Genomic DNA, 57,671 nt, shown 5'->3' with positions numbered 1-57,671 from the left:
ATTGGAAGTGCAGCCTTGGCTAAAAGCGATCGCCTTTCTGAACAAACCATGCAACTATTTATAGAGGCTTACGGTGCAGAAACTGGCAATCTTGCTCTCAAACTCTTACCCCACGGTGGATTATACATTGCCGGTGGTATCGCCCCCAAAATCCTGCCTTTAATGCAAAATGGTAGTTTTATGTTAAATTTTACCCAAAAAGGGAGAATGCGCTCTATTTTGGAAGAAATCCCCGTACATATAATTCTTAACCAACAAGTAGGATTAATTGGTGCTGCTGTGTGTGCAGCTAGGTTATAAATAGCAGGAACAATCAAATCTGCATCTGCGAATGCTATAAATATGACTATCAAAATTTTACTACCTTTCATTGCTGCCACTTTTGTATACAGTGGTTATGTTTCAGCCCAGACGCGTTCACCCAAACCAGCGGTTTCTCCTAGTAAACCGACTGTTCCTAAAGTAGTGCAGCCAAAATGGAAGGTATTCACTCCCCCAGATAAGAGTTTTCAGGTTTTAATGCCAGGAAGACCGAAAAGGAAAACTCAAGTCCAAAAAACCTACATGGGAGAAATAAAATTAGAAATATTTGCTGCCCAACCACCAGAACAGGAAGTAGCATATTTAGTAACTTACAATGAATTTCCCTATAGCTATGCTCAAATGACTAACCCCCAAAAAATCTTGGATCAAGCCCAGGATAACACCTTAAAAGCGACACAAAGCAATTTAGTTAGTCAACGTAATATTCGTAGTTCCAATGGGCAACCGGGGAAAGAAATTGAGTATGTAGATTCGGCTGGTAAGGTAACTATCAACAGAATGTATGTGGCGGAAGGGCGCTTGTATCAGGTCATAGGTATAGTTTCTAAAAAACAGCGTTCGACTTTAGCTAAAACCATCACGGGGTATTTGAATTCCTTTCAATTGGTTGTGAGAAAGTGAAAATCTGGGGATACATAAGCAAAGCCCGCATAGGCGGGCTAAATGAATTTTTGCTGTTCTTAGGCTCGACTTATAGTCGTATGAAATGAGAGCAAATTGAGCGAAGTTGGATGAAATTTGTGTGTAAGGGCTTTAGCCTTATAATTAGTTAGATTAGCCATAACATTCTCATAATTAAAATTCCGATATGAGCGAAATTAAACCACAATTACCAACTGACACCTGGATAGTAGGAACGTGGGATCAATATATGCAAACCATTGACAATCGTGTTGATGAAAAAGCTAAAACCTACTACCACAATGGACAAATGAGGGTAGAAATGCCATCCGTGGGCAATGACCACGCCAGCGATCATACAATTATTATCTCTGCTATTGGCATTTTTGTGGCTACCAAAGGCATTGATATGAATGGTAAAAATAACTGTACTTATCAAAAATTAGGCTTGGATGCTCAACCTGATGTATCTTACTACATTGGAGAAAATGCCAATATTATTCCCTACGGTACTTCCATCATTAATCTAGATATTTATCCACCGCCAAATTTAGTCATTGAGGTTGCTCATAATTCCCTGGCTGATGATAAGGGTGAAAAACGATTAATATATGAGGACTTAGGTGTAGCTGAATATTGGATAGTTGATGTGCAGAATGTGCAGATAATTGCTTTTGAGATGGAAAATGGCGGCAGTAGAAGAATTACTCAATCTCAAGTTTTATCAGGATTATCCATAACTTTACTCAATAAAGCATTACAACGCACTCGACAGATGAATCATGGTCAAGTTTGTGCTTGGTTATTAACTGAATTTCAGCAATAACTAATTGCAGTGAGTATCTCACCGTTCCCGTCTCCCCATTTTACCTACTTCTTGGTGAATTTTTTTCCTCCGCTACCCTCTGCTTCAATTGCATTTGGGCGAAAGTCTAGATATATTCTAATTTTGAAGAGAGTGTTAATATTACTCAAAACGGTTTAAAAATAAACTTTTTCAAAAATGCTTAATCCTTTGATTCCATAAATAGGGGTTTAGCATTGCGCTTTACCCCTACGACACATTGAGGTTTTTTCGTAATCTTGTAAAAGTTCAAATCTCAGCAGTCTAGAGTATAATTAATTAATTTCAGATTATGGCAGGACATAGTAAATGGGCAAATATTAAGCGTCAGAAGGCTGTAGTAGATGCCAAAAGAGGAAATATCTTCACTCAACTGTCACGGGCGATAATTGTTGCTGCTAGAAATGGTGTACCAGATCCTGCTGGTAATTTTCAACTGCGGACGGCGATTGACAAGGCGAAGGCGGCGGGGATTCCTAATGATAATATTGAAAGAGCGATTGCCTGCGGCACGCGAGGCGCGAACGCTAAAGGTGCAGGTACTCTTGGGGGCGATAACTCCAGTTTAGAAGAAATTCGCTATGAAGGTTATGGCGCTGGTGGTGTAGCAATTTTAATTGAAGCCCTCACAGATAACCGCAATCGTACAGCCGCTGATTTGCGTGTAGCTTTTAGTAAAAATGGTGGAAATTTGGGAGAAACAGGTTGTGTGGGTTGGATGTTTACCCAAAAAGGTGTTTGTGTAGTTAAGGGTGTGGTTGATGAAGAACAGCTTTTAGAAGCTTCTTTAGAAGGTAATGCTGAGTCCTATGAAATGACGGAAGATGAAACCGCTGAAGTATTTACTGAGGTAGCAAATTTAGAAACTCTCAGTCAAACACTCAAAGCAAAAGGCTTTAAAGTGGCAGATGTGGAATTGCGCTGGATTCCTGGTAATCAGGTGGAAGTTACAGATTCTGAACAGGCGCGATCGCTCTTCAAATTGATTGATACCCTAGAAGGATTAGATGATGTACAAAATGTGACAGCCAATTTTGACATGGCGGATAATCTCATGGCTACTATGGTTTAAGAAACTCTTAATGGGAAACATATAAAATCCGGGTTAATTACGAATTACGAATTACGAATTACGAATTATTTTAACTTGCTCTCTGAGGGGAGTTGCGTGAAAATAATAGGTAAAACGCCGTAATCTATCTTAACAATGTCCCTGACTCAGCTTACTCAAACCCTTCCTCCTCCCCACACACCCACACACCAAGGGGAATATGATTATGATTTGGTAATTGTCGGTGGTGGGATTGTTGGCTTAACCCTAGCGGCTGCTTTAAAAGACTCTGGCTTAACTGTGCTACTAATTGAAGCTAAGGTGACATCAGCAGCAGTCGCTAAAGGCCAAGCTTACGCCGTACATATGCTTTCAGCCCGAATTTTCCAAGGAATTGGTATTTGGGATAAAATCTTGCCTAATGTGGCTAAATATAACAAAGTACGGCTATCTGATGCTGACTATGCCGATGTGGTGAAATTCCAAACTTCTGATTTAGGGACTTCAGAATTAGGTTATGTGGCTGAACATTATGCACTGTTACAACCTTTACAGGAATTTGTACAGATTTGCCCGAATGTAACTTATCTCTGTCCAGCCGAAGTGATAAATACGCAAAATGACAAAGATATAGTTACTGTTAATATCAAAGTTGATGGTGAACATCGGACAATCCGCAGTAAATTATTAGTGGCAGCAGATGGTTCAAAGTCGCCGATTCGCCAAGCTGCGGGAATTAAAACTAAAGGCTGGAAATATTGGCAATCATGTATTGTAGCTTTTGTCAAGCCGGAAAAATGCCATAACTATACAGCTTACGAAAAGTTTTGGGCTAGTGGACCATTTGCAATTTTACCCTTACCGGGGAACCGTTGCCGAATTGTGTGGACTGCACCTCATGAAGAAGCCAAGACTTTGTGTGCTTTAAATGATGAAGAATTTTTGGCTGAACTCACCAAACGCTATGGTGATCAGATGGGTAAATTGGAATTATTAGGCGATCGCTTTATTTTTCAGGTACAGTTGATGCAGAGCGATCGCTATGTTCTCCCCCGTCTGGCTTTAGTCGGTGACGCAGCACACAACTGTCATCCTGTCGGTGGACAAGGTTTAAATTTAGGTATTCGTGACGCAGCAGCTTTAGCAGAAGTCATCCAAACAGCGCACCAAGTCGGTGAAGATATTGGTAATATCCAAATTCTCAAAAAATATGAACGCTGGAGAAAAAAAGAAAATCTCGCAATTTTAGGTTTTACCGATTTGTTAGATCGAGTATTTTCTAATAACTTTTTACCAGTGGTAATCATCCGACGTTTGGGTTTATGGTTTATGCAGCGAGTCCCAATGTTAAAAAGATTTGCGCTCAAATTAATGATTGGTTTAAAAGGGAAAACTCCAGAATTAGGGAAACAGTAAATATTGCGAATGCAAGTTTACGAATTACGAATTATTTCAACCCGGTTTTCATATCAATCGGGTTGATTTTCATTATAGTATAGGGATTTAGCAACCTCAGTTGAGTCTAAACCGCAAATAATTTTACCTCCAACCAATTTAGGACTTTCCGGTGGTATTGTTGATGGTTGATTACTTTCACAAACTATACCTATAGTTTTGAGTTCTGCTGTTTTGCTAACAAATACAATTCCTGTATAGCTTTTGAGTCCAGTTATTTTCGGTGTAGCTATTGCTATAGCTTGATTAGCGTCTATTGCTTTCACTGCATAAATATATTGTTCTGGATGTGTGTGTCGGTATTGATCATATTGTGAATTAATTCCCAATTCTGATAGAACTACAGATGAATTAGACTCAAACTTATTGTTTTGCATATAGTAGTATCTTTGGTATCTATTTATAGCATTTACCAAATACTTTGGTTCTATTTTTTCTACTTTCATAATTGAACGCACTAACAATTCTGAACCTAACCATCCGCATCCAAAAATCAAAGTAATCACAATAATGGGGAAAAGATATTTTTTAGAAAGTAATGATTTTTTATCCATAGATTATTAAATAACCTCAATCCATTTTTTTTAAAAAGAATTGATACAATTTATCAAAAATGTAGTTATCAAATATTGGCAAGTTTCGCACTTGATGCCACAATTCAGGTTGTTCTAAATACGGATTCACACCAGGAAGACGAGAAGCACCCAAGACTATTGTTTCTTGTTCCCAAGTAGCAGCAAAGTTGTACATCTTTAACTAGTTAAATTTTGAATCTTTTGAATTGCTATTCCTGCATACAGCAGAATTCAGGAGACGCTTCGCAGACCTATGGCTTACGCCACGCTGCGCTATCGGTTCAGGAGGAGGCAGTACTCGACTAGGGTTTCCAAGGCAGTCCGGTCTTGGTGGTTTCCCCAAAGAGGAACTGCCGTCAACTGCCGTCAACTGCCGTTCAGGAGTAAAACTGGCGAATGTGTATAGGTTTCAATTTTGATTCTGTACCTCATTGATCTGCAATCTGCTGTAACACTCAAATTACGACTATTGAGTCTAAAAATTTTCAATTTCGGACTTAAAAGTGATAACATTTTCTGCCAGTAGTGTTAAAGTTGCAAGAAATTGATCAAAAACTTTCTCCTTGAGACGCTACATCAACAGCGGGTATCCATGCTGAAGAAACTACAAAACAAGCAAATTTATCTGATTGCTGGCGCAGGACTATGTGCCTTTTTAGTCGGGGGTATGGTATCAGCCCCACAAGCTGGAAAAACCCTAAGCAAATGGTTAAACGTAAGTCAGAGTCAGCCTAAGCAATTATCTGAGACTAATAAATCAAAGTCGGTTGTATTTAGTTTAATATCTCAATCTTTACCAGAACGTGCCGCCAAACTAAGTGAAATTGCTCAAGCCAGCAATTCTCCAGATAAAGAAAGAGCTAGTTATATTTTGGCCAGCGATTACATTGAAACCAACCAAGGGGAAAAAGCCCTAACCTTACTACAAGGACTGGAGAAAGATTATCCGGTTTTAGCACCATACATTTTGCTCAAGCAGGCTCAGGCACAGGATATGCTGGGTGAAAAAGGAAAAGCTTCGGATTTGCGGCAAAAAGTGCTAAAAGATTATCCCCAAGAAGCAGCCGCAGTTAAGGCAATATACTTGATTGGGCTACCAAAACTACATGATCAAGCGATCGCACAATTTCCTTCTCATCCCCTCACCTGGGAAATTATCCGCAAACGCTTAAAAGATAATCCCAATCAGCCCAAGTTAAAACTAATCTTAGCCAAATATGCCGCCAATGAACCGGGCATTGTCGGTATATTAGACCAATTGGTAAAACAGCCTCAACTCACACCCGCAGATTGGGAACTAATTGGTTCAGTCTACTGGGACAATAATCAATTTACCAAAGCGGCTAATGCTTATACTAAAGCACCCAAAACAGCCCGCAACCTCTACCGCACCGCTAGAGGGTTACAGTTAAACAAAGAGCGAGATAAAGCAGTTGCTCTTTATAAACAACAGGTACAACAATTTCCCACCGCTGAGGAAACAGGAACAGCCCTGTTGAGATTAGGAGAAATTGCCCCAGGAAAAGCCGCCATACCTTATCTTGACCAAATAATTAATAAGTTTCCTCAACAAGCACCGAAAGCACTCGTACAAAAAGCTAAATTACTGGAAACTCTCAACGACAACCAGTCAGCGAATACAACTTGGAAATTACTGTTAGGTAAGTATAGCAGTTCTAACGAAGCGGCAGAATATCGTTGGAAAATAGCCCTTAATAAAGCCAAAGCCCAAGATTATGTAGGTGCATGGGAATGGGCGCAACCAATCGCTGCGAATAATCCTAACAGCATTTTGGCTCCTAGAGCCGGGTTTTGGGTAGGTAAATGGGCAACAATGCTAGGAAAACAGCAGGAAGCTCGTACTGCTTATGAGTATGTACTTAGCCAATTTCCCCAATCTTATTACGCATGGCGCTCTGCCAGCATTTTGGGGTTAGATGTAGGTAATTTTAATAACCTGCGACTGATGAACCCTGAAGTTGTCCCACATCAGCGTCCTGTGCCAACAGCGGGTTCTGAGACTTTTAAGGAATTATATCTGTTAGGTCAAGATCGTGATGCTTGGTTACAGTGGGAAACAGAATTTCAGAGCAAAGACAAGCCTACTGTAGCCGAAGAATTTACCGAAGGGTTAATGCTATTGGCAAAGGGAGAAAATCTCATCGGTATTGATAAGATTTCTAAGTTGGAAGATCGGGAAACACCAACAGAAAAAGCCGAATATACAGCTTTAAGTCAACAAATCATTTACTGGCAAGCTCGTTATCCTTTTCCCTATCTCCAAGAAATTGAAAAATGGTCAACTACACGTAAACTTAATCCTCTGCTAGTTACAGCCCTGATGCGTCAGGAGTCGCGGTTTCAGCCAAAAATTAAATCTGTAGTCGGTGCAACGGGTTTAATGCAGGTAATGCCCAGTACAGCAGCATGGATAGCCCCGCAAATTAATGTTGATATGAAAACCATTAGTTTGGAAAACCCCAACGATAACATTATGCTGGGGACTTGGTATTTAGATCATACTCATCAGCAATATGGGAATAATTCCATGTTAGCGATCGCTAGTTACAATGCCGGTCCAGGTAACGTTGCTAAATGGTTGCGAACCATACCCAAACAAGATCCAGATGAGTTTGTGGAAGAAATTCCTTTTGACGAAACCAGAAATTACGTAAGGCAAGTCTTTGGTAATTACTGGAATTATCTACGACTTTATAACCCATCAATTTCGGCTGTGGTTGCTAAATACTCAGCCGCACACCCCAAATTACCAACACAGTAAAAAATTACCCTCTCTCCGTCTCCCCCTCTCCGCGTCACCGCGTCATCTTCTCCCATCTCCCCATCTCCCCATCTCCGCGTCCCCGCGTCCTCTTCTCCCCGTCCCCTTCTCAAAGTCGCTCTCACAGATAAAATAGTTAAGGAATGTTGCCTATTAACTAACTCATGACACCTTCACCAGATGTAGATACTATCAATTCTCCTAATATAGATACAGAAGGATACGGAAATTCAGAAGTTAATCCCCAAGATGAGTTACCAGATGATGTGGAAATGTCATTTTTCGACCATCTTGAAGAATTACGGCAGCGGATTTTCTATTCTCTAATTGCTGTAGCTGTGGGTGTTATCGGCTGTTTTATCGTCGTTAAACCTCTTGTACAGCTACTAGAAGTCCCAGCACATGGTATAAAATTTCTGCAACTAGCACCAGGAGAATATTTCTTTGTCTCGATCAAAGTTGCGGGTTACAGTGGCTTAGTGCTTGCTAGTCCCTTTATTCTTTACCAAATTATCCAATTCGTACTTCCCGGACTAACACGTCGAGAACGTCGTTTGTTAGCACCTGTGGTTTTGGGTTCCAGTGTGCTATTTCTCGGCGGTTTAGTATTTGCTTACTTGCTACTTATTCCCGCAGCTTTACAATTTTTTATCAGCTACGGTGCAGATGTTGTCGAACAAATATGGTCAATTGAAAAATATTTTGAATTTGTGCTGTTATTGTTATTCAGCACTGGGTTAGCATTTCAAATTCCCATTATTCAATTGTTGCTAGGTAATTTAGGTATTGTCTCTTCCGAAAAAATGCTGGCTGGTTGGCGTTTTGTAATTATGGGAGCAGTCATTTTGGGTGCTGTACTTACACCTTCTACTGACCCTCTCACCCAAAGTCTTTTAGCAGGGGCGGTTTTAGGACTTTATTTTGGTGGAGTTGGTTTAGTTAAACTAACAGGTAAATAAAAGTCTTTCTGATTTCATGCCACAAAATACAGGAAAGTTGACATCCTGTAATTTTTTTTATAAAACTCAAAACATTCTCTTGTAAAGATTTACATACGGCACTATCAGTAAAAGCTTAAAAAGCCTTGATAGAGATAAAAGTGGAAGATAGTTTATGTTATTGGGGGATAAACAAGAATTAGCTCTAGAGTGCTTGTTAGATCCAAGAGAAAACGAACTACAAGATTACTTATTTGGACATATTGCTCTTTGGGCTGGAGGATATGCGATAGGAGATTTTTCACTAACAGTGATGCTAAATGTGCCTTACAGTTATTTTAAGTCTTCTTTAACAGAATGTGGAAAAAGGCAAGATTCAAATTTGATGAGAATGACTGCCTTAGAAGTTTTTAAATTTCTTGATTCTGCTCTTTACGGTGATAATATTGAATCTCATTGGAGTTCAGAAGAACTGGAGAAAAAATATAGAAAATTTTGTATATGTCCAGGTTTTTCTGAAGCATTTGATGGAGAAATGGCTTTCCTGATTGAAGGAGAAAAAGAAGAAAGATTTATCTGGAAAGATTTTCCATCTCAGTCTATTAAGGAAGTCAGATTGAAACCTAAAACCTACAAGTATCTTATTGAATCTTTCATTGCTTGGTACTTTAATCTCATTCAGGTGGTATAAATCTCTGTTACGAATTACGTTAGCCTATAGCTCCTCTGTTAGCGAAGCTCTCTCAAAGGCAGCAAGAGGCATTACGAATTACGAATTACGAAGATTGTTACAGCAGAATTCAGGAGTCAGGAGTCAGGAGTAAAACTGGCTTGCTGTCTAGGCTTCAATTTTGATTCTGTACCTCATTGATCTGCAATCTGCTATATTTAAATTCATAATATCCATTCAGAAGCGCGATCGCCCAAATCCAGGGGAATACTAACAGCTTTACCCTGTCGGGGACGCTCTTTAGTTTGTGTAATAAAAGTTTGTACTTGAATTGTTCCCCCCAAAGCATGAAGATAATTAGCAATACCGTCCATATGCTCTTGGTACTCAGACTCGCTTAAGGGGAATGAGGCTTGCTCAAGGTATTTCCACATGACTTGTAGAAATATCTTCCCCTGTGTCCGGCGTAACTGGATATCGTATGAGTATCCCCACTTATCAATCAACAGTTGACGTAATTCCTTTCCTGTCATATTAATTAAAAATTTGGGATTTGGGATTTGGGATTTGGGATTTGGGATTTGGAATAATTCTGAGTAAGGCTGTTTGATTCCTGGGAAACATCACAGCCTATTCCCTTATGGGATCAGAGGTTTTCTCAATTAGATTTTACATTTAGTTATGATGTTAAGTTCCGTAACTCCAGTATGATAAGGATATAAAGAAATGTAATGCTAACAGAAAAGATGCTAGACAGGTCTTGCAACAAAGAAGTGTGGCATCCCTGGGGGCGTTAGCATTTCGACTCAGGCAAGAATTGCTTAAGTACTAGCAAGCTTGTCAAAATGTTAAAAAAATTACACAATTGCGCGTAGATTATGGCTCAATTTTCCGAATCAGTGGACGTTCCTGATATAGGTCGTCGTCAATTCATGAACCTGCTCACTTTTGGAACTGTGACAGGAGTGGCTTTGGGAGCATTATATCCCGTGGTCAACTACTTTATTCCCCCTGCTAGTGGTGGTGCTGGTGGTGGTACAACAGCAAAAGATGAACTGGGTAACAGCGTAAAAGTTAGTCAATTTCTTTCTAGCCATAATGTAGGCGATCGCACTCTAGTTCAAGGACTCAAAGGCGACCCCACCTATATTGTCGTTGAAAGCAAAGAAGCGATCGCTGATTATGGTATCAACGCCATCTGCACTCACCTGGGTTGTGTCGTTCCCTGGAACGTAGCTGAGAACAAGTTTAAATGCCCTTGTCATGGTTCCCAGTACGATGCAACTGGTAAAGTTGTTCGGGGGCCTGCACCGAAATCTTTGGCTTTGGCTCACACCACAGTTAATGACGACCAAATCGTTTTGACCCCTTGGACAGAAACTGACTTCCGCACCGGAGAACCCGCTTGGTGGTCTTAAACAGTACCGAGTACTGAGTACCGAGTACCGAGTACTGAGTGTTAAGTTATTAGTCTGAAGTCAACAGTCCAGAATTTTTAATCAACTCTTGACCAATGACCAATGACCAATGACCAATGACCAATGACCAATGACCAATGACCACTGACTAATGACTTTATAGAGATGAGAAACGCCTGTACACCTGCGAGGTTAACTCGCATTGCTAAAGCAATGGTAAACTCATTGCTGATAGCGATCGCTACCCTGACCTTTTTCTTCACCAGCGATTTAGCCCTACCCCAAACCGCTGCTGCTTATCCCTTCTGGGCGCAAGCCGCCTATCCTGAAACCCCTCGCGAACCAACAGGGCGGATTGTTTGCGCTAACTGTCACCTAGCAGCCAAACCCACAGAAGTGGAAGTACCCCAATCGGTATTACCTGACACCGTATTTAAAGCGATTGTCAAAATTCCCTACGACACCAGCGCGCAGCAAGTAGGTGCTGATGGTTCTAAAGTTGGCTTGAATGTCGGTGCTGTATTAATGTTGCCTCAAGGCTTCAAAATTGCACCAGAAGACCGCATTTCTGAAGAACTGAAAGAAGAAGTAGGCGATGTTTACTTCCAACCCTACGGTGAAGAAAAAGACAATATTGTCATCGTTGGACCATTACCCGGCGAACAATATCAAGAAATCGTCTTCCCTGTTCTTTCACCTAACCCCGCAACCGACAAGAGTATCCACTTCGGCAAATATTCCGTTCATGTAGGTGGAAACCGGGGACGTGGACAAGTTTACCCCACAGGTGAAAAGAGCAATAACAACATTTACAACGCTTCTGCTGCTGGCACAATTAGCAAGATTGCCAAAGAAGAAGGTGAAGACGGTAATGTTAAATATGTAGTCAGCATCAAAACTGAAGCTGGTGAAGTTGTTAATGATACAGTTCCCGCAGGACCAGACCTGATTGTTTCGGAAGGACAAACAGTTGCATCTGGTGATGCTCTTACCGTGAATCCTAACGTCGGTGGTTTCGGTCAAAAAGATGCAGAAATCGTCCTCCAAGACAGTTCCAGAGTCTCATGGTTAGTGGCTTTCATCTGTTTGGTGATGTTAGCACAAGTGATGTTGGTACTGAAGAAGAAGCAGGTGGAAAAAGTCCAAGCTGCTGAAATGAATTTCTAAAATTCTCTGCTAAATAATTAATTCTCGGACAGGCATTATACCTGTCTTTTTTTATTTCTGCCTGTAAGGCAATGATATCATGTCCGGTTGTTCGCGTAGCGTCTCGTCAGAGATATACTTATCATTTAGACTGACGCGGAGAGAGGGAGACGCGGGGACGCGGAGATTTTTTTTTGATAAGTGATTAGGCGGACATGATATGATGTGGCAGGTGACAGAGTTGAAAGTCTGTTTGTGTCTAGGTTTTATCATTAGTTCATGTCCTAACCACCTTGGCGGTTGCTATAAATTAAGTATCTCAGCAAAATTAATTATACATTTTGCCAAAAAATAAAAATCGGTGCAACGAATAGACATTAAACCCATCAAAAACCAATCACTTTCCTTTCTTTGAAACTATTCTTAATGCTTCTAATTCTGACTCCTGACTCCTGACTCCTGACTCCTGACTCCTGACTCCTGACTCTAACGAAAAGACTTTTTCCGCAAACCCTACTTAATCAATTATGAATTGTACTTTTTGAGTCAATTTCCCGCCGTCTGGGTACGTCATAGATCATAAAATCATGAGCCATTTCCGTTTTCGGAAAAATAGCACGGGCTTCTCGAAGTAAATCTTTTAACTCAATGTCATTTCCTGGCGCATAGCGAGGACTAAAATGAGTCATAAGTAATCGATTTACCCCAGCTGCATAAGCTGTTTGTGCTGCCATTGTGCTTGTAGAGTGCAATCTTTGAAAAGCCATATCTGCATCCTGATGAGCAAAGGTAGCTTCGTGAATTAACACATCCGCATCTTGTGCTAATTGCACTGCACCATCACAATAAATAGTGTCTGTACAATAGGCCATTTTCCGGCCAATTTCCGTATTTCCACACAATTGGTCGCCATGAATCACTCGTCCATCTGCAAGGGTGACTGTTTCACCGCGCTTGAGTTTCCCGTAAATGGGGCCGGAAGGGATTTGCAATTCTTTAGCCTTTTCGACATCAAAACGTCCTGGTCGATCTTTTTCGGCTACGCGATAACCAAAAGCTGTAATGCGGTGATGCAAAAGACCACAACTAACGATAAACTCATCGTCTTCATAAATTACCCCAGGATGGACTGTATGTACCTTGACTGGGTAAGAAAAGTGGGTGTGGGAGTAACGTAAAGCCGCTTGTAGGTATTCATTTAACCCAGATGGGCCATAGATATCAACTCGTTTTACATTACCAGCTAAACCGCAACTGGCAAGCAGTCCCATCAAGCCAAAGATGTGATCACCGTGCATATGGGTGATAAAAATTCGGGAGAGTTGGCTAATTTTCAGGTCACTTCGCAAAATTTGATGCTGAGTACCTTCACCGCAGTCGAATAACCACAGTTCTGCCCGTTGCGGTAATCTCAGTGCGACACTGGAAACATTACGTGATCTTGTAGGTACTCCGGAACTCGTCCCTAAAAATGTTATCTGCACAGCGTTTTTTAGCCTTTCTCTTGCTCAATATGAGGATTTATCCCCTATAGTGACATGGTTGTTGAGCAAATCTACGTTCACCAATAAGCCACCTGAGAAGGGGCAAAATGCCAAAATATTATAATTTCTCCATGATAACAATACCTTCGCCAAAAAAAAGAGGATGAAGAGAGAGGATGGCAGGGCGATCGCACTTCCCAATCATCAAAAAAACTGAACCGTTTATAGTGTAATGATTTCAGGCTACTTTATCCCAATTTTTCTGAACCAAGATTAAGGCTGAATCACAACTATAGTTGCAAATTATCCTGGCTGAAAACAACGATGATTACAGGTTTGGGGATTTATAATTCAAGTCCCAACCTACTACCGCTTAGTTATGACGAAGCTTAGAATTTTTTTACATTACCTAAAAATTTAAATTTGGCTGAGAAATCTGTAAGAACTTTCTCAGTAAAATATCAGTTTTTTAGATATCAATCCTTATGTATCTATAATCTTAAGATAAATTATTTAAGCAACAATCAGTTTAAAGTTCAAACTAAGAGCTATATTGCTGATTAATGTATTGAGGAATTAAAATTATGAACTTAAGAAATTTATTCATACTGGGCTTGTCTTCTCTTGTTATAGTTGGCTGCGTTCGCGAAGTATCAAATAACCAGACTAATCAAAGTCCTATAGCTGTGAATGCATCTATTCCCGGATCTTCAACTCAGGCTCAACCTATAGCCCAGTCAGCACAATCTCCAGATTCAACTGCTATGAAGTCAGGTACATTTGTTTCTGGAGAACATACAACTCAAGGGAAAGTTCGTATTACTACTAAAAACGGTAAATCATTTCTAGAGCTTGAGAAATCATTTAAAACCTCTGAATCAGGGCCGGATTTGGTAGTAATTTTGCATCGTTCAGGTAACGTAATTAATTCAACTAAGCCACCATCCTATCCCTTAAAAAAAGGAGACTACGTTGTCCTTGCTCCCTTACAAAAATATAGTGGCGCTCAAACATATTCCATTCCTCAAAACATCAAATTAGGAGACTACAAATCTGCTGCTATCTGGTGTCGCAAGTTTAATGCTACTTTTGGCGCTGCTAATTTGAGCAGTTAAAAGTTAATCAAAAACTACAGCAGATTGCAGATCAATGAGATACAGAATTAAAATTGAAACCTAGACACCAAGCCAGTTTTACTCCTGACTCCTGCTGTAACTACAATTCACAAAGAGAAACTTTATGAAATTAAATAGTAAAGTTGCTCTATTTTTTGGCGAAAGTCTTGTGATAACTCACAATATATTCAGAAGCTACCCACTCTGCCTTTAGCAATCTAGAATTCTGAAAAAATTTGTCTCATTCCAAGAGAGTTCACAAAGAGTTCCCTGAGGAGAAAGGGGAACCCGTCGAAATTTACCTTTAATTTGTCGTGCTAAATGTTTAAACTGTTGCGTTCCCCGACCTTCCCTGGAAGAGTTAACTCCCAAACCATCATCTATAATCCTTAATGTATAGCAGCCGGCAGATGAAGAGGAAGCGACTTGGAGACAGGTGACTCCTATAGCGTGTTTGCCCACATTACACAAAGCTTCTTCCAGAAATCGGCAGAGTCCTCGCTTGTTTTCAAGGGTCAAATTTCTTTCATCTATAGGTTCAAAGGTGCGGATTTTCAGCTTGAGAGTTTTAAAGCAAGGAAAATCTCTCTCCAAGGTATAGCTATAAACTTGATAGAGAATTTCATGGAGAGGGTCTTGCAAATTTATAATTATACTGTTTCCTAAGTAAAGACTAGGTCCACCGGTGAGAGTTTCCTGTTCCCAAAACTCATAAATTCCTCGTATATCTTGGTTTAATTTATGTAGTTCTTTTTCCAGTTCAGGTAGCAATTTTTGAATTGGTAAATCTTGTCCTTTCACTAGTCTCAAAACCCTATCTAGGTTTTGAAGTGGTCCGTTGTGAATTGTTTCAAATGTAATTTCAATGATAGTTTGCCTAGCTTTAATTCCTGACCTAACAGCTTGATCATATTGATAAAAAGCTGTGATGGTTATAGAATTGATCACAAAAATTAAACTTGCTGGAAATATTGAAACCAAAATACTCTCATTTAAAAGTAAATGCCCAATGCTAACTAGACTAGAGGTGGCGATACTAATAACTATAATACTTTCTAGTGGAGATTTCATCAGTCTAGCAGTAGCAATTTCTAAAATACACCACCAGAAAATCCAACTATATTCCCATTGCTCTTTAAGTGTTTTACCAACTTTCACCTGCATAAGCTTTATATCTAGTCTGAAGATTTCATTATTTGATATTGATAATTAATCAATTAAGCCTTTTTCTCTTGCTTGCATTTCAGTTTGAATACGGATATTTTTCCCTTCTTCAGGGTAAACATTTAATGCATCTTGTAGCTTGCTCCAATAATGACGTACCATGCGTTCAGATATACACATCTTCTCAGCTATTGATTTATCTTGTAATCCTTCCTCAAATGCTAGAGTCAGTACCTTTAGCCACTCTGGTTTAACCTCTAATCCTAAGTGAATTCTGCTGATATCTTTTGTATGGGTTAATCCCTGTAATGCCCAATCAACTCTTGTTAACATTTCCTGGCTAGAAAGACTTTTATCAGCAATAGTAAATCCTCCTTTATGACTATCAATATCTAGCCGAATACGTATCAATGTTCTCACATGAGCGCTTTGGACAACAATATTCAAATGGGGATATCTTTCCATCAAAATTTTCAGAAGTTTAATACCGTTATCCGGTCTTGCATTCATTTCCAGACCTTCTGGAATAGAAAGATCCATAACTATTAGATCAGGTTGTAAGCTAGTAACTTGCTCAAGAGTATTATTAGCATTTATAGCAGTTATAAACTCAGCCCTAGGATAGTTTTTTCTGAGGATATCAACTGTCCCACTTAAAACTGATTCATGGTCATCAACTACGATAATTTTCAGCAATTCCTTTGCTGATAAAATTTGTTTCATATTTAACAAACACCCTGATAAAGAAACACATCAGTATTGTTTAATTGACCACTATGAATATCAATTAATTAGATTCTACTAGATTTTATTTAGATTTTATTACTTCTAGTTGATAGACTATGAGGTGTATGACCCTGAATTTATAAGTTAGCGCTAATCGAAGTTTTAATTACTACCTTTCTTTTCTGAAAATCAACTATTTTTAGTTAGAGTTAGTTGAGTATTTATCATATATTTCACTGACAGAACATCTGGCATACTGTTAGTTAATTAGTCATGTAAAATACTTACCAATAAAAATGCCAAAATGACCGAAGATTCCTCTGATAGTACAAGCATCTACCGGATATTAAAAACTTAAAGATATGGTAAAGATATTCTAATTCAGGTAACTGGGAATGAAAAATAAGAGTAGATATATCAGGATAGGAAATTTTTACCACCAATTGCCCCATATTTCCTATCTGTTTTAATTTAATATAGAGAAAAACAGCGATTGAAAGTTCAGCTTCTGGTAAAGCTATTATCAGTAATTCTTCTAAAAATCTTAAAATTATTAAGCTGTATTCAGTGGGTTCATGTCGCCAGTAATCTGGCATATCAATATGAAAATATAAGTGGGGATGGGAGGATAGCCAAGGTTGTAATAAGTACTCAATAGATAAAGGTAAACTATCTTGAATAAATGTTGGACATAAGCGGTCGCTCAATTGTACTAAAGAGTGATGAAAATTATCAACTTTTTTGATACACTCTTGAATTCCATCGATTGACAAACTCAAATTATCTGTCGTCAATATATCTAAACTGCGACGTATAGTGAAAGATTCTTGTAATAAGCCATCTCGGATTTTTTCAGCTTCCAAAAATAGCTTTATAGATTGTCTATAAGACCACCACTGTAATGCTTTTTGAATCATTAGTTCAGATGTCATAAACTTTAGAATGGTTATGACTTGAATAATTCAGTATTAATTTATTTACTCACATCTAGCGCCTTTTTTTGACTGGTTGTTTAATCTAAAAAATCTACTTGTATTGGATTTCACAATACATAACATTGATAATTACTCATAAATCAGTAATTAACCTTGCCTTTCTCAGAATAAATTTCAATGCAGTTTCTTCTCTAGAAATAATGTCAGCTTTTACTTCCATTCCTGATTGAATATGACATTGATGATGTGTAGTACCAAATTCAAGTCTTTCAGGTTGAATAGTTGCTTCAAAGTAGCTACTAGAAGATGTTTGGGCAGTATCATTACCTTGAGTTGTGATTACGTCTGGAGAAATGGCTTTGACAACACCTTTAAGAGTGCCATAATCTGGATAGGGACAGGCATCAAAACGCAGTTGCACTTCTTGATTTACAGCCACCTTTTGAATGTCAGCCGTAGGAATCATAGCTTTAATCACTAAAGAAGCATTATTAGGCACAATTTCAGCAATAGATTCGCTAGTACGGACTACTTGACCAGCATTTCGCAAATTCAGCTTGAAAATGATCCCATTACTAGTGGCAATAATAATACTTTTTTTTAGTTGCTTTTCTAGTTGCTGGAGTTCTTTTTGAGATTGATTAAGTTGGGTTAGTAATTCAACGCGTCTTTCAATTAATGCTTGTTTTTCTTTTTTTAAAGTAGAGATACTGGCTTGACCTTTAGCAGTTTCTTGAGCGATACGTTCTTGTGCTATCCTCACCATTGCTGTAGTTGGATTAACTGCAACCTTAGCTGATTTAACTTTGATTGCAGCTATTTCAAAAGATCTTTGTACTGCTTGTAGCGTTAATTTTGACTGCTTAACAACCAATAGTTTCTGCTCAAATTCTCGCCGCCCAATAGCTCCAATTTCTGACAATTGGTTATAGCGATCGCTATCTATCTGAGCAAATGCTAAATCAGCTTCAGCCTTTTCTAAATCTGTCCTGGCTTTTTGCAAACTTGCCTGCGATGAAAGAAATTCATTTTGAGTATTAATTTGCTTTTCTTGGTATTCGCGTTCATTGCGTAACAAATCGACTTTTGCTGAAGCAATAGTCCGTTCTATAAATGTTTGTTCTGCTAAAATTTGACCATCTAAAATACGAATCTGGGCATCAATTTGGATTGTTTGTAACTTCCGTTGTTGTATATTAATTTGTAATTGGCTCTTTTTGATTAGCAATTCATCCGTATCAAGATTGGCAATGACATCTCCCATTTTAACTACCTGATTTTCTTTCACCAAAATACTTTTAATAGCGCCTTCTATTTCTGGTTGTACCACACGAATTTCACCTGTAGGACGGACAGTTGCAGCAGCTTTCACCGTGACATTATATTTGACCCATGAAGAGAGGGTAATTCCAGTAGCAACAGTGCTAAGGAGAAAAATTCCCGCCAACGATGTCCAAAAACTAATAGGAGGAAGAAAGTCATTATTTTCCCATGAGGAGATAACTTTTTCATTGTGATTATAGCTCATTATTCCCTGATTATTATCAATAATTATGGAATTAAAAAATCTAAATGATCACCAGGTTTGGTTTTTAAGTCATCCAAAATACCTTCTAGTTTTAATTTGCCCTGATCTAGTAAAACTATCCAATCAGCACGATTAATTACCTTGGGACGGTGAGTAATTAAAATAGTTGTTTTCCCTTGGCGATGCTTAAATAATTGATCTAAAACTTGTGTCTCACTCACAGGGTCAAGCCCACCAGTAGATTCATCTAAAATCAAAATTGGTGGATCTGTAACAATAGCTCTAGCTATTGCTAATCTTTGACGTTGACCACCAGAAATATTTGCACCAAATTCGCCTAAAATAGTTTGATACTTTTCTGGAAGTTTACTGATAAATTCATCAGCACCAGAAATTTGGCAAACTCTGACAATCTGCTCAAATGTAACGTAAGGCGCTCCCAACCGAAAATTTTCTACAATAGAACGACTCCAAAAATGAGCATCTTGGGGAACAAGAACTACCTGTTGACGGAGACATTCTAAAGAAAGGTCTTGAAGGTTATAAAGTCCAATGCGGATATTGCCAGACTGGAGTTGATATAATCCAGAAATTAATTTCGCTAGGGTACTTTTACCACATCCAGATTTACCAATAATTGCAACAACTTTACCTCCAGGAATTGTTAAAGAAAAGTCTTCTAATAGGTCAATGCGACCAGCATAATGAAAGTTGACATTTGTACAAATTATGTCAGCAGCTTCGGGAATGTGTGCAAAAGGCTTTTTCCCATCACCTTGATTTTCTGGAGTGGCATCTATAACTTCTGTTAGTCGTTCTATGGCAGTTTTCGCACGAGTAAATTCTTCAACAAAACTGATAACAGTGCTAATTAATGCCAAGAAATTACCATTCATCGAGCTAAATGCTAGAAGCTGCCCGATGCTTAAATATTCAGATGGATTAATCACTAAATTACCACCGAACCAAAGTAAAATAATACTCCCGATGGACGAGACAAAGCCAGAAAAAGTATTATTAATAATTCCAATTTGGATGGTGCGGAATGTAAGATTAGCAAGACGACCAAATCTACTCTCTAATTCATCCCAAAATTGCGGTGCAGATGTAGTTGTTTTGAGAGTTAGAGCGCCTTTAAAGGTTTCTACTAAAACGCCCTGTGTTTCTGCTTCTGTAACTAAAACTTCACTAGTTTTTTGCCGCAAACTTGGCTGAAATATAACTGTAGATATGGTCATAACTATAGCTATAAATATAGCCAAAACGCTAAGTTTCCAGCTATAAAAAATCATGAACCCTAGAGAAATCAGCGCAATAAAAAATTTGCTAGGTAAACTGATTATGAGATGAGAGACCAACTGATTAATTTGCTCTATATCTTGCAAACGACTAACGATTTCGCCACTACGTCGAGCTTCATAATAACTTAGAGGTAAGCGGAGAATTTGCCGTCCAAATTCCATAACTAACCCTAATTGTAGGCGTTGGGCAAAGTGAGCAATCAAGTTAGATTGGATAAATGCAAGGCTACTAGAAATCAAATTCATCACTATTACAGAAATTACCATAGTAGTGAGTAATTTTGTATCGCCTCTAATCAGCACATCATCTGTGAGAATTTGCAGTAAGAAAGGGGAGGCTAAAGATAATAAACCTAATATTAAATTGATCGGTAAGGCTTGAAATAAAATGGCGCGATAAATCCAGACGCGTTTGAAAAAGCGCCAAAAGCCACCAACTTTATCATCTTTTTGGGCAAGAAATCGGGTAGGATCTGGTTCAATTAACAGCAACAACCAATCTGTCCAACCTTCTGCTAAATCTTTTTGAGAAAGATAACGGATACCTACTGCGGGATCAGCAATTAGAAAATTTTTGCCTTTCTTACCGTATAAAATAACCCAGTGATTCCCCTTCCAGTGAATAATTGCTGGTAGTGGTGCTTCATTAATTCGGTCGAGAATTTCTGGTGAAGTTTTTACTGGTTTAGCATTGAAACCCAGTGTTTCTGCCCCCCGTCTCAAACCCAATAAAGTGGTTCCAAATTGCCCAGTTCCTACGGCTTCACGGATGTGGTTGAGAGTAAAAGTATGCCCATAATATTTGGCAATCGCAGCCAGACAAGCTGCGCCACAATCCTCTTCACTATGCTGTTTAACGAACTGGTATTTCATCAGCAAATCACCCTAGAAAATAAGAAATAGAATAGGATTCAATGTTTTGGAGTATATTTAAAAATATCCTCTCTTAGCTTTAGGAAAAAATTTAGCAAATTAATACAAATTCTGGAATATAAATGTTGAAAGTAAGGTTCTAGAATTTAAACTCTTATTCATTGTTTTCAAGAGAGAAAAAGAGCAATTCTAGAACCTTTAATCAGGCAATTATAGCAATCCTATTTAAATCGACATTTTGTTTGAAGACTGAATTAGGATCGCTATATGTTATGAGAAAATTACCAGCCGAAGTACAAATTGTAGTTGTAGATATCGTCTCCAGCAATCTGACCTTTATTTAGCCCACTATTAACCTGGGTATTAACACCACCAAAAATCTTATCGATTTCTAGTTCTTTCACTTTTACATCGATGTCATTATTGAAATCGAACTTCTTCTTGAAGAAACTAAAACCACCAGCTACGATTTCTTGTTGTTCAACTGGGACTTCGGTAAATAGTAAGTTAGACATGATAGAATCTCCTTGATCTGAGTTATTGCTTGGAGTTGATTTAGTTTTGCGTGCTGCTCAACCCCTCGCTTGTTAATAGAATATCGAGAACCAACCTTTGAATTCATGCTCAATTTCTGCAAACTTAATTACCAGATTTAGAAATATATATTTCATATTTACGTCAATGGTACTTCCGAAAAATACACGCTCCAATTACGCCTAATTATGTCAATATAATAAATATGAAAATTGAATTAAAAAAATCGCTGTTATAGCGATTATCGTTTTGATGCCAAATTAAGTAGGGGTAAGGCAATATTTATTGCTGTCAATCTAAAAGGATTTAGGGAAGTCATAAACTTTACTCATAACTCTCACCTTATAGAGGAGAAACTTGTACCCATAATATCTAAAGATATTTTTGTAATAGACAAATTACAACTTCTGGTGTTTCGAGATGTGGTAAAATTCCTGTGTGAGCGATCGCTTGAAAATCTCGAATTGCGCTTTTATTTAAACTTGCCAAACGCCGTCCCAATGTGATATTGGTAAACTGTGCTTCTTCACCCCAAAATATCACAGTAGGAATTTTGAGTTGCTGAATATATAAACTCAAATCAAAATAAAGATCACCACGCAAAAATGCTAAAGCAGCAAATTTTGCATTTGGTTGTTGTGCTGAATTTAAATAAGCTTCTACTATTTCTTGAGTAAGTTTTTGTGGTTTTGTAAAAAGAAAACTTTGCAAAAAATTTCTGACTGCAATTTCATTTTCTGCACCTAAAGCATAAATTAAATTATCCAAAAAAGGCATATTGATCACCGAAAGTGGTAATCTACGTCCAGCACCCTGGCCAAAGTCATCAAACCCAGAGGGACAGACTAAAAATAGTTCTTTGAATAAATCAGGTTGAGTAAGAGCAAGACGAATAGTAAAAGCAGCGGTTAAAGAAGAAGCTATTACAGTTACTGGTTCGTGACAAGTTTGGGTGATAAACTCAGTAATAGTAGTCAGATAATCTTGAATTTGGTAATCTCGCACAGGGTGAGCAGATTCTCCCCAACCAATTAAATCCGGGGCTAAAATGCGATATTCAGAGGCAAATGCAGGGTAAACTTTAGACCATTCGTAAGCAGATGCACCACCACCAAAGTTATGTAAAAATAATAGCGGAGGTAATTCTTGACTGTCAACAATCTCCCAAGGTGCGCTAGTTTGGGTATAGTAAACCATTGCTCCCAAAGATGTATTAATAACTTTTTGTCCAAAACCAGGAGGTTGAAACTGAAGCATATAAATTATCAATTATGATTAGGAATTATTCTGTTATCAACGTAAGTTGATTAAGATTATCACCACTGATATGGTAAGCAGATCCAAAGCCGATTACAAATCTTCCTTCAATTGGAGTTAGTTGGAAAATCCGAAAATCAGGTAAGCTGCGTAACATTTCAATAATTTCTCCAAAACGCTCTTGAAATTGTTGAACAATTTGATTCCATTGATCAGTTTCTCGCTCTAGCAGAGTTGCGGTGCAATCAAAAGTTAAACGACGACGGGCAAATATTTGTTTAGTATTAACTTCATCTTCAATAAATAAAATACTCACATGAGGATTAGCATAAATATTTTTGGTGTGAGTAGAAAGACCACTAACGTAGATATAGATATTTTTAGCATCATCTATGACGAAAGGAGTATAACTCGCGTTAGGGATTCCCTGATCGTTAACAGTACTGATGATGATACTTTCAAATTTTTCAGTAAATTTTTCATACTCAGCTTGAGCTTTTTCGATTTTACTCATCTGTTTATTTACTTGGTAAGATTTTATTAGCTATTATAAAATAAAATGGTAATAATGCAATTGTGACTGACCAAAATCGTTCTCAATGGGATTTATGCAGGTTTATCAAAACCTTGACCTACTTTGAGGTATTTCCTGTTCTTAACTGGGTACAGCAGTTAATTCCAGGTCGTCCCAAAGATAATCAAGATAAACCAAATGGGGGAAGAAATATGGGTGTAATTCTAGTAGCGGGTGCGACTGGTGGTGTTGGTAAACGAGTAGTCAGACGATTGCGGGAACAGGGATACAAATTCCGCTGTCTAGTCCGAGATATTGAAAAAGCAAGACTAGTTCTAGGTAACGATGTTGACTTAGTAGATGGGGATATTACTATACCTGAAACTTTGAATAGTTTGGTTATGGGTAATGTAGAATCTGTAATTTGTTGTACGTCAGTGCGGGTACAACCAGTGGAGGGAGATACAGCAGATAGATCCAAATACTACCAAGGTGTTAAATTTTACTTACCAGAGATTGTTGGTGACACACCAGAAAATGTCGAATATCGTGGTGTGAAAAATTTAGTTGAAGCAGCAAAAAAATATCTACCTACCGCTGGTGAAAAACTGATATTTAATTTTACTCAACCAACAGATGAATTAAAAAATATCTGGGGTGCGCTGGATGATGTTGTCATGGGTGGTGTGAGTGCAAGTAGTTTCCAAATATTAGAAAATACAGCTTTATTTAGTGGTAATGTTTCCACTGCTAACTCTGGGGGATTTGCTTCTGTCAGAACAAAAAACTTTTCCCCACCGTTTGATTTATCTGGTTATGAAGGTGTTAAATTGCGCGTCAAAGGTGACGGACAGCGTTATAAAATCTTTTTGCGGACAGAATCAACTTGGGATGGTGTTGGTTACAGCTATTCTTTCGATACGGTAGCTAATACTTGGATAGATATTACTATTCCATTTGCAAATTTAGTTCCTGTATTTCGAGCCAAAATTGTGAAGGATGCTCCAAAAATTGATTCTAGCAAAGTTTGTTCATTTCAATTGATGTTAAGTAAGTTTGAATATGATGGGGCTTTAAATCCTAAGTTTACTCCTGGTAGTTTTGCACTGCAACTAGAATCGATTAAAGCCTATGGTGGTGAAAGCTTACCCCAATTTGTTCTCATTAGTTCTGCTGGGGTAACTCGTCCCGGAAGACCAGGAATTAATTTAGATGAAGAACCACCAGCGGTCAGATTAAATGACCAATTGGGAGGAATTTTAACATGGAAGTTGAAAGGTGAAGATAGTTTAAGATCAAGTGGAATTCCTTACACAATTATTCGACCTTGTGCTTTAACTGAAGATGCTGGAGGTAAGGAGTTTATATTTGAGCAAGGTGATAATATTCGTGGAAAAATCAGCCGCGAGGATATTGCCGAACTTTGCATTCAATTAATTCAAAAAACCAAAGCTCGTAATCTCACCTTTGAAGTAAAAGAGGGAGCAAATACAGCTAATTCTGTTGATTTACAGGAGCTTTTTTCTAAATTACAACCTGATAAATAAATGTTGATTAGAAGATTATTATTTTTTGTCGTTGTAGTGATGATGATTGGTAGTAGTTTCTTCTCAAAGACGGCTTCATCACAGCAAGTAGATTTCCGGGTTAATAATTTGGAGTCTGATATGCGTCGTCTAGAGTTGCGGTTAAACCAGATTGAGTTATTACTCAGTCAAAACCGCCAATTTTCATCTCCTAAAATCACACCGACTCCATCACAGTCCACAGGCGCTAGACGCACTTTATCACCATCAGAACGTGATAAAATGTTTGATAGATTATCAACTTTGGTGGTTGAATTGAAGCAACAAGTTAATCAATTAACAACGCGAGTTACTAAACTTGAATCACGCTGAAAAACTTAACCCCCTTCCCTCCTAGGGTTGGGGGCTAAATATGGAATATATAAATATAGCAATTCCCATTGTCATGAGGTACAAGCAGTAATAATTAAACGCAGATGGACGCAGATGGACGCAGATAATTTTTTACTTCATTAGAGGATGTTTTAAAAGTTTTTGGCTGTGACTTTAGGAACTTATTGATCCCCCCTAACCCCCCTTTTTAAGGGGGGAACTAGAATCAAAGTCCCCCTTGGAAAGGGGGATTTAGGGGGATCTAAAATTCTTTGATACATCACTAAAGACTTTTCAAACATCCTGTTAGACTAGGAAATGCTATAAGGTAATTAAGATGACAAAAAATATCAATGAAATTGCTACTTATGAGGGTGGTTGTCACTGTGGTGCGGTACGCTTTAAAGTAATAGTTGATCAACACAAGATTGATGATTGTAATTGTTCTATTTGTAGTAAGAAGGGATTTTTACATTTAATTGTAACGCGAGAAAAGTTTATTTTGTTGCAAGGTGAAGATGTGTTGAAAACTTACACGTTTAATACTGGAGTTGCACAACATAAATTTTGTGGTATTTGTGGAATTCATTCTTTTTATATTCCTCGCAGTCATCCTGATTGTATTGATGTAAATGTGCGCTGTTTAGATGGGAATGTAATAGGTAATTTTGAGATTGTGCCGTTTGATGGTGCTAATTGGGAGGATAATATTCATAAGTTAGTTAATTAATTGTAAGCTGTGTATCTCGTTCCCAGTCAGAGACTGGGAATGCTATCACAGAGGCTCTGACTCTACTTCTACTAAAGGCAGAGCCTTCTAGAATTCATTCCCATACAGAGTATGGGAACGAGGAAATGGGAACGAGGAATGAGAAATATGGGAACGAGAACAACACATCCAAATTATTGTAGACTTGGAAAGAATAAAATAGCTTTGGTTTAAAATGTTATCTACTTTGTTGGGAACACCTTTATATACTACAAATTATGGATCTGCTTATGTTGGAGATGCTTTGGAATTACTAGATAATGTGGAAAGTGACTCAATTGATTTGGTGATTACTTCTCCCCCTTTTGCATTACAACGGGAAAAAGATTATGGGAATGTTGAACAAAAAGATTATGTAGATTGGTTGTTTGGTTTCTGCAAAAAGGTGTATCGGGTGCTGAAACCTGAAGGAAGTTTTGTAATTGATTTGGGGGGAGCCTATAAAAGTAAACGTCCTGTGCGCTCACTTTATAATTATCGCATTTTAATTAAGTTATGTGATGAACTTGATTTTCGTTTAGCGGAGGAGTTTTTTTGGTACAATCCTTCTAAATTACCTTCTCCAATTGAATGGGTAAATAAACGTAAAATTCGTGCTAAGGATTCTGTAAATACTATTTGGTGGTTATCTAAAACTGATTTTCCTAAAGCTAATGTGAGTAAGGTTCTTGTTCCTTATTCTGAACGTATGAAAAAGCTGCAAGCTAATCCTGAAAAATATTATCAACCTAAAGCACGTCCTTCTGGACATGATATTAGTTCTGCTTTTGCGAATGATAATGGTGGTGCAATTCCTTCTAATTTATTACAAATTCCTAATACAGAAAGCAATTCTCGATATATGCAACTTTGCAAAGCTGGGGGAATTGCGACACATCCTGCACGATTTCCACAAAAATTACCTGCATTTTTTATTGATTTTCTCACGGAACCAGGAGATCTAGTTCTTGATATATTTGCAGGTTCTAATACTACTGGTGCGGCTGCGGAAGCTGTCGAGCGAAATTGGCTGGCTTTTGAACAGAATCCTGCTTATTTAGCTGCTTCTGCGTTTAGATTTATGGATGTTAATCAAGGTGTAGAAGAGGCTGCAAGGATATTTCAGAAGCTTCTCTTAATGCCAGAAAATGAAAATATTAAGATTAGATATTGATTGCATTTTAACATTAAAGCCTCTCTCCTATTAGGAAAGAGGTTTATTTGTTGTTATAGCGATTCTAAATGAGTTATAAACACATATTTTCAAGTGGATGTTGGGTTACGACGCAGTTTTAGATTTATCTGTGAGCTTTATAAGTTAATTACAGCATCTAACCCAACCTAAAAGATGTTCACAACCTCTGCAAGAATGGCTATATGTCTATGCTTTCACATGATCGAAAGCGATCGCAGATTATTGAGAAATCTAGCCTAACAACTCGATCTTAGAAAAGATAAATTCCTGAATGGAAACGTTACCGTCTATCTCAGTGCGAATTTCCCGACGATTCAAAATGAAATACTCACCAACTTTTTCATATTCATCGGTGAATTCACTTCTACCGCCCTTTTGTTCGCCAGTTTTGGGGTCATGATATACAGAATCATAGGTATGAGACAAATATCCCGCCCCTGTATCAAGACTGCTAAAAGTGTCAATTGTCACAAAAGTACCATGAATTAAACGGTGTACGTGGCAAACTTCATTATTACGAACTTTATATTTGTCCCCTTCAGCCTTCCCACCCATCAAAATCTCTACTGCACCACTTGCGTCAGTGTTACCGTAGCTAAAAGTATTGGCGCTGTGAGTGTCTTCAAAGGCGCGACGGACACGGTGTACGGCTATTTCCCAAGCTTGACCGTGAATCGCTTTTTTAGCTGCTTCGTCTTCTACACCCAAAACTTCGGCTTTGAGATTAGCATCAATACGAACTTGACCTGTGATCACCTGGCCATCATACTTATAAGTAATATCTGCGGTATAACCAGGGAAATTTTTGTCCCAAGTGTAGCGGTTTTCATAAGCAGCCCGGAAAAGTTCTTGGGCAGAGATTTGTGTAACTGTCATGTGCTTCTCCTATCGCCACCAGTAATAATAGCGTTTTAATGTTGCTGGTATTAGCATAGAGATAATGATTGAGGTTCGCATAGTCCCCAAGTGGGTACTCTTATGGCTAAAACTCTCCACGCCATTTTTCAAGCGATCGCTAATGTCCAAAATGAGCAAGAATTAAAACAGGCTCTGATGGATACCATTGGCGACCATTTTGGAGTGCAACATTGGGGTATTTCTTTCCTCGATGACGATTCCCCAACCAAAATAGACTTTCCAGAAATGCCCGCAGCTTGTTTAGAAAGCAATCCTGTTGGTCAATATGTGGTAGAACGTCACGCCCCTACCCATGAGCAATTAATCTTATCTCCCAGTGATTGGAAGCATTTTTGCACCCGTCATGACCATGTGATGACTGGGCCAATAGTGTCCGATGGTCATTTGGTAGGAACGTTGAATTTTGCCCGTGACCAAGGCAGTCCACCTTTTAATAGTAATGATTTAGCTGACCTTAGTGCCTTATGTATTCATTTATCAAGCAAACTAGCCACACTACGGGCAAAACCAAAAACTTTCCCCTCTACTGTCCCCAGTCCTCTCACACCAAGGGAATTAGAAATTGCTGAATTGGTAGCCCAAGGTTTAACTAATGCAGAAATTGCCACTAAATTATGGATTACCCAAAATTCTGTTAAGCAAGCATTGAAAAGAATGTTCCGCAAATTGGGGGTATCAGCACGTGCGGAAATGGTAGCAAAATTGCAAAATCTCGTAGCTTAAATCAATAAGTAGTAGCGTATCCCTAACGGGAGCCGTAGGCTCTATTATATTCGCCCAAAACTTTTAAAACATCCTCTTAGTCCCCTCCACGAAACAGCAGGGAGGGGGTTGGGGGTGGGGTTCTTGTATTTCACTCAACCGAGAACCACCATAACTGCTTAGGGGGAGAAAAAGTCATTTTGATACTGTGAAAACTTCAATAAAAACTCTGCGTCACTTTGCGTTTACCTCAGCGAACCGCTGCGTTTAAAAGTAAAGTTTTCAACCGTTTTTAGTATCTATAATCCTAGCCAAGTTAACAGATTTTCCCACCAAGAAGTAGTCTGAATTCCTACATTAAACTTCATTTTTTGACGAATATTTTGAATCTGCCAATTAGTTAACTTAGCAAGAGTTTGAGCTTCTTGTTCAAAACGCCCAGATAAAGACCGTTTGTATTCCCTACCCGCAGAACATTGTAAATTACCTGTATAGGGATGTTGTAAAATATAACGTCCTTGGAAAGATTCTTGATTAGAAGTTGCTTGAAACATCAAATCTTCAGGAAACTTATTGCGAGTGTAGCGGACGTGCAAACGAGTAATAAAAACATTACTTGTGGGGAAGGGACGACCAAATCTTGGCTGTGTTATGCCATTGAAATCAGGATTATTATCTAACCAAAACACACCAGCTTGCTTGAGTTCTTCGGAGTTGAGAGGATCAGCAGAACAAGGATCGCAACTACTCATATTCCAAGCATATTCTAGAAAAGCAACTTTTTTATCTTCTTTAGTGTAAGAAGTTTGAAACATGGATTTATAAAAGTCGCCAAATTCATTTTTGACAAAAACAGGAATATTAACGTTAGAAGGAACTTTAACTGTTCGATAATTGGTAACTTCTGCTTGTCCTTTCGGCGAGAGAATATAAACAATCAAATCTTGCTCTGTGGTAGCATTAATCATACCCAAGCGAATGGGCAACATAAACTTAGATGATTGGTAGGAGATTTGCAGAGGTCTGAGTAATTGATAACCAGATTCTTCAAATTTATCTAAGTTGACTTTAGCAACAAAGAATTTCATTGAAGAACGAATATAGGGTTTTAGTAGTTCTTTTGCCCCTCTGGGAATTTTGTAGCCATTGCGGTTAAGCCAAGTTTCTAGTCCACCAGATTCTTTAGCACTGAGGATGACAATATCGTATTCACCAACATTGAAACGCGCCTCAACTGTCACACCTAAACTGTTATCTCTTCTCCTACTTTCCTGTGCGTTTCTAGTTGCTCCTGCGGATTGTGGTGCTGGCATATCAGCCATTTTGGAAATTGGGGCGCAGGGGTCAGAATCAAAATATTCTACTAATCTTGGGGCGCTAAAAGCATCTAATCGTTCGATAATTTTAGGTTCAGCAACGCGCACTTGCTCTTTTTTAATCACCGTTGGCACTGGTATAACTACAGCAAAGTCTTTCACTTCACCTTGAAAGTCATTGGCCATTGTTAAAACTGTTTTATCTCCTTCTCGCGCAATTACAACTTGAGAAGCTTTGTTATATAATTTGGCATCAGCTTTGGCAACATAAAAACCGCAAAAAGCCCAAGCTGCTGGTGCAAAAAATAGCACTGCGACAAGTGCTATTAATAAGGGGATAAATAATCTAAATTTTTTCATTTTTATAAAACCTGACTAATTTGTAATTGGGGATTTTCTTCCTGTACTTCTGCTTCCTTCTGCCAAGAAAATCTGGGTGCAAACAAGATAGTATCCAAGAGAATAGTCAAGGGTGCTAAGGCAAATAAAGCCCAAAAAACGGCAGTAGAAAGAAAGAAATAATTCCGCAGAATAAAGGTGATTATGGCAATACACACAGCCCAAATAATCCGCCCTATGCGGCTATTGGGAATTGACCGAGGATCTGTCACCATAAATAAGGCAAATAATATTAATGACCCACTCATCAAGCGATGTAAGTAAACATCCCAAGTCCAACCTAGCCAAATATTACGTACTGCTTCCAGTAAGGAGTAAGCACCTAAAAAAGCGGCTGTGGTATCCCAACGACCAACACGTTGTAGAACCAGTCCCCCAGTTCCAGCGAATAACAGCCCATACCACCATTCTTCACCCCACTGTCCGGGGGAAACCCAAGCATCAGAGGTTAGTGATAAGACGGTAATAATGCCAAAATTGGCAGGGTTGAAGAAATGCTTATCGCCAATTTTGAAGATAAATTTGCTAGAAATAGCCATTGCTGCGGCTAAAACCATCGTTGTCCAATGGTCAGCCCGTAGCAGTAAACTCAGTCCTAAAGAGGTAATTAAGGAACTGCGGAGATTGAACGTTGGTTTGATGTGAGTTGGTTCTGGACTAATTACCAATGACCATATCCATTGGGTTAACAGACAAGTTGCGATCGCTATTACAATCAATTCAGGACGTAGTGTCCAGTCTCTTGTCCCAATTCCTAACATGAGGAACAGGCTGAGAAAGAGAATTTGATAGTCTCGAGTATCTTTGAACATTACCCTTCACTCAGGGATTACCCTGTTATTTGTCATTAATGTAGTCGAAAGTTAGGGGAAATAATATTCTTGTTACAGTTTTTGTTACAACTCTCACTATCATTTTTCAAATCGGAAGACAGTTGCACAGGAAGGGTTTCCCGACTTAGGGACTTCCAAATAAAAAAATCCCCTAATTTTATGGTGGGTTACGGACTACCGTCTACCGTCCTAACCCACCCTACGATTTTTGGGTAATTTATTTTTTGAGGTTCCCCCCGCTGTAGCAACTGGCGCGACACAGAGAAATAAGAGTTTGAGAGGTTTTTGCGTAAGTCCTATAAATATAAATATCCCAAAAAATTTTTAGTCTACTTCAGTAGACTTTAGCTATTAGACCGGAACTTAAGTTCCGGGCGGGTGTGGAAGCTAACTTACTTAAGACCTAAAATGCAGTTTGCACCTCTGTTCCCACTTGTTTACCGTATTCTCCAACCGAGTTTTCCTAACTGTCTTTGGGGTGGAGATGGTAATAAAAAAAATATCGCTCTCACATTTGATGATGGACCTCATCCCCAATACACACCTCAAGTGTTAGCAGTTTTAAATCGTTACAAAATTACAGCTAGTTTTTTCTGGTTAGGTGTTTGTGTCAACCGTTCACCACATATTGCTAAAGCAGTTAAAGATGGGGGACATTGGATAGGTTTGCATGGTTATGAACATCATTCTTTTCCTCTGCTTTCCCCAACTGAATTAAAGCAGAGTTTAGAAAAAACCCAAGTTGCTATTGACAATGCTTGTGATTTAAAACCTGAATTATTGCGAGATGTCCGTCCTCCAAATGGGTTTTTTACACCTGCAACTTTAAAGTTATTTCAACAGTGGAATTATCGTCCTGTGATGTGGAGTGTTGTACCGGAAGATTGGGTACGTCCGGGTGTTAATGTTGTAGTGCAGCGAATTTTGCAACAGGTGAGAAATGGTTCTTTAATTGTTTTACATGATGGTGTTTTTGGTGGACAAGATGTTGCTGCTACTCTCGAAATTTTGATTCCGCAATTATTACAACAAGGTTATGAATTTGTAACTGTTGATAGTTTATGGAATCAGTTAACCTCTCTGGGGAATTAAAAATTACGAATTACGAATTACGAATTATTTTTAGGTTTGAGTAGCAAATAGAATAGTTGTCCATTACTGACTGTGACACCTGCTCGATCTCCTGCTATTTCACCTGTACCTAGGAAGTAGTCTACTCTCCCAGCGCCTTTAATTGCTCCTCCTGTATCTTGATCTAATACATAACGGCTAACTGTACGATGTTCTAATTCACCGTTTTGATTAGGAAAGGGAAAAGGTGCGCGAATTAATGCTAAAGCACCGGGAGGCATTAAAGATTTATCTGTAGCGATGGAACGTTCTGGTGTGAGTGGTACACTTATAGAACCCTGTGCTGGCTTACCGTTGGTTTCTCGGAAAAACACAAAACTGCGATCGCGGGGAATATAAATATTTAAATCTTGGGGATATTTTTGGAAATAGTCAAGAATTATGGGCATGGTTAAACCTTCTAAAGGGAATTTACCATCCTCTACTAATAAGCGTCCCAAACTTTTATAGTTATAAGCGGTGTTACCTGCATAACCGATGGTTGTTTGTGTTCCATCTGTTAATTTTAGTCGTGCTGAACCTTGAATTTGAATTATATAAGGTTCCAAGCGATCGCGGAACCAAAATAATTCTAAACCCTTTAATTTACCTTTTGCACCTTGTAAGCCATCTGCACCTTCTAATTCTAACCGGGTGGGATGGGGTTTAGTCCAAGATGCTAAATCAGCAGGATAGCGATAAGCAGGGTAACGAAACTCTTTTGTCGGTTTGCGACTGGCTAAATATAGTGGTTCATAATAAGCAGTAAACAAAACTGTACCTTTGGTATCTTTACCCAAAGATTGATAAAAGACAAATTCTTTTTCAATAGCTTTGTGCAGTTCTTTGGAGGAATTAGTTGATAATAGCAATTCCCGGAATCTTCGCAAACTTTTGTCAACACGTTCCTTGGTAATTTCCGGGATTTTATATTTTTTATAAGCAACTTCAGCACCACGAGTTTGCAAATATTTTAAACTTTGGTCGATGGCTGTTAACAGCGCTTTTTTATCTGCTATTTTTTCATTATCCCCACCATAAATCCTCTCATCTAAACAAGAAGCATCATTTTCACAACAGGTAACTGGAACTCTGGAGATGAGAACAGGTAATTTCTTTTCATTTTTGCTTTTTAACTCATCTGGTAATTCCCATTTTTTAACCAGACATTCTGGTGAAATGATTTGTTGATTTGTAATTTGTTGTTGTTGATATTTAATCGGTTCTAGAGGCATCAGAAAAGCACCTAAAAAAATAGGTAAGCTGATCGTAGTGTTCAGGATTTTTTTCATAAATCAAATGATATTATTATATAGCGTTTCTTCATCTAATGAAGTACAAAATTATCTGTGTTTATCTGCGTCCATCTGCGGTTAAATCTTTCTTCGGTGTACCTCACTTGAATTAGAATTGCAATAAATACATATTTATTGAATTTACCATCACTAGTACAACACGGCGTAAGTTAAGCAACCATTAAAAATACTGAAAAAGCCTGTTTAATCTACTTTTTTAATTTTTAATTGTTAATTTTTAATTCCGAGCAAGCGGTACTAGTCCCTAATTCATTTTATTCATTCATATTGTGATATGTCGCAACTGCCGAAGGTGAGATTCGATTCAAGTACCGGAAAATCCAGTACTTGAATATAGTATCTAAAATTACTGGAAATGTAGCAATGAATAAAAAGATAAAATCCCGATTTGCAGGTAATCCCCAATGGCGTGATATTCCTTCTAGAAGTACTTCCCAACCGTGAGGAGAGTGGAATCCGACAAATACATCAGTAAACAAAATTATAATAAATGCCTTGGCGCTATCACTCAATCCATATACTACATGATCAAAGAAATCTTTGAGGACGGCAATAGAAGACTTACTAATAATTAACAGCCAGATAAAAGCACCTACAGAGAAAATATCGGCAAATACATTTTTAATCGCATTGGAACTTTCAGCACTAAATTCCTCTGCTACCTCTTGGGCTTTCTCTCTCATCTGATTTTCTATTTCTTGGGAAGATATAGGTGGTGCATCACTCATTAAATTTTTAAACTTGATTCTTTCCTCAAATCTTTGGATTTTCTCTAGTGCTTCTTCTTCCATTTCTGAATTTAGAAATACTTGCACTGTTGGCGAATTTCTAAATTTATCTACTAATGGTCCGACTACTAAAGCTTTTGTTAATTGGTGGGTTAAAAGCGGTATGATAATTAGTAGTAAGATAAACCGAATCGAAATAATTGTTCTTTTTTGTGTCTGACGGAAATTTTTGACTACGTCTTGTTCGGAATTAGGATCTAATTCGGCTTGGAGACGATTGATGGTGGTTAAAATTGAACGAGGTAAAACCCCTGTTGTATCAGCTTTGCGTTTTGATTTTGGTTCGCTATTTTGAAATGATGATTTTGGTTTTCTTGATTGAACAATAGCTGCATTATCTGCTACTATTATAGATGGAGGTGCTGAATTGGAAATGTTTGTTTCTTGATCATCGATTGTATACTTAGAAATTACTATATCAATAAATTCTAGCTTTTCTAAAACTGAAGCAGGGCTGGGATATTCAATACCTGCTTTAAATGCTGCTTTTTTCTTAGATTCGTTAGAAAACCAACGACTTGCTTTAAACTCAGTCAGCCGCATTCGCGCATTTTTTAATAATTTTTTCAACTCTATTTCCAAATAATCCATGACACTACTGCTGTATACAGAAGAGTCAGAGGTTATTTTATTACCATTAAAATGCTTGTCTTCGATTTCCTTAATCTTTAATGCTGTTTGATAGGCTTCCTCTAAAGAACGTTCTGGTGTCTGTAGATACCATTTGTAAGCACTTAGTAAAAAAGGGTATATTTTTTGACTAAACACAGAGTTTCTCATCGTAGATGATCATCTAGTATTGTTTGCTGATTCTTAACCTTAAGTTAATGCACGAAGTATAATAACAAATTTATAAGGAGTCTATTGGTGGTTTCTGATTCTGTTTGGATTGTTGGTACTAGTCGCACTGGTAAAACTACTCGTATAGCCGAGATGTTTTGTCATTGGCTAGAAATTGACAACCAAAATATAGAATCATTTTATACTAAAAAAACTTCAACCCTCCGACAAACAGAGCCGGGAGTTTTAGTTTTAGCTGCCAATGATGATAACCGCCGAGAATTGGCTGATATAATTATTACGTTAACTTCAGGAAAATATCCAATTCGCGCTAAAACAACTTTGGGATTTTTTCAGGATGAAGTAATTTTATTTTGGCCGTTATTAATTGAATCACTACAGATTAAAGCACAATTTCCAGTGAGATTGCGTCCAGAAACTGAGCAGGAATTAGCAACAAAACTTTGGCGCTCTCAGTTAGAAGCAGAAACTGTACGACGTGCGGGATTAAATGAGTATCGTTTGGTGAGACGGATTTTGGATTTATGGCAATTGGGTGCTTACAGTGGTATACGTTGTGAAGATATTACCCAGATTTTAGAAAGTGGTTTACAGGAGAATAGCGGTAATTTAGAGCCAGAATTGTTAGGATCTTTGCTGCTAAATTGGCGTAATTGGTGTTTAGAAAGAGGATTCTTGACTTATGGACTGATAACGGAACTTTACAGCCAACATTTGTTAACTAATAGGGATTATCAGCAGCGTCTCAGGTATCGTTATCAGGCAATTGTAGCAGATGATGTGGATGATTATCCAGCGATCGCTCACCACCTCTTTGAATTACTCTTAGATGGCGGTGCAGTAGGCGCTTTTAGCTATAATCCAGATGGTGCGATACGCTGGGGATTGGGTGCAGATCCTCAATATTTGCAAAGACTAGCACAGCGTTGTCGGGTAGAAAATTTAATTGGTTCTCCAGCCGATAGTTTGGCGGCTACATTGGTGAAACCGATGGTAGAATTAGTCACAGAACCAATGGCGATGTTCAGTTTAAGTGCATCTGTGCAACCCATTCAAACCGCTTCTCGCGCGCAATTGTTGCGTCACACAGCAGAAGTAATAATTGATGGGATTAAGTCTCTTAAAGTCGAACCAGAAGAAATTGCCATAATTGCACCAGGGTTAGATGCGATCGCACGTTATACTCTCATAGAAATATTAACTAAGCAGAATATCCAGGTAGAATGCCTTAATGACCAACGTCCTCTCATTAGTTCACCAGTTGTCAGAGCATTACTCACCTTACTAACTTTAGTTTATCCTGATTTGGGCAGACTGGTAGACCGGGATGCAGTTGCAGAGATGTTAGTTGTCTTGAGTCAAAGTCACATCGATAACGGAGAGAAACAAGAATTTATTGATCCTGTACGCGCTGGATTAATCGCAGACGCTTGCTTTGTTCCCCACCCTAACACACCCCATTTACTACCAATTAAGAGTTTTGAACGCTGGGATAGAATCGGCTATGGGGCAAGTACAGCCTATGATCAGATATTACAGTGGATAGAACAACAGCGATCGCAACATCAACAGCGTCTTCCCTTGACACCTATTTTTCTGATATACAAAGCCATTCAAGACTTTGTGTGTAAAAATAACAATCCCCCCTATGAAACACTAGCAGCATTACGAGAACTACTAGAAACTGCTCAACACTACTGGGAAGTAGACAATAGATTAAGACAAACCGATAATATCTTACTTTCACTGCATACTCAACAAACCCTCACCACCACCATCACCGAATTTATCCAACTGCTGCGGCGTGGTACAATCACAGCCAATCCCTACCCCGTGCGTCCCATTGGTAGCGCGAGAAAAGCCGTCACATTAGCGACTATATTTCAATACCGTGCTAGTCGAAAATTTCACCGCTGGCATTTTTGGCTAGATGCTGGTTCACCACTCTGGGCTAAAGGTGGTGCAGCTACTTTGTTTGGTGCTACCTTATTCCTCCGCGACAGGTTGGGAGAACCTTGGACAGCAGCAGACGAACAATTAGCAGAAGAGCAAAGATTAAAAAGAATTATAGCAGATTTACTAGCTCGTGTTTCAGAGAAAGTTTATTTGTGTCACAGTGATTTAGCTGTGAATGGACAGGAACAGTTAGGGCCTCTGTTACCTTTGGTTCATTCCTGTAGTAGCCAAGTGCTGAGTATAAATCCAGTTCTCTAAGGCTTGGAAAAATCAACACTTTTACATAGCAATGTTAAAATATTTGATCATGTATGCAAAAGATAATTTTTTAGGGCAATTAACTCGGTGAATAACTTAAATCGGCGTAAATTTATTGTATATAGTTCAGCTACATTAGGTACTAGTTTACTACTAAAAGCCTGTACTAATAACCCTAATTCAAATTCTACATCTACACCCACAACAGCTAATAGTAGTGAAGGATTGAAAATAGCAATTGTCCTTCCTGGAGTTATCACAGATAAAGCTTGGAATCAATCTGGTTATGAAGGTATTAACCTCGCAAAACAAAAGCAGGGTGCAGAAATTGCGTATGTAGAAAATGTAGCACAAGCAGATCAAACAGAAGCATTAACAGATTTTGCTCGTAAAGGCTACAATGTAGTATTTGCACATGGTGGACAATTTGATGCAGCAATAGAACAAGTTGCTTCTCAATTCCCTAATACTTTCTTTGTTGCTGTGAATGGTTCTATTAAAGGTGATAATATCGCAGCTTTACGAATAGATCATTTACAAGCTAGTTATTTATGTGGAATTATTGGCGCTTCTATTACTAAATCTAACAAATTAGCTTACATTGCTGGGCAGGAATTTGAAGCAACACAGCAAGAATTACGGGGATTTGAATTAGGGGCAAAATCTGTCAATCCAAAAATTCAAATTACTTCTACTTTCCTTGGTGATTGGAATGATGTTACCAAAGCTAAAGAAGCCACTCTGGCTTTAATTTCTGCTGGTAATGATGTGATTTTTCAATGGTTAGATAATTCTTCAGCCACAGTTTTACAAACAGCAAGTGATCAAGGAGTTTATGCTTTTGGGAATACAAAAGATCAGTTAGATATTGCCCCCAAAGCAGTTTTAACAAGTGCGGTTAAACGGTTAGATTTAGCAATTGCTTATTTAGCAGAATTAGCCAAACAAAAACAGTTAAAAGGAGAAATTTATACAATTGGTTTGGAAAAACCAGAGATTCTATATTTGGGTAAATTTGGAGTAGTGAAGCCAGAAATTCAAGAGAAAGTGATGAAAATAAAACAGGAAATTGTGGATCAGAAAATCATTTTTGAGTCATGTAAAGAAGGTGGAAAAGATACCCGTTGTGTGAAGAAATGATCTGATTCAGACAAATTAGATTGTAGGGTGCATTAAGAGGATATCTGAAAACTTTTTCGTGTGGGATCTAACACTTGTAGATCCTCCTAAATCCTCCTTAAAAAGGAGGACTTTGAGTAATTTATCCCCCCTTGGAAAGGGGGGTGAGGGGGGATCTTGATCAATTCTGATACTTCTCAGACATCCTCTAAGCTGTCGTGCATTATCTACACTATTCCTCAAAATCAAGAGGATTGAATATTATTGAAGATTGGGCGCTATGACGTACATAAAGAATATAAACAATATCCTCTTCAATGGTGAGAATTACACGATATTTATTTCTTCCTTTCCCATATAAAAATTGTCTTATCTCTTGAGTAAAATCATCATTTTCTCTAGCAAAAGCACAACGTTTAGGTTTATCTTGCAAAGTAGCAATAGTATTCATTAAATCCCTAAACCATTGATCTGCATAATCAGGATTATATTCTTTTAACCAAAGATATACAGCTTCTATTTCTAGTTTGGCATTACCAGTTAATTTAACCTGAAATTCCATATTTTTGCTGCATTTCTTGAATAAAAAGATTTAGAGATTGTGTATTACCTGTTGCGATATCTTCTAATCCTTTTTTAATACCAATGAGAGTTTCTAACTTTTCCAAAGTATCCAGTAATTTTTGATAAGCAACAGCATCTTGTACTACTAATTCTGCTTTACCATTAACTGTTAAAACCATTGGGTCTCCAGTTTCTTTCATCTGGTTAATCAGTTCATTAGTATTGCGTTTAAAGGTTGAAAGTGACTGAATATCTCGACTTAAATTAATCATGACAACTAATTGAACCTAAATTTGCATCTAATTTAATGTTATCATACAAGAGTAAAAAAGTTTCTAGTACATCACAAAAATCTTTACATCTAAAAAACCTTAACGCAAACCAACATCCTGTAAATCCTTAAATCCTGGATATCCTGATTCTGACAATTAAAAAACGATACAATATTAACAATCCACTAACCAGCAACGGTAATGGTTCAAACCGCTATCAAACCCCTAACCCTTGATGAATTTCTCAAATTGCCAGAAACCAAACCGGCAAGCGAATTTATTAACGGTGAAATCATTCAAAAACCCATGCCCCAAGGAAAACATAGCACAGTTCAGCTTGACCTCGGTTCTCATATTAACCTAGCACTCAAACCCCAGCGCATAGCCCGTGCATACTCTGAATTACGCTGTACCTTTGGCGGTAGATCCATTGTACCTGATATTGCAGTCTTCACTTGGGAACGTATTCCCCGCGACGAAAATGGTGAAGTTGCTAACACCTTTGCTATCCCTCCTGACTGGACAATTGAAATACTTTCTCCTGAACAAAGTCAAACTAAAGTAGTTCGTAATATCCTCCATTGTATTAGTCATGGTACTCAAATGGCTTGGCTAATTGACCCCGCAGAAAAATTAGTTTTTGTCTATTTTGCTGATCAACGTATTCTATTATTTGAACTAGAAACAGATAGCTTACCTGTTCCAGCTTTTGCAGAGTCTTTTAATCTGACTGTGGGTCAAATTTTTAGCTGGCTAAATGAATAAATTTTCAAAAAAATGATATATCTCCAATTAGAAAACATTACTAAAAATTTTGGTTCATTTGTCGCTAACGACAATATTAACCTAACCGTAGAAACTGGAAAAATACATGGAATATTAGGAGAAAATGGCGCAGGTAAAACCACATTAATGAATATACTTAGCGGCTTTTATCAACCAGATTCAGGAAATATTTATTTAGATAATAAACCAGTAAAAATTAACTCTCCCCGTGAAGCAATCAAATTAGGTATTGGCATGATTTATCAACATTTCATGCTTGTACCGCAATTAACAGTTACAGAAAATATTATTTTAGGAACTCAAAATAAATGGCGTTTAAATCTTCAACAAAAACAACAAGAAATCACTAATTTATCTCAGTTATATCAATTAGAAATTAACCCCCATGCCAAAATTGAAGATTTACCAGTGGGAACACAACAACGGGTAGAAATTCTCAAAGTTCTTTACCGAGGAGCAAAATTATTAATTCTTGATGAACCTACCGCAGTTTTAACACCACAAGAAGTAAAATCTTTAATTACCATTTTGCGTCAACTTGCTAATAACGGAAATACGATTATTTTTATTAGTCATAAATTAGAAGAAGTTATAAATTTGTGTGATACGGTAACGGTTTTACGTCGGGGTAAAGTCGTCGCTACAGTAAATGCTAAAAATACAACATCTCAAGAATTAGCTGAATTAATGGTAGGTCGAGAAGTACTTTTAAATTTGCAGAAATCTCCTCCATCTTTAGGAAAATTATTGTTATCGGTAAAGAATTTACAAGTTGCAGATGATAGGGGTGTGAATGCTGTTAAAAATGTCTCTTTTCAATTGCGGGAAGGAGAAGTTTTAGGAATTGCTGGAGTAGATGGTAATGGACAGCGAGAATTAGCAGATACGATAGCAGGTTTGCGAACTATTAAAGAAGGTAAAATTGAGTATAATTCCGAAATTAGTAAAAATATTAAAATTGGTTATATTCCCGAAGATAGGCAAAAAATAGGTTTAGTTTTGCAGTTTAATATTAGCGAAAATTTGATTTTAACAAAATTCAAAAAATTGCCATTTTCTCGGAAATTTCTGTTGCAAAAACAAGCCATTAAAAAGAATGCTGAATTAGCAATGCAAACGTTTGATATTAGAATTAAAGCTGAAGATGTCCAAGTAAGTCAACTATCAGGAGGAAATCAACAAAAGGTAGTTTTAGCGAGAGAATTAGCAGGAGAACCGAGTTTAATTATAGCTATGCAACCTACTAGGGGTTTAGATGTGGGTGCGATAGAAGTAGTACATAGAAAATTGTTAGCAGAAAGGGAACGCGGGGCAGCTATTTTGTATATTTCCACAGAGTTAGAGGAAGTGATGGCAATTAGCAATTCTATTGCGGTAATGTATAAAGGTGAGTTTATTGATATTTTAGATACTGGAAAAACGACAGTAGAGGAGATTGGTTTGTTGATGGGTGGTGGTAAAAATGTCAGCTAAAGATAAATTTCATGAAGCAGTTAAGAAAGGTCTTCAGAAACAACAGTGGTTAATTACACACGACCCTCTCACACTAAAGTTTGGTGAAGAAGATGAAGTTAGAATTGATTTAGGTGCGGAAAAGTTGTTAGGGGCTGAAAGAGAAGGAGAAAAGATTGCAATTGAAATTAAAAGTTTTTTAAGTGACTCCGCTTTATTTGATTTTCATACTGCCTTGGGACAATTTTTAAACTATCGTTTAGTATTAGAAGTAAGCGATAGTACGAGAATTTTATATTTAGCTGTACCCATATCAGCTTATGAGTCGTTTTTTCAACGTGATCTACCAAAAGCTTCTATTCGGCAATATCAAGTTAAGCTAATTGTATATGACCCAGTTGATGAGGTGATAGTCAAATGGACAGATTAACATTTTATCGTCAGTGTGTTCAAGAATTGTTGACTGAATATAGCCAAAGTAAACCTATCAATGGTGATATAGAAGTTCAAACAATTTTTGATAGAGAACAAGATCATTATCAAATAGTTGATTTAGGGTGGGATAAACATCGTCGCATTTACAATTGTGTCATACACTTGGATATTAAAGATGGTAAAATATGGATTCAAAGAAATCAAACAGATAAACAAATTGCTAATGAATTAGTAGCTATGGGGGTACTTAAGGAAGATATTATTTTAGGATTACAGCCAGCCTATGCAAGAGAGTATACGGGTTATGGTGTGGCGTAATATAATAGTCGATCGCGGTAATGTATGAAGGTGAGTTTGTTGATATTTTAGATACTGAAAAAACGACAGACAGTAGAGGAGATTGGTTTGTTGATGGGTGGTAGTAGAATACACAGATATAAAAATTAAAATTTCTCTAGAAACCTTGTAAAAATGCTTTATAGTAAGTTTAAATGTTGTTTTTCATAAGATGTCTAAATGAAAGATAGCAGCTAAAGCTTAGATATCAAATTTTGGATTAGACCAAAAAATTAAAAATTTATGTGATATATTTACTGTATAATCCCCGGATATACACTGAAACTCATTAGTAAATAATTTCAAAGTAGTGTCCCACATAGAATCTCAGAAGTCTGTGGAATCTTTAGCACAGCAATGGGCTAGTAAGTATGTCAACAACCTCCAGGTTAATACTAGCAGTCAAGAATCTGGTGAACATCTGACTCTATCAGAAATAGTTTCACCAAGTAGACGCGAAAAAACTGCTCAAGGAATCTTGTTATCTTTACGGGCTATCAGTGCTAAAGCGTGGAATAAAACCGAGCTTCTGCTGTCAGAGGAAGTTAAGCTGCATGGTATAGATCCTAAGATAATTAATCCTTGGGACATTGCCGCAGATTCTTTTAGGATTTATCAAAAAGCTTTAGATGTATACACTCAAAAAGCATCATCACGCCCTCTTTCTTTGCTGATGAAACTTGATAAACAAGAATCTCCACTCTATAACCAGGGGTTGGAAGTTTATACTGATCTGGTAGCTCCTGAGAAGTTAGCGATTTTCATTGGTGCAGATATAGGAGCAATAAGGCATAAATATACAAGTATTGATCCTAGATTGATTGGGTTTGTGAGTATGCAGTTTCATTACACAAGCGAAATGCTCATAGAAAATCTTGAACCTGTGGAAAAAATACTTATTAGTCGGTACTTTAATGTTATTGATGATCACCTATATATGCCTCTGCAACGTGCATATAACGCAGCAGCAAAGCATGATTATAATTCCCCTGTCATGTCCGCAATCCACACCCTATTACCAAATAGTACCCAGATTGCCCATAATATTCGGCAAAGGATAATTGAACTTTTTCCAAATTATCACTCTATGTCTGGGTTGTTAAGCGACCCTATAGTAAAAGCATCTAGCATCCGAGATGTGGAAATGTTTCAAATCTATTTGTGGGTATGTGCTTTAGAAGGAAGCATCTCTGCTATCCAAGAAGAGTTATTTCCCCTTTGTGTCATGCTTTATCCTACATTAAAAGTGCAGTGGGAACTGGTTCGGCAAATGTTGTATTTACTTAGATATGAAATATTTGATCGGTTAACTCCTGAACAATCTAACACTTTAATGCCATATTTTGAGGCATTGTCGCAGATGTTTTCTTCAGCAGTGTTGGGTTAGTTTGATTGTAATTAATATAGTAGGCTGAACAATTTTTTAATTGGCATCAATTGTTCAGATAGATATACTAAAAACGGTTGGAAACTTTACTTTTAAACGCAGCGAAAAGTTCCTCGAAGCCGGGTTTCCCGGCGTAGGAAACTTTTCAAGACAGAGGTTCGCTGAGGTAAACGCAGCGAAAAGTTCCTCGTGAAAGCCGGGTTTCCCGGCGTAGGAACGCCACTTTGCTCAACGGGGGGAACCCCCGCAAGCAAGTGGCTCAACTTTTCAAGACAAAGTGACGCAGAGTTTTTATTGAAGTTTTCGCTTTGAATTTTGTTATCCTAATAAAGTCGAGATATTAACCGTTTTTAGGATAATTTACAAAAATAATGCTTATAGCTAATAAAATTAAAGCAATATTACCAATTATATCACCACTAATTGCCATCGCTTTTGCTCTTTTTGCTGGTTCAATTCTCATCTTAGTCGCTGGCGCTAATCCCATTGTTGCATATACCGCTTTATTTCAAGAATCTCTTGCTACTTATTTTGGTTTTGGCAACACTCTCACCAAAATGACTCCTTTATTATTCACTAGTTTAGGAGTTTTGGTGGCTTTACGTGCTGGGCAATTTAATATTGGTGGGGAAGGACAAATTTATTTAGGGGCGTTAGGAAGTAGTTTAATCGGTTTATATATTCAAGGCATACCCGCATTTATTCATATTTCTTTAGCCTTATTTTTTGGATTTCTTTTTGGTGGATTTTGGGGTTTAATTCCCGGTTATCTCAAAGCTATCAAAGGGGTAAATGAAGTAATTACAACTTTGCTGTTAAATTACATTGCTGTGTATTTAATTAGCTATTTAGTCCAAAATCCTTTAAAAGCACCAGCAGCACCTAGTCCTTATTCGCCATTAATTGCTAAAACTGCCCAATTACCAATTATTTTACCTGGAAGTCTTGCCCATGCCGGAATTTTATTAGCGTTAATTACAGCCGGGATTTTATGGGTATTATTAGTGCGATCGCCTTTAGGATACCAAATTAATGCCGTTGGCTTCAACCCCATAGCCGCCCGTTACGCCAAAATTTCCGTAGAACGCACTATTATGTTCGTCATGGGTTTAGCGGGTGGTTTAGCAGGTTTAGCAGGTGCTTGTGAGGTCATGGGGTTGAAATATCGCCTCTTTGAACAAGTATCACCTGGTTATGGATTTGATGCGATCGCTATTGCTTTTCTCAGTCGTGGTAATGTCTTCGGTATAGTCCTCACTTCCTTGTTTTTCGCTGCTTTGCGTAGTGGTGCAAACGTCATGCAGCGCAGCGCCGGTGTCCCCTCAACAGTAGTTTATGCTATTCAAGGTTTAACAGTATTATTTATTGCGATCGCTTTGGCTTTAGAATATCAGGTAAAAGTGAAGAAAGCAGCTATGCTAAAGTAATAAAATTGTACGTTATGAAACTATAAAAGTAAAACAAATAAAAGTGCCTTATTTTCAACAAGTAAATCAAATCACAGAACATATTCAAACTTCATTTACTGAACGTGTAGATTTATTGCGATTACAAGCAACTCATGGACTAGATTCTACACAACAGGCGAAAATGGGACAATTTTTGACTCCTGCACCAACAGCTTGCTTACTAGCATCAATGTTTGATATATCACATTCCTCTATCCGCCTTTTAGATGCTGGTGCAGGAATTGGATCATTGACAGCAGCTTTTGTATCCAGAATATGTCAGCTAGACAAAAAACCTAAGTATTTATTTATTAGTGCTTATGAAATTGATTCAGTTTTCATAACTTATTTAAGTGATACTCTTAAGATGTGTGAGTCTGAGTGCAATAAGGCTGGAATTCATTTCACAGCCGAGATTTTGCAAGAAGATTTTATTAAAGCTGGGGTAAATAACTTGGAATTAGGATTAACTTCTCCTGAACAGAAGTTTGATTTTGCCATTCTCAATCCTCCTTATAGAAAAATTCAAAATCAATCAGAATATAGAAAAACTTTAAATCGAATTAAAATAGAAACAACCAATCTCTACACTGCATTTCTCTGGCTAACCACTCAATTAATAGCTCCGAATGGACAATTAGTAGCTATTACACCACGTAGTTTCTGTAACGGCTCATATTTTAGAAATTTTAGAAAAACTTTTTTGTCAGATTTACACTTTCGCAAAATTCATATTTTTGAATCACGCAATCAAGCATTTAAAGATAACAATGTCCTGCAAGAAAATATTATTTTTCAGGCAGTAAAATCACCGAATAATGATAATGATGTAGAAATTATTTCTAGTGTTGGACCTGATGATAAAGCATCAACTGTCAGTTATATTAAACATTCTCAGTTAGTAACACCTGATGATCCCAATTTATATATTCGCATTGTCACTAATAGTTTAGAACAGCAAATAGCTAAACAAATGATGACATTTAGCTGCACTTTAGAGGAGCTTGGTTTGTCAGTATCCACTGGTAAAGTAGTTGATTTTCGAGCAAGTAAATTTCTTCGAGCTAATCCCGAAAAAGATACTATACCTCTAATTTATCCTGGTCATTTAGTTAACCATTCTATTGTTTGGCCAAAACCCAATTATAAAAAGCCAAATGCTATTATTGACTGTCCAGAAACCGAAAAATTATTATTATCATCCGGTATTTATATTCTCACAAAGCGATTCACCAGTAAAGAAGAATCTAGAAGAATTGTAGCAGCTATTTTTCATCCAAAACAATATCCACAACCGAAGATTGGTTTTGAAAACCATTTGAACTATTATCACTGTCATGGTGGTGGGTTGCCGGAAAAACTAGCTTGGGGTCTATTGGCTTTCTTGAATTCTACTTTAGTTGATGAATATTTTCGTCAATTTAATGGCAATACTCAAGTTAATAGCACAGATTTACGTAGTTTAAAGTATCCTAACCTTGCTCAATTGGAAAAATTGGGAGAAAGGTATTTGTCAGGATTGATAGACCAGAATAAAATTGATATTTATATTGAAGAGTTGTTTAATATGTCTGATAATTCAAATGAATTTAACTCTATCAAAGCAACTAAGCGGATTGATGAAGCATTAGCAATACTAAAGGATTTGGGTTTACCTCGTGAACAATATAATGAGCGGTCTGCTCTGGTTTTACTATCTTTTTTAGACCTGAAGGCTATGGACTCATGGATAGAAGCTAAGGCACCTATGCGGGGTATTACCCCAGTCATAAAATTTATTGCTGAAAATTATGGACGAACCTATAAACCCAATACTCGTGAAACTATCAGAGATGAAACGGTAGCTGCTTTTGTGAATGCTGGAATCTTAGTAAAAAATCCAGATAAACCCGATAGACCAACAAATAGCCCAAAGACAATTTATCAAATTGAATCGGCAATTCTGGCTTTACTTCAAACTTACGAAACTGAGGATTGGACTACAAATTTACGAGATTACCTGGTTTCTACTGAAACACTCAAGACTCGTTATGCTCAACATCGTGAAATGCAAATGATTCCTATCAAGCTTCCGAACCAGCAAGATATTAAAATTACTGCTGGTGGACAGAATATTTTAATTAAAAAAATTGTTGATGAGTTTTGTCCTAGATTTACACCAGGGGGAGAAATTTTATATTTAGGTGATACTGGTTCTAAATATGGGTATTGTGACACAAATGCACTTTTGTCTTTGGGAATTACTCTAACACCATCTCAAAAAATACCAGATTTAATTATTCACTACACTGTTAAGAATTGGTTAGTCATTGTCGAGGCAGTATCTAGTAATGGACCAATCAATGTGCAACGACAAAATGAATTAAAGTTACTTTTTGGTAATTGTACTGCTGGATTAGTTTTTGTAACCGCTTTTATGGATCGCAGCAATTTATTAAAATTTATACATCAAATAGCATGGGAAACAGAAGTTTGGATAGCTAGTGATCCATCACATATGATTCATTTTAATGGAGAAAGATTTCTTGGTCCTTATCAGTAGTCTATCAATAAATATGAACCTTAACTTTCTTTCAGATTATTTAGTTGCTAGTTTACATCTTTCTGTCCCCTTAGCTTTTGCCGCATTAGGAGGATTATATTCAGAACGTTCAGGCGTTTTAAATATTGCCTTAGAGGGAATGTTATTGACAGGTGCTTTTACTAGTGCAGCCACAACATTCTACACTGGTAATCCTTGGTTGGGTATTTTTGCTGCTGTAATTGCTGGAGGTTTAGTCGGTTTACTTCATGCTTTTTTATCTGTAACTTTGCGAGTTGATCAATTAGTTTCTGGATTAGCTATTAATTTAGTAGCATCGGGAATAACATCATTTTTAGCCCGATTAATATTTAATGGTAGTACCCAAAGATTACCCGGAATTGAAGCGATCATCATTCCCGGTTTATCACAAATTCCGATTATAGGAAAATTACTATTTCAACAAGATATTTTTGTTTATTTACTATTATTACTAATTATTTTAACTACATACATCTTGTATTATACAAACTTTGGTTTAACATTACGGGCTGTGGGAGAATATCCCCCAGCAGTAGATACCGCAGGTTTATCTGTGTCATCAGTGCGTTACTGTGCTGTAATTATTGGAGGCTGTCTTGCGAGTTTGGGGGGTGCTTATCTTACAAGCGTGCAGATTAGATTTTTTGCTGAAGGGATGAGTGCAGGAAAAGGATTTATTGCGATCGCAGCGTTAATATTTGGTAAATGGCATCCTGTCGGTTCTGCTTTGGCTTCTTTACTATTTGGTGCAACAGAAGCTTTACAACTGAGAATTCAAGCTTTAGGTGTCAATATTCCCTATCAATTTTTGCTAATGTTGCCATATCTGATTGCTATTTTAGCCTTAGTAGGATTAGCTGGTAAATCCACACCCCCAAAAGCATTAGGTATTCCCTATTTTAAAGGCTATCGCCAATAAATACTTCTATCCTCAATAGCCAGGAATAACACTGTCCGCTCGCTTATATCTTAGATTAAAGAATCCAGGGTGTCTTTAGACCTGAGAGTATTTACAATAAAGAAGAATAGCAATCATTCATCATACATATCAAAAATCATGGGAATATTCGGATTTGGTAAAAAGTCGGCAATGCCTACACCGGAACAAGCTTTACCCGGACGCAAAGAAGTAATGCGAGTACCTGCACAACATTACGTTAACAAAAATCCCCTCAAAGCACCTTTTCCTGAAGGCTTAGAAACAGCCATGTTTGGATTAGGCTGTTTTTGGGGTGCAGAACGTAAATTTTGGCAACAAAACGGAGTTTACACAACTGCCGTTGGTTATGCTGCCGGTTACACACCCAACCCCACCTATAATGAAGTATGCAGTGGACTGACGGGTCATAATGAAGTAGTGTTAGTTGTCTTTGACCCCAAAGTAATTAGTTATACTCAACTGCTAAAAGTCTTTTGGGAAAGCCACAACCCCACCCAAGGAATGCGTCAAGGTAATGATTCCGGTACTCAATACCGTTCGGGAATTTACGTTTATTCAAAAACGCAAAAGCAACTAGCAGAAGCATCGCGGAACGCTTATCAAAAAGCACTCAACGGTGCAGGCTATGGACAGATTACCACAGAAATCTTAGATGCACCGGAATTTTACTATGCTGAAGACTACCATCAACAGTATCTAGCTAAAAACCCAGGTGGTTATTGTGGTTTAGGTGGTACTAATGTTGCTTGTCCAGCGGGTATTGCTGAAGCGACTGTGAATTAAAAGCAGTTTTCTGAAAATGGATACAGACTATACTAAAAACGGTTAATATCTCGACTTGATGAGGATAACAAAATTCAAAGTGAAAACTTCAATAAAAACTCTGCGTCACTTTGTCTTGAAAAGTTGAGCGACTTGCTTGCGGGGGTTCCCCCCGTTGAGCAAAGTGGCGTTCCTACGCCGGGAAAACCGGCTTTCACGAGGAACTTTTCGCTGCGTTTACCTCAGCGAACCTCTGTCTTGAAAAGTTTCCTACGCCGGGAAACCCGGCTTTCACGAGGAACTTTTCGCTGCGTTTAAAAGTAAAGTTTCTAACCGTTTTTAGTATAGTACCGCAGTAAGTATTCAGGATAGAGAATACTCCAAGTCAGGAAAATAAAGACGTTTCGAGTCAAATTTCATGATTTTGATAAAATCTTGCTTCTCTCTATTCTTCATTTCATAAACATTCTGAACCGATAGCGCAGCGTGGCGTAAGCCATAGGTCTGCGTAGCGTCTCCTGACTCCTGAATTCTTACGTACCGCAAGTTTGTATCTGAAGATTGTTTGGAATTGTGATTAAATCTGTTTAAACTGGAACTACAAATTTCTCGCTACCAGCTAAATCAAAAGCAGTGTGAATGACTTGTAAAGCTTTCACCCCTTCTTCTTGTGCCACAACACAGCTAATTTTAATCTCCGATGTGGCAATCATTTGAATGTTGATTTGGTGTTCTGCTAAAGCCTCAAACATTTTGGCTGCAATACCTGGTTGTCCTACCATCCCAGAACCGACGATACTAACTTTAGCGATCGCACTATCCAAGACTACTTCACCCCATCCTAACTGCTTTGCAACTTCGGTTAATTTCTGTTGGGCATTTTCGGCATCCATTCTAGCCACAGTAAAAGCAATATCCCGACACGCTACACCATCAACCACCCGACAGCGTTGGGATTGAATAATCATGTCTACGCTGATGTTATATTCTGCCAATAAACCGAACAATTTCGCCGCCATTCCTGGTTGATTGGGAACTTGGCGAATTGCTAACCGCGCTTGATTCATATCTAAAGCGACACCACGCACTGCGGGAGATTCGGGAGTTGGTGAACTGAGGATAGCAGGGGAAGCATTGATTTCAAAAGCGTTACATAGGGCAACAATAGCGCGATCGCAATCAGCCGCATCTACCAAGCAACTTACTTTAACTTCACTGGTAGAAATCATTTGAATATTCACACCAGCCTCCGCTAAAGTGCTAAACATCTTGGCTGCAACCCCAGGACGACCAATCATTCCCGCCCCAGAAATACTCACTTTCGCTGTATCAGTTTCTACTAAAACTTCAGCCTCATCAGAATTCGGTTGATTTCTCAAAGCTGGGGCAATCGCTGCTGCCACCGCTTCTGCCCGTTTTAATATTGGTGTATTTACGGTAAAGGCAATATCATTAGTATTACCTTCATGAATTGATTGAATAATTAAATCCACATCAACATTTTGATGGGAAATCTCCCCAAATAACCTAGCAGCGACACCAGGTTTATCTGGTACGCGCAACAAAGACAATTTAGCCTGGTCTATGTCAAATTCTACCGCATCCACAGGACGGGCAAGTTCTAAATTGACTAACTCCCGTTCTTGCACTTTTGGCGATGTCACCCAAGTTCCGGGCTGATCCGTCCAACTTGAGCGTACCACCAAAGGCACACCATAATTTTTAGCAATTTCCACCGCACGGGGATGTAATACTTTTGCACCTAAACTAGCTAATTCCAGCATTTCATCACAGGTGATTTCTGTCATCAACTGAGCTTCCGGAACAAGACGTGGATCTGTAGTTAAAATCCCTGGCACATCGGTATAAATTTCACAAAAATCCGCTCCGATTGCTGCTGCCAAAGCCACTGCCGAAGTGTCAGAACCACCACGTCCCAAAGTAGTAATTTCTAATTCTTCTGTGCTGCTGATGCCTTGAAATCCAGCCACGACAACAACCTTACCTGCCTTGATTTGCCGCATCAAGCGTTCAGTTTCAATATGTAAAATCCGGGCGCGGGTGTGTTCAGCTTCAGTAACAATTCCTACCTGTGCGCCAGTCATAGAAATTGCAGCTTGTCCAATTTCCTGCAAAGCCATACTTAGTAAAGCAATAGTGACTTGCTCCCCAGTGGAAAGCAGCATATCCATTTCCCGACGGTTAGGACTTTTGGAGATTTCGTTGGCTAGTTTAACCAATCCATCAGTGGTTTTTCCCATTGCGGAAACGACGACGACAACAGAATTTCCTGCTTGCACAGTTTTATAAACTCGCTGTGCTACAGCTTGAATCCGTTCAACAGAACCAACAGATGAACCACCGTATTTTTGAACTATGAGCGCCATAACTGTAGATGTTTGAATATTCAATCCATTGTGCTAGTTATAATCAATACTCCCGTCGGGAAGTCTTGAAACATGACCAGATAATATTAAGATTAAATTAACAGAAACAGCGATCGCAAAAACCAGAATTTATATTTTTGAATTGGTAATTTTTTTATTAGGAAAAATTACATCCGACAAGCAACAAAAAATACTTGTAGATATCAAAGCAATATGATATAGGTTGACAAAACTAGACCTCTTACTTAGTCAAGGGAGCTAATATCATGCTGAGGCGGACTTTTCCCACGCCAGAAGCGTTACGACGCTTACCGTTTGGTCTAGCTGACGTTACTTTAAGTTTAGGTACGTTAGTATTAGTAGGACTAATTGCCCGTCTAGGTGCTGGGACATTAATCAGCTTTGTACCACCAGACGTTGTACCTAGTGTAAGTCTAGATCCACGTAACTTACCTTACTATGCAGGGCGTTCGACGCTACGAATGTTTATAGCCCTGTTCTGGTCAACTTTGTTTACCTTGATATATGGCTATATTGCTGCCAAAATTCAGCGAGCAGAGCGAGTTTTAATTCCCCTACTGGATATTTTACAGTCAGTTCCTGTTTTGGGGTTTTTATCAATTACGGTCACAGGTTTTATTGCCCTGTTCCCCGGTAGTTTATTGGGATTAGAAGCAGCCTCGATTTTTGCAATCTTTACCAGCCAAGTCTGGAACATGACCTTTTCCTTCTACCAATCTTTGAGAACAATACCCCCTGAACTTGATGAAGCAGCAAGACTATACCACCTATCAGAATGGCAAAAGTTTACAAAATTAGAAGTACCTTCAGCGATGATTGGTTTGCTGTGGAATGCCATGATGAGTTTTGGCGGTGGTTGGTTTTTTGTCGCAGCTAGTGAAGCTATCAGTGTTTTAAACCAGGATTATACACTACCGGGAATAGGTTCTTATGTAGCAGCGGCCATTGCTAAAGAAGACTTATCTGCTTTAGGGTTGGCATTACTGGCCATTGTTGTAGTGATTATATTGGTAGATCAACTGTTTTGGCGGCCGTTAATTGCTTGGGCTGATAAATTTCGTTTAGAAACCAGTGCAGCAGCAGAAGCACCAGAGTCTTGGCTGTTGGATCTGTTCAAAGCAGCAAGACTACCCAGATTAATTGGCCAAGTATTAACACCAGTAGGCGAAGTTATCAACCGCTTTTTATCATCCTTGACTCCACCACAGTCAATACATAATCATCATGCAGATGAAAAAAGACTGGTATTGAGCGATCGCCTCTACAACTTTGGGTTATTAGTAGTAACTGGCGCACTTCTGGTAACAGGCTTGCATTTTATTCTGACCACAGTTGGATTAGCAGAAGTAGTCAAAGCATTTTCACTAGGTTTATTTACCTTGGGGCGTGTCTTAATACTGCTGATAGTAGCAACTATTATTTGGACACCCATTGGTGTAGCCATTGGCTTTAATCCCAAACTAGCACGTTTATTGCAACCAGTAGTACAGTTTTTGGCATCCTTTCCCGCTAACTTCATCTTTCCCTTTGCCACCCTCTTCTTTATTCATGCCAACATCAGCATAGATTTTGGTAGCATCTTGTTAATGTCCCTTGGCGCTCAGTGGTACATTCTCTTTAATTCTATTGCCGGAGCTATGAGCGTACCCACAGACCTGCGGGAAATGGCAACAGATGTAGGCTTGCGTGGTTGGAAGTTGTGGCGTAAATTAATTATCCCTGGTATTTTCTCTTCTTGGGTGACAGGTGGTGTTACTGCCAGTGGTGGAGCTTGGAACGCCAGCATTGTCTCTGAAATCGTCAGTTGGGGACAAACCACCTTAACAGCAACCGGTTTAGGTACATATATTGCCGAAGCAACCGCAGCGGGTGATTGGCCACGCATCACCTTGGGTATAGGAATGATGAGCCTTTATGTAGTTGGTTTCAATAGATTATTTTGGCGGCGACTGTATCACTTAGCAGAAACAAAATATCATTTATAACCATGACAAAAACAGCCGTAACCACAGAGCAAGTATTAATTTCCGTTGAGCAGGTCAACAAAAGTTTTCCCCTTCCTGATGGTAAAGGTGAGTTTACAGTCCTGCGTCAGATTAACGCCAAAGTATCTACAGGTGAAGTTGTGGCTTTACTAGGACGCAGTGGCAGTGGTAAAAGTACCCTCCTGAGAATCATGGCAGGTTTGATCCCACCCAGTGATGGACAAGTGATCAGCAATGGCAAACCCTTACGAGGTGCTAACCAAAATGTAGCAATGGTTTTTCAAAGTTTTGCCCTACTGCCTTGGTTGACAGTACAGGAAAACGTAGAACTGGGACTAGAAGCACAGGGAGTAAATCGAGAACTGCGCCGACAACGCGCCCTGAAAGCCATTGACTTAGTAGGTTTAGATGGTTTTGAAAGTGCCTATCCCAAAGAATTATCCGGTGGGATGAAACAACGAGTTGGTTTTGCACGGGCATTTGTAATTGAACCGCAAGTATTATTTATGGATGAGCCATTTAGTGCCTTGGATGTACTCACGGCTGAAAACCTGCGGGGTGAAATTGACGACCTTTGGAATGCAGGTAGCTTTCCCTCAAAAAGTATATTAATTGTCACCCACAACATTGAGGAAGCAGTATTTTTAGCAGACCGGGTGATTATTTTAGGGGCAAATCCAGGGCGTGTTCGTGGAGAAGTAGTCATTGATTTACCACGTCCCCATGACCGCACACATCCCAGATTTAAAGCATTAGTAGACTATATATATACAGTGATGACCAATCCAGAAGTCGAAGTTACTGGAGAGGTGACAGTAGCAGCCCAAAAAGCAGCAGTAAATACGGTTAAATCACCCTATAGCCAGTCCCTACCTCATGTACGAGTCGGTGGGATCAGTGGTCTTTTGGAGTTAATTGTTGAGCAACCAGAAGGCAAGGAAGATATTCCTAAGTTAGCAGAACGCCTACAATTGGAGGTAGATGACCTATTACCAATTCTTGATGGTGCTGTGTTGTTAGGCTTTGCTCAAGTGACACAAGGTGATGTCCAACTAACAGATATTGGGCGTGATTTTGCTACCACAACAATTCTTAGAAGTAAAGACCTGTTTCGGCAACAAGTTTTACAAAACGTCCCCATGTTGGTCAGTATGTTACAGACATTACGTGAAAAACGCAATGGGTCAATGCGGGCGGATTTCTTCCTAGATTTACTAGAGGAACATTTCCCGCACACAGAGACTGAACGACTATTTGCTACGGCGGTTGACTGGGGTCGCTATGCAGAACTATTTGAGTATGATGCTAGTGAAGAAAGGCTCTATTTACCAGAACCAATATTTGCAGAAAGTAGTGAATAATTTAGTTTTTTGTAAGCATTCATCTGTCTGCCGATTTTGTCAATAATGGATAATTAACAATGAAAAATTGACAATTACCTCTCCCGGAAAGGAAGAGGATTAAAAAAGGGGAATTTTTAAACCTTGAATGAAACAATTATCAATTGATAAGTTTAACAGCATTTTAACCTATTAAGTAGGTGGGCGTGACTATTTATCATTAGGATGAGGCAGGAGGCAGGAGGCAGAAGGCATGAGGGAAGAGGGTTTGAGCTTCGTTAATTTTTCTTAACATAGTTATATTTAATTGTGCCTACCTACTTATATGAATGTTTTTAACCCTTTATATTCTATATATACTTATTTCAAGTAGAAACAGGCATTATTTATGACGAACAAACGCTTACCCGCTCAAACATGGCTAAAATATACACTACATTCCTAGCAGGTATTCTCGTGGTATAACCCTACTGGGTTTATTTATACTGTATTACGTATATTGGTTTATAAAAATTCAGACTCGGACTTATACAAATTGGTGAATAAAATCACTACTCCTTAAGGAATAATTTAAACATAGTTTAATGTTTTCTTTAACTTTTATTAAATCAATATTAACTATAAAGTATGAACTTTGTTTAAGGCTGTGATTCCATCAGGAAAATATTCCTTAAATCAGAGGTAGTATGACTTTTTTGACCACCATTTTCAACCGTGCAGTTACTTTTTCAGTACTAACAGGTGCGGTTGCACTTAGTCCTGTTTTGACAGCAACTGCTCAAGCTCAAACTCTCAACGGTGCAGGAGCGACTTTTCCGGCTCCTCTTTACGAACGTTATGCTCGTGAAGTTAAAAAGAAACATCCCGAATTGAAAGTTAACTACCAATCAATTGGGAGTGGTGGTGGAATTCGTCAAACCATTGCGGGAACCGTTGATTTTGGTGCTAGTGATGCGGCCATGAAAGATGATGAAATGGCCAAAGTTAAAAATGGTGTCATCTTAGTACCCACAGCAGGTGGTGCTGTTTCCGTTGTTTACAATCTACCAGGAGTTAACAAACTCAGATTGTCTCGCAAAACCCTCCCAGAAATTTTTTCTGGACAAATCACCAACTGGAACGATGCAAAAATTAAAGCCGATAACCCAGGTGTAAATTTACCAAATCAACCAATTAAATTTGCGGTTCGTGCTGATGGTAGTGGTACAACTTTTATTTTCACCAACCATTTAAGTTCTATTAGTGGTTATTTCAAGGGCAGAATTGGCGCTAATACTGCTCCCAAATGGACGCTACCAAACGTTCTCAAAGGTAAAGGTAATCCTGGTGTAGCTGCCTTAGTAGCTCGCACTCCTGGCTCTATTGGTTATGTTGAATATGACTATGCTACTAAAAACAACTTAAAATCAGCAGAAATACAAAATAAAAAAGGAGAATTTGTAGCTCCTTCTTTACAATCTGCTAACGCTGCTTTATCTACTGTGACTTTTCCAAATAACTATCGCGTTTTTGTTGGAGATCCAGGACAAGGTTATCCTATAGTTGGTTTGACTTGGATGATGGTTTATAAGCAATATCCTACTCCCGCTAAAGCTGAAGCTGTTAAAAAATGGATTAATTGGGTACTCAAAGATGGTCAACAATTCAATGATGACCTCAATTACACCAAAATTCCTGGTGATGTTGTCAACCGTGTGCTACAGACAGTGAATAGTACCGTTAAGTAATTTGTAATATTTCTGCTGAATTCGTTTTAGTAGAGTGGGTAATTCTCACTCTACTGTCATGAAAATGGGATGATTTTTTTTAGAGAACATGACTAACTTATTTGAACCAAGCGATCATAATTCACAGAATTTAAGTAGTGAAAATATCGATTTAACAGCTACTAACGGCGCTGGTTTTCGATTTGACCAAGGATTTACATTTTTAGTTTATCTTTTTGCTACTATTACCGTAGCAATACTATTTGTGATGACTTGGGTAATTTTCAAAGAAGCGCAACCAGCTATTGCTAAATTTGGATTCGGTTTTTTGTGGGATCAAGATTGGGATACAGGTAATCAAATATTTGGTGCATTACCTTATATATATGGAACTTTAGTCAGCAGTGCGATCGCTATTTGCTTAACTGTTCCTATCGGTATATCAGTAGCCTTGGTAACAAGTGAAGACTTTTTACCAGATGTAGTCAAAAATATTATTGCTTTTGTAGTAGAATTAATTGCGGCTATCCCCAGCGTCATTATTGGCTTGTGGGGAATTTTTGTGTTTATTCCCATTTTAGAACCTCTACAAAAGTGGTTAAGCATCCTTTTAAAATTTATACCTCTATTTAATACCCAAGATCCAGCGGGAAACAATATGTTGACTGCGGGAAT

53 protein-coding genes (2 of these 53 running past the window's edge) are annotated in these 57,671 nt (G+C 38.2%); 32 read left to right on the top strand and 21 right to left on the bottom strand.

The window, feature by feature from the left end:
* The 5 genes from H6G59_RS10365 to H6G59_RS10345 form a co-directional block, all read left to right on the top strand.
* Positions 1–300, top strand: the end of a protein-coding gene (locus H6G59_RS10365; RefSeq protein WP_190714074.1) for a glucokinase. 726 nt of this gene lie to the left of the window's left edge; 300 of the gene's 1,026 nt are visible here — the last part of the coding sequence; the start codon falls outside the window, past its left edge; it ends in the stop codon at positions 298–300.
* Between the two features lie 42 nt (positions 301–342).
* Positions 343–945 carry a hypothetical protein gene (locus H6G59_RS10360; protein WP_190714073.1) on the top strand — a complete coding sequence of 201 codons (603 nt, stop codon included), beginning with the start codon at positions 343–345 and terminating at the stop codon, positions 943–945.
* A gap of 187 nt (positions 946–1,132) precedes the next feature.
* Entirely contained in the window at positions 1,133–1,771 is a 639-nt protein-coding gene (locus H6G59_RS10355; protein ID WP_190714072.1) for a Uma2 family endonuclease, read from the top strand.
* 310 nt (positions 1,772–2,081) lie between these two features.
* The gene (locus H6G59_RS10350; protein WP_190714071.1) at positions 2,082–2,861 is read left to right on the top strand and encodes a YebC/PmpR family DNA-binding transcriptional regulator; all 780 of its coding nucleotides are present in this window, start codon (positions 2,082–2,084) and stop codon (positions 2,859–2,861) included.
* Positions 2,862–2,996: 135 nt separating this feature from the next.
* On the top strand, positions 2,997–4,256 hold the full coding sequence (locus tag H6G59_RS10345; RefSeq protein WP_190714070.1) for an FAD-dependent hydroxylase: 1,260 nt from the start codon (positions 2,997–2,999) through the stop codon (positions 4,254–4,256).
* 53 nt (positions 4,257–4,309) lie between these two features.
* On the opposite strand, the gene H6G59_RS10340 is transcribed toward H6G59_RS10345, so the two are convergent.
* Both H6G59_RS10340 and H6G59_RS10335 read right to left on the bottom strand, forming a co-directional pair.
* Positions 4,310–4,849 carry a type IV pilin-like G/H family protein gene (locus H6G59_RS10340; protein ID WP_190714069.1) on the bottom strand — a complete coding sequence of 180 codons (540 nt, stop codon included), beginning with the start codon at positions 4,847–4,849 and terminating at the stop codon, positions 4,310–4,312.
* A gap of 16 nt (positions 4,850–4,865) precedes the next feature.
* Positions 4,866–5,045 (bottom strand): hypothetical protein, encoded by a 180-nt coding sequence (locus H6G59_RS10335; protein WP_190714068.1) that lies wholly within the window; start codon positions 5,043–5,045, stop codon positions 4,866–4,868.
* A gap of 417 nt (positions 5,046–5,462) precedes the next feature.
* On the opposite strand from H6G59_RS10335, the gene H6G59_RS10330 reads away from it, so the two are divergent.
* The 3 genes from H6G59_RS10330 to H6G59_RS10320 all read left to right on the top strand — a co-directional run bounded on the left by H6G59_RS10330 (position 5,463) and on the right by H6G59_RS10320 (position 9,281).
* Positions 5,463–7,652, top strand: coding sequence for a lytic transglycosylase domain-containing protein (locus tag H6G59_RS10330; protein ID WP_190714066.1), 2,190 nt, complete (start codon positions 5,463–5,465; stop codon positions 7,650–7,652).
* Between the two features lie 164 nt (positions 7,653–7,816).
* Positions 7,817–8,611 (top strand): twin-arginine translocase subunit TatC, encoded by a 795-nt coding sequence (tatC, locus tag H6G59_RS10325; RefSeq protein ID WP_190714064.1) that lies wholly within the window; start codon positions 7,817–7,819, stop codon positions 8,609–8,611.
* 154 nt (positions 8,612–8,765) lie between these two features.
* The gene (locus H6G59_RS10320) at positions 8,766–9,281 is read left to right on the top strand and encodes an Imm42 family immunity protein (RefSeq protein WP_190714061.1); all 516 of its coding nucleotides are present in this window, start codon (positions 8,766–8,768) and stop codon (positions 9,279–9,281) included.
* Between the two features lie 203 nt (positions 9,282–9,484).
* Here the strand turns inward: H6G59_RS10320 and H6G59_RS10315 are convergent, their stop codons facing one another.
* The gene (locus H6G59_RS10315) at positions 9,485–9,793 is read right to left on the bottom strand and encodes a DUF3067 family protein (RefSeq protein WP_190714059.1); all 309 of its coding nucleotides are present in this window, start codon (positions 9,791–9,793) and stop codon (positions 9,485–9,487) included.
* A gap of 345 nt (positions 9,794–10,138) precedes the next feature.
* Between H6G59_RS10315 and petC the strand changes: the two genes are divergently transcribed.
* Entirely contained in the window at positions 10,139–10,678 is a 540-nt protein-coding gene (gene petC / locus H6G59_RS10310; RefSeq protein ID WP_071189884.1) for a cytochrome b6-f complex iron-sulfur subunit, read from the top strand.
* Between the two features lie 77 nt (positions 10,679–10,755).
* Here the strand turns inward: petC and H6G59_RS27585 are convergent, their stop codons facing one another.
* Positions 10,756–10,881, bottom strand: a complete 126-nt coding sequence (locus tag H6G59_RS27585; RefSeq protein ID WP_277924627.1) for a hypothetical protein — start codon at positions 10,879–10,881, stop codon at positions 10,756–10,758.
* Here H6G59_RS27585 and petA point away from each other — a divergent pair.
* Positions 10,844–11,845 carry a cytochrome f gene (petA, locus tag H6G59_RS10300; protein WP_190714057.1) on the top strand — a complete coding sequence of 334 codons (1,002 nt, stop codon included), beginning with the start codon at positions 10,844–10,846 and terminating at the stop codon, positions 11,843–11,845. The two genes, H6G59_RS27585 and petA, sit on opposite strands and share 38 nt — an antisense overlap.
* A 500-nt stretch (positions 11,846–12,345) precedes the next feature.
* Here petA and H6G59_RS10295 read toward each other — a convergent pair whose 3' ends face one another.
* On the bottom strand, positions 12,346–13,308 hold the full coding sequence (locus H6G59_RS10295) for a ribonuclease Z (RefSeq protein WP_190714055.1): 963 nt from the start codon (positions 13,306–13,308) through the stop codon (positions 12,346–12,348).
* 584 nt (positions 13,309–13,892) lie between these two features.
* Between H6G59_RS10295 and H6G59_RS10290 the strand changes: the two genes are divergently transcribed.
* Positions 13,893–14,423: a DM13 domain-containing protein gene (locus tag H6G59_RS10290; protein ID WP_190714054.1), complete on the top strand. Its 531-nt coding sequence runs from the start codon at positions 13,893–13,895 to the stop codon at positions 14,421–14,423.
* Between the two features lie 210 nt (positions 14,424–14,633).
* On the opposite strand, the gene H6G59_RS10285 is transcribed toward H6G59_RS10290, so the two are convergent.
* From H6G59_RS10285 to H6G59_RS10250, 8 genes are all read right to left on the bottom strand, one after another.
* Positions 14,634–15,587 carry a sensor histidine kinase gene (locus tag H6G59_RS10285; protein ID WP_190714052.1) on the bottom strand — a complete coding sequence of 318 codons (954 nt, stop codon included), beginning with the start codon at positions 15,585–15,587 and terminating at the stop codon, positions 14,634–14,636.
* A 45-nt stretch (positions 15,588–15,632) separates the two neighbouring features.
* Entirely contained in the window at positions 15,633–16,310 is a 678-nt protein-coding gene (locus tag H6G59_RS10280; protein ID WP_190714050.1) for a response regulator, read from the bottom strand.
* A gap of 287 nt (positions 16,311–16,597) precedes the next feature.
* Complete coding sequence (locus H6G59_RS10275; protein WP_190714048.1) at positions 16,598–17,245, bottom strand: hypothetical protein; 648 nt, start codon at positions 17,243–17,245, stop codon at positions 16,598–16,600.
* 136 nt (positions 17,246–17,381) lie between these two features.
* Entirely contained in the window at positions 17,382–18,776 is a 1,395-nt protein-coding gene (locus H6G59_RS10270; RefSeq protein WP_190714046.1) for an HlyD family secretion protein, read from the bottom strand.
* Between the two features lie 23 nt (positions 18,777–18,799).
* Positions 18,800–20,950 (bottom strand): peptidase domain-containing ABC transporter, encoded by a 2,151-nt coding sequence (locus H6G59_RS10265; RefSeq protein WP_190714044.1) that lies wholly within the window; start codon positions 20,948–20,950, stop codon positions 18,800–18,802.
* Between the two features lie 281 nt (positions 20,951–21,231).
* Positions 21,232–21,465, bottom strand: coding sequence for a hypothetical protein (locus H6G59_RS10260; RefSeq protein WP_190714086.1), 234 nt, complete (start codon positions 21,463–21,465; stop codon positions 21,232–21,234).
* A gap of 391 nt (positions 21,466–21,856) precedes the next feature.
* Complete coding sequence (locus H6G59_RS10255; RefSeq protein WP_190714042.1) at positions 21,857–22,741, bottom strand: alpha/beta fold hydrolase; 885 nt, start codon at positions 22,739–22,741, stop codon at positions 21,857–21,859.
* 25 nt (positions 22,742–22,766) lie between these two features.
* On the bottom strand, positions 22,767–23,255 hold the full coding sequence (locus H6G59_RS10250) for a HugZ family pyridoxamine 5'-phosphate oxidase (RefSeq protein WP_190714040.1): 489 nt from the start codon (positions 23,253–23,255) through the stop codon (positions 22,767–22,769).
* 62 nt (positions 23,256–23,317) lie between these two features.
* On the opposite strand from H6G59_RS10250, the gene H6G59_RS10245 reads away from it, so the two are divergent.
* The 4 genes from H6G59_RS10245 to H6G59_RS10230 all read left to right on the top strand — a co-directional run bounded on the left by H6G59_RS10245 (position 23,318) and on the right by H6G59_RS10230 (position 27,075).
* A complete protein-coding gene (locus H6G59_RS10245) occupies positions 23,318–24,802 on the top strand; it encodes a CIA30 family protein (protein WP_190714038.1) in 1,485 nt (494 codons plus the stop codon).
* 3 nt (positions 24,803–24,805) lie between these two features.
* Positions 24,806–25,153 carry a hypothetical protein gene (locus H6G59_RS10240; RefSeq protein WP_190714083.1) on the top strand — a complete coding sequence of 116 codons (348 nt, stop codon included), beginning with the start codon at positions 24,806–24,808 and terminating at the stop codon, positions 25,151–25,153.
* 337 nt (positions 25,154–25,490) lie between these two features.
* Complete coding sequence (locus tag H6G59_RS10235; protein WP_190714036.1) at positions 25,491–25,883, top strand: GFA family protein; 393 nt, start codon at positions 25,491–25,493, stop codon at positions 25,881–25,883.
* Positions 25,884–26,097: 214 nt separating this feature from the next.
* Positions 26,098–27,075, top strand: a complete 978-nt coding sequence (locus H6G59_RS10230; RefSeq protein ID WP_190714034.1) for a DNA-methyltransferase — start codon at positions 26,098–26,100, stop codon at positions 27,073–27,075.
* 252 nt (positions 27,076–27,327) lie between these two features.
* On the opposite strand, the gene H6G59_RS10225 is transcribed toward H6G59_RS10230, so the two are convergent.
* Positions 27,328–27,972, bottom strand: a complete 645-nt coding sequence (locus H6G59_RS10225; protein WP_190714032.1) for a DUF3386 domain-containing protein — start codon at positions 27,970–27,972, stop codon at positions 27,328–27,330.
* Between the two features lie 102 nt (positions 27,973–28,074).
* Here H6G59_RS10225 and H6G59_RS10220 point away from each other — a divergent pair, with 102 nt between their 5' ends.
* Positions 28,075–28,737 carry a helix-turn-helix transcriptional regulator gene (locus H6G59_RS10220; RefSeq protein WP_127053683.1) on the top strand — a complete coding sequence of 221 codons (663 nt, stop codon included), beginning with the start codon at positions 28,075–28,077 and terminating at the stop codon, positions 28,735–28,737.
* Positions 28,738–29,015: 278 nt separating this feature from the next.
* On the opposite strand, the gene H6G59_RS10215 is transcribed toward H6G59_RS10220, so the two are convergent.
* Both H6G59_RS10215 and H6G59_RS10210 read right to left on the bottom strand, forming a co-directional pair.
* Complete coding sequence (locus tag H6G59_RS10215) at positions 29,016–30,392, bottom strand: DUF2330 domain-containing protein (RefSeq protein ID WP_190714029.1); 1,377 nt, start codon at positions 30,390–30,392, stop codon at positions 29,016–29,018.
* Between the two features lie 2 nt (positions 30,393–30,394).
* Positions 30,395–31,243 (bottom strand): RnfABCDGE type electron transport complex subunit D, encoded by an 849-nt coding sequence (locus H6G59_RS10210; protein WP_190714027.1) that lies wholly within the window; start codon positions 31,241–31,243, stop codon positions 30,395–30,397.
* A gap of 429 nt (positions 31,244–31,672) precedes the next feature.
* Between H6G59_RS10210 and H6G59_RS10205 the strand changes: the two genes are divergently transcribed.
* A complete protein-coding gene (locus tag H6G59_RS10205) occupies positions 31,673–32,356 on the top strand; it encodes a polysaccharide deacetylase family protein (RefSeq protein WP_190714025.1) in 684 nt (227 codons plus the stop codon).
* Between the two features lie 17 nt (positions 32,357–32,373).
* On the opposite strand, the gene mltA is transcribed toward H6G59_RS10205, so the two are convergent.
* Positions 32,374–33,666: a murein transglycosylase A gene (gene mltA / locus H6G59_RS10200; RefSeq protein WP_190714023.1), complete on the bottom strand. Its 1,293-nt coding sequence runs from the start codon at positions 33,664–33,666 to the stop codon at positions 32,374–32,376.
* A gap of 278 nt (positions 33,667–33,944) precedes the next feature.
* A complete protein-coding gene (locus H6G59_RS10195; protein WP_190714021.1) occupies positions 33,945–35,258 on the bottom strand; it encodes a proton extrusion protein PcxA in 1,314 nt (437 codons plus the stop codon).
* A gap of 87 nt (positions 35,259–35,345) precedes the next feature.
* On the opposite strand from H6G59_RS10195, the gene H6G59_RS10190 reads away from it, so the two are divergent.
* The gene (locus H6G59_RS10190; protein WP_190714019.1) at positions 35,346–37,493 is read left to right on the top strand and encodes a PD-(D/E)XK nuclease family protein; all 2,148 of its coding nucleotides are present in this window, start codon (positions 35,346–35,348) and stop codon (positions 37,491–37,493) included.
* Positions 37,494–37,580: 87 nt separating this feature from the next.
* Complete coding sequence (locus H6G59_RS10185; protein WP_190714017.1) at positions 37,581–38,633, top strand: BMP family ABC transporter substrate-binding protein; 1,053 nt, start codon at positions 37,581–37,583, stop codon at positions 38,631–38,633.
* A 211-nt stretch (positions 38,634–38,844) separates the two neighbouring features.
* On the opposite strand, the gene H6G59_RS10180 is transcribed toward H6G59_RS10185, so the two are convergent.
* A complete protein-coding gene (locus H6G59_RS10180) occupies positions 38,845–39,174 on the bottom strand; it encodes a type II toxin-antitoxin system RelE/ParE family toxin (protein ID WP_190714015.1) in 330 nt (109 codons plus the stop codon).
* The gene (locus tag H6G59_RS10175; RefSeq protein WP_190714014.1) at positions 39,158–39,448 is read right to left on the bottom strand and encodes a type II toxin-antitoxin system Phd/YefM family antitoxin; all 291 of its coding nucleotides are present in this window, start codon (positions 39,446–39,448) and stop codon (positions 39,158–39,160) included. Before H6G59_RS10175 ends, H6G59_RS10180 begins: the two co-directional genes overlap by 17 nt.
* 201 nt (positions 39,449–39,649) lie before the next feature.
* On the opposite strand from H6G59_RS10175, the gene H6G59_RS10170 reads away from it, so the two are divergent.
* The 9 genes from H6G59_RS10170 (at position 39,650) to msrA (ending at position 49,578) form a co-directional block, all read left to right on the top strand.
* A complete protein-coding gene (locus H6G59_RS10170; RefSeq protein ID WP_190714012.1) occupies positions 39,650–40,213 on the top strand; it encodes a Uma2 family endonuclease in 564 nt (187 codons plus the stop codon).
* Between the two features lie 12 nt (positions 40,214–40,225).
* Positions 40,226–41,707, top strand: coding sequence for an ABC transporter ATP-binding protein (locus tag H6G59_RS10165; protein WP_190714010.1), 1,482 nt, complete (start codon positions 40,226–40,228; stop codon positions 41,705–41,707).
* Positions 41,697–42,116, top strand: a complete 420-nt coding sequence (locus H6G59_RS10160) for a XisH family protein (protein ID WP_190714008.1) — start codon at positions 41,697–41,699, stop codon at positions 42,114–42,116. The genes H6G59_RS10165 and H6G59_RS10160 overlap by 11 nt, the downstream gene beginning before the upstream one ends.
* Positions 42,104–42,439 carry a XisI protein gene (locus H6G59_RS10155; protein ID WP_190714006.1) on the top strand — a complete coding sequence of 112 codons (336 nt, stop codon included), beginning with the start codon at positions 42,104–42,106 and terminating at the stop codon, positions 42,437–42,439. The genes H6G59_RS10160 and H6G59_RS10155 overlap by 13 nt, the downstream gene beginning before the upstream one ends.
* 328 nt (positions 42,440–42,767) lie before the next feature.
* Complete coding sequence (locus tag H6G59_RS27725; RefSeq protein WP_339327944.1) at positions 42,768–43,844, top strand: hypothetical protein; 1,077 nt, start codon at positions 42,768–42,770, stop codon at positions 43,842–43,844.
* A gap of 371 nt (positions 43,845–44,215) precedes the next feature.
* Complete coding sequence (locus tag H6G59_RS10145; RefSeq protein ID WP_190714004.1) at positions 44,216–45,271, top strand: ABC transporter permease; 1,056 nt, start codon at positions 44,216–44,218, stop codon at positions 45,269–45,271.
* A 43-nt stretch (positions 45,272–45,314) separates the two neighbouring features.
* The gene (locus H6G59_RS10140; RefSeq protein ID WP_339327942.1) at positions 45,315–47,834 is read left to right on the top strand and encodes a BsuBI/PstI family type II restriction endonuclease; all 2,520 of its coding nucleotides are present in this window, start codon (positions 45,315–45,317) and stop codon (positions 47,832–47,834) included.
* Positions 47,835–47,847: 13 nt separating this feature from the next.
* Positions 47,848–48,774, top strand: a complete 927-nt coding sequence (locus H6G59_RS10135) for an ABC transporter permease (protein WP_190714002.1) — start codon at positions 47,848–47,850, stop codon at positions 48,772–48,774.
* A 138-nt stretch (positions 48,775–48,912) separates the two neighbouring features.
* Entirely contained in the window at positions 48,913–49,578 is a 666-nt protein-coding gene (gene msrA / locus H6G59_RS10130; RefSeq protein WP_190714000.1) for a peptide-methionine (S)-S-oxide reductase MsrA, read from the top strand.
* A gap of 566 nt (positions 49,579–50,144) precedes the next feature.
* Here msrA and H6G59_RS10125 read toward each other — a convergent pair.
* Positions 50,145–51,944: an aspartate kinase gene (locus H6G59_RS10125; RefSeq protein WP_190713997.1), complete on the bottom strand. Its 1,800-nt coding sequence runs from the start codon at positions 51,942–51,944 to the stop codon at positions 50,145–50,147.
* A gap of 266 nt (positions 51,945–52,210) precedes the next feature.
* Between H6G59_RS10125 and H6G59_RS10120 the strand changes: the two genes are divergently transcribed.
* From H6G59_RS10120 to pstC, 4 genes are all read left to right on the top strand, one after another.
* Entirely contained in the window at positions 52,211–53,950 is a 1,740-nt protein-coding gene (locus tag H6G59_RS10120; protein WP_190713995.1) for an ABC transporter permease, read from the top strand.
* 2 nt (positions 53,951–53,952) lie between these two features.
* Positions 53,953–55,311 (top strand): ABC transporter ATP-binding protein, encoded by a 1,359-nt coding sequence (locus tag H6G59_RS10115; protein WP_190713993.1) that lies wholly within the window; start codon positions 53,953–53,955, stop codon positions 55,309–55,311.
* A gap of 665 nt (positions 55,312–55,976) precedes the next feature.
* Positions 55,977–57,017, top strand: a complete 1,041-nt coding sequence (pstS, locus tag H6G59_RS10110) for a phosphate ABC transporter substrate-binding protein PstS (RefSeq protein WP_190713990.1) — start codon at positions 55,977–55,979, stop codon at positions 57,015–57,017.
* 88 nt (positions 57,018–57,105) lie between these two features.
* A protein-coding gene (gene pstC / locus H6G59_RS10105; protein WP_190713988.1) for a phosphate ABC transporter permease subunit PstC crosses the window boundary here: on the top strand, positions 57,106–57,671 show its 5' portion. It continues 427 nt past the right edge of the window; 566 of the gene's 993 nt are visible here — the first part of the coding sequence; its start codon is at positions 57,106–57,108; its stop codon lies off the right edge, out of view.

The organism is Anabaena lutea FACHB-196, from assembly GCF_014698305.1.
Lineage (GTDB): Bacteria > Cyanobacteriota > Cyanobacteriia > Cyanobacteriales > Nostocaceae > Anabaena > Anabaena lutea.
The sequence above is the reverse complement of the archived record's forward strand: the minus strand, read 5'-3'. Positions and strand labels throughout refer to the sequence as shown.

Excerpts from the sequence above, each read along its gene's own strand:
- H6G59_RS10360 (WP_190714073.1), top strand. The coding sequence starts at position 343 with ATGACTATCAAAATTTTACTACCTTTCATTGCTGCCACTTTTGTATAC.
- H6G59_RS10355 (WP_190714072.1), top strand. The coding sequence starts at position 1,133 with ATGAGCGAAATTAAACCACAATTACCAACTGACACCTGGATAGTAGGA.
- H6G59_RS10350 (WP_190714071.1), top strand. The coding sequence starts at position 2,082 with ATGGCAGGACATAGTAAATGGGCAAATATTAAGCGTCAGAAGGCTGTA.
- H6G59_RS10345 (WP_190714070.1), top strand. The coding sequence starts at position 2,997 with ATGTCCCTGACTCAGCTTACTCAAACCCTTCCTCCTCCCCACACACCC.
- H6G59_RS10340 (WP_190714069.1), bottom strand. The coding sequence starts at position 4,849 with ATGGATAAAAAATCATTACTTTCTAAAAAATATCTTTTCCCCATTATT.
- H6G59_RS10335 (WP_190714068.1), bottom strand. The coding sequence starts at position 5,045 with ATGTACAACTTTGCTGCTACTTGGGAACAAGAAACAATAGTCTTGGGT.
- H6G59_RS10330 (WP_190714066.1), top strand. The coding sequence starts at position 5,463 with ATGCTGAAGAAACTACAAAACAAGCAAATTTATCTGATTGCTGGCGCA.
- tatC (WP_190714064.1), top strand. The coding sequence starts at position 7,817 with ATGACACCTTCACCAGATGTAGATACTATCAATTCTCCTAATATAGAT.
- H6G59_RS10320 (WP_190714061.1), top strand. The coding sequence starts at position 8,766 with ATGTTATTGGGGGATAAACAAGAATTAGCTCTAGAGTGCTTGTTAGAT.
- H6G59_RS10315 (WP_190714059.1), bottom strand. The coding sequence starts at position 9,793 with ATGACAGGAAAGGAATTACGTCAACTGTTGATTGATAAGTGGGGATAC.
- petC (WP_071189884.1), top strand. The coding sequence starts at position 10,139 with ATGGCTCAATTTTCCGAATCAGTGGACGTTCCTGATATAGGTCGTCGT.
- petA (WP_190714057.1), top strand. The coding sequence starts at position 10,844 with ATGAGAAACGCCTGTACACCTGCGAGGTTAACTCGCATTGCTAAAGCA.
- H6G59_RS27585 (WP_277924627.1), bottom strand. The coding sequence starts at position 10,881 with ATGCGAGTTAACCTCGCAGGTGTACAGGCGTTTCTCATCTCTATAAAG.
- H6G59_RS10290 (WP_190714054.1), top strand. The coding sequence starts at position 13,893 with ATGAACTTAAGAAATTTATTCATACTGGGCTTGTCTTCTCTTGTTATA.
- H6G59_RS10285 (WP_190714052.1), bottom strand. The coding sequence starts at position 15,587 with ATGCAGGTGAAAGTTGGTAAAACACTTAAAGAGCAATGGGAATATAGT.
- H6G59_RS10280 (WP_190714050.1), bottom strand. The coding sequence starts at position 16,310 with ATGAAACAAATTTTATCAGCAAAGGAATTGCTGAAAATTATCGTAGTT.
- H6G59_RS10275 (WP_190714048.1), bottom strand. The coding sequence starts at position 17,245 with ATGACATCTGAACTAATGATTCAAAAAGCATTACAGTGGTGGTCTTAT.
- H6G59_RS10270 (WP_190714046.1), bottom strand. The coding sequence starts at position 18,776 with ATGAGCTATAATCACAATGAAAAAGTTATCTCCTCATGGGAAAATAAT.
- H6G59_RS10265 (WP_190714044.1), bottom strand. The coding sequence starts at position 20,950 with ATGAAATACCAGTTCGTTAAACAGCATAGTGAAGAGGATTGTGGCGCA.
- H6G59_RS10260 (WP_190714086.1), bottom strand. The coding sequence starts at position 21,465 with ATGTCTAACTTACTATTTACCGAAGTCCCAGTTGAACAACAAGAAATC.
- H6G59_RS10255 (WP_190714042.1), bottom strand. The coding sequence starts at position 22,741 with ATGCTTCAGTTTCAACCTCCTGGTTTTGGACAAAAAGTTATTAATACA.
- H6G59_RS10250 (WP_190714040.1), bottom strand. The coding sequence starts at position 23,255 with ATGAGTAAAATCGAAAAAGCTCAAGCTGAGTATGAAAAATTTACTGAA.
- H6G59_RS10235 (WP_190714036.1), top strand. The coding sequence starts at position 25,491 with ATGACAAAAAATATCAATGAAATTGCTACTTATGAGGGTGGTTGTCAC.
- H6G59_RS10230 (WP_190714034.1), top strand. The coding sequence starts at position 26,098 with ATGTTATCTACTTTGTTGGGAACACCTTTATATACTACAAATTATGGA.
- H6G59_RS10225 (WP_190714032.1), bottom strand. The coding sequence starts at position 27,972 with ATGACAGTTACACAAATCTCTGCCCAAGAACTTTTCCGGGCTGCTTAT.
- H6G59_RS10220 (WP_127053683.1), top strand. The coding sequence starts at position 28,075 with ATGGCTAAAACTCTCCACGCCATTTTTCAAGCGATCGCTAATGTCCAA.
- H6G59_RS10215 (WP_190714029.1), bottom strand. The coding sequence starts at position 30,392 with ATGAAAAAATTTAGATTATTTATCCCCTTATTAATAGCACTTGTCGCA.
- H6G59_RS10210 (WP_190714027.1), bottom strand. The coding sequence starts at position 31,243 with ATGTTCAAAGATACTCGAGACTATCAAATTCTCTTTCTCAGCCTGTTC.
- H6G59_RS10205 (WP_190714025.1), top strand. The coding sequence starts at position 31,673 with ATGCAGTTTGCACCTCTGTTCCCACTTGTTTACCGTATTCTCCAACCG.
- mltA (WP_190714023.1), bottom strand. The coding sequence starts at position 33,666 with ATGAAAAAAATCCTGAACACTACGATCAGCTTACCTATTTTTTTAGGT.
- H6G59_RS10195 (WP_190714021.1), bottom strand. The coding sequence starts at position 35,258 with ATGAGAAACTCTGTGTTTAGTCAAAAAATATACCCTTTTTTACTAAGT.
- H6G59_RS10180 (WP_190714015.1), bottom strand. The coding sequence starts at position 39,174 with ATGGAATTTCAGGTTAAATTAACTGGTAATGCCAAACTAGAAATAGAA.
- H6G59_RS10175 (WP_190714014.1), bottom strand. The coding sequence starts at position 39,448 with ATGATTAATTTAAGTCGAGATATTCAGTCACTTTCAACCTTTAAACGC.
- H6G59_RS10170 (WP_190714012.1), top strand. The coding sequence starts at position 39,650 with ATGGTTCAAACCGCTATCAAACCCCTAACCCTTGATGAATTTCTCAAA.
- H6G59_RS10165 (WP_190714010.1), top strand. The coding sequence starts at position 40,226 with ATGATATATCTCCAATTAGAAAACATTACTAAAAATTTTGGTTCATTT.
- H6G59_RS10160 (WP_190714008.1), top strand. The coding sequence starts at position 41,697 with ATGTCAGCTAAAGATAAATTTCATGAAGCAGTTAAGAAAGGTCTTCAG.
- H6G59_RS10155 (WP_190714006.1), top strand. The coding sequence starts at position 42,104 with ATGGACAGATTAACATTTTATCGTCAGTGTGTTCAAGAATTGTTGACT.
- H6G59_RS10145 (WP_190714004.1), top strand. The coding sequence starts at position 44,216 with ATGCTTATAGCTAATAAAATTAAAGCAATATTACCAATTATATCACCA.
- H6G59_RS10135 (WP_190714002.1), top strand. The coding sequence starts at position 47,848 with ATGAACCTTAACTTTCTTTCAGATTATTTAGTTGCTAGTTTACATCTT.
- msrA (WP_190714000.1), top strand. The coding sequence starts at position 48,913 with ATGGGAATATTCGGATTTGGTAAAAAGTCGGCAATGCCTACACCGGAA.
- H6G59_RS10125 (WP_190713997.1), bottom strand. The coding sequence starts at position 51,944 with ATGGCGCTCATAGTTCAAAAATACGGTGGTTCATCTGTTGGTTCTGTT.
- H6G59_RS10120 (WP_190713995.1), top strand. The coding sequence starts at position 52,211 with ATGCTGAGGCGGACTTTTCCCACGCCAGAAGCGTTACGACGCTTACCG.
- H6G59_RS10115 (WP_190713993.1), top strand. The coding sequence starts at position 53,953 with ATGACAAAAACAGCCGTAACCACAGAGCAAGTATTAATTTCCGTTGAG.
- pstS (WP_190713990.1), top strand. The coding sequence starts at position 55,977 with ATGACTTTTTTGACCACCATTTTCAACCGTGCAGTTACTTTTTCAGTA.